Here is a 57,033-nt window from a genome sequence, read left to right as displayed (position 1 = left end):
TTCACATAAGTTTGAGGTCTTACCTCAAAAGCCTAATCAATTAAGCTTACTTTTTGTGAAGTCCTATCTACAGACTATAGGTAAAAAACGAGGAGAGCAATTGTTAATTAACCGTTTGATAACAAAAAGGTTCAATTTAATAAAAAATGCAACAGTGGTGCAAAGTGAAGTGGAAATGAACTAAATAAGTGCAAATAGGGTTGTTAAGAGGAATTTTAATGCGTTGGAAATATTAAAATGTTATTTATTTGTTTCTTCCTTGTGTTTTTTAATGTTTTGTATGCAGCGCCAAGCCACTAATTTTTCTTTATATTCATCCCACACACAGGGGCAGCAACTACCGCCGCCACAGCATTCATCAGACTTCGGTTTTTCAGGCTTTTGCGGTATCTGACTTGATAAATTTTGCATTATTGTATGTATTTAATACTAATTTGGTGCAATAAGAGTAAGTGAAAGGCCGTAGCAAGTAAATTATTCTTTGTGAACCTGCGCCGCTGTGTGAAAATAAAAGCTATGCGATTATATAAAGTTATTCACCGTGCGCCTTGGCGGGTAGTTAAAATTAGTAAGAAACGCCAACAGCTGCGTTTTCGTCGTGCTATGGTGGCGCTTAAAATCGCACTTGCCCAAGAAAAACAAGAAACCAAAGAAATGCTCTCTATTTATAGGCGCTATACCCAAGGCCAAACAAGTAAAGAGGAGTTAAAACGCGCTAATGAACAGTTTGTTGATATTCTAAAAGGGCTAGGGCTCGGTGTGTTTGCTGTATTACCTTTTGCCCCGCTTACAATTCCTTTAGTTGTTAAATTAGGGAGTTTGGTGGGAGTTGATGTACTGCCAAGTTCGTTTAATATGAGCAAATCTATTAAAGAACTTGATGCTAAAATAGATCAAGAAAATCAAAAGCAAGAATCCAAAAACAGCTTAAAAAAGTAGCTAAAATCCCTTCAAATTAGCGATACCTTTTAGGTGCGCTTATTGATATGCTCTTAAGTACCATTTTTATATTATATGAGCTTTTTAATGAGTGCATTACTACGTCATACATCTTCTGGTATTCCTTTATCTTTTATTCTTAAAAACGAATTATCTGACTGGCAAGCACAGCAGCCTGCATTTATACAAAATTGGTTAACTAATACAGGTTTCGAAAAGCAAGGTGTTGCTTTAATCCCTGATGCTAAAACGGGCGAGTTAAGCCAGGTATTTTGTTTAATGCAAAGTAGCGATGATTTTTGGGCTGCGGGTAATTTAGCAAATACACTTCCTACTGGTACTTATCAAATTCAAGGCGAGAGCGCTTTTGTAGAGCAAGTTGCTTTAGGGTTTGTGCTTGGTGGTTACGAATTTAGTGAATATAAAGAAAAACCAACAGCAAAAGCGCAATTAGCCATTAGCGATAAAGCGTTGTTTGACCGTATTAGCCAACAAGCTGATGCTATTACACTTGCACGTGATCTAGTTAATACGCCAGCGGTAGATATGATGCCGCAACATTTATCGCAAGTAATGGAAGATTTAGCTGCAACTTACAATGGCGAATTTTCACAGTGGATTGGCGATGAGTTACTAGAGCAAAACTACCCGACTATTCACATGGTGGGTCGTGCAAGCGAAAATAAACCGCGTTTACTCGATTTAAAATGGGGTGCAACAGATGCCCCATTAATTACACTAGTAGGTAAGGGCGTATGTTTTGACTCTGGTGGACTTGATTTAAAACCAAGCTCTGGCATGCGTAACATGAAAAAAGACATGGGCGGGGCGGCGCACGTAATTGCACTAGCACAACTTATTATGGCAGCTAACTTACCAATTAGATTACGAGTGCTTGTACCCGCTGTTGAAAATGCAGTATCGCGCAATGCATTTCGCCCTGGCGATGTTGTTAAAACACGCAAAGGCATTATGGTCGAAATTGATAATACAGACGCAGAAGGGCGCTTAGTATTGTGTGATGCATTAAGCGAAGCACAAAACGATAATCCTGAGCTAATTATTGATTTTGCTACCCTCACGGGTGCATGTCGTGTTGCTTTAGGCACGGAGCTTCCGGGCTTTTTCTCAACAGAGCGCGATGTAGCAAACGGTATTATTGATGCAGGTTTAAGTGTACATGATCCTGTTTGGCAACTTCCGCTGTTTGAGCAATATAAAAACTTACTAAAAAGTGATGTAGCCGATATGGCAAATTGCGCAAGCACACCGTTTGGTGGTGCTATTACTGCGGCGCTTTACTTAAAAGAATTTGTTGAGCCAACAACACCGTGGGTACACTTTGATGTAATGGCGTGGAACTTACGTGCATTACCAGGTCGTCCAACGGGTGGTGAAGCATTAGGTATTCGTGCTGTATTTAACTACTTACAAAATCGTTTTAATAAATAAGTTTTTGATTCAATAGTAAGAACTTGAGCTTATGAGTTTTAAACCTCATAAAGCTCAAGTGGCAAGTTATCTGGATCGGCAAAAAAGGTAAACTTTTTGCCGGTTATTTCATCCACTCTAATATCCTCAACGTTTACTTCGCACGACTCTAAATACGTTTTTGCAATCTGTACATCCGCTACCTTAAAAGCTAAATGTCTTAAGCCTTGTGCTTCGGGATAGCTTGGTCTTGCGGGCGATCCATCAAACGAAAATAGCTCTATTTGGCTACCATCGGGCATGGCTAAATCTAATTTATATGAATTACGATCAGCTCTAAAGTGCTCATTAATAACGTTAAGTTTAAGTACATTGCTATAAAAGTGTTTAGAACGTGCATAGTCACTGCAAATAATGGCAGCGTGGTGAATACCTAAAAGTTTCAAATTTAATTCCTTAAAAAGCAAAAACGCACTTAATTAAGTGCGTTTTATATGTGACTTATTACATGTTGTGTTAGCTTGGCTGCGCTTCTTTACATGCTTTAACGGCCGGTGCTACAAGTTCTAAACCGGTTTTATCACATGGCGGTAAAGCGGCATCGCTTACACTAATAGGCGTTACGCGTTCGCCCCATTTTATGTAACTTGCAGCCCAGGTAAGGCCTGCACCAAATGCAGCAGACATAATGTTTGAATGCGGTTTAATTAACCCTTGCTCAACGGCTTCACATAACGCAATAGCAATCGTAGCAGCAGAGGTATTACCATACTCACCAATGTTAACCATTACTTTTTCGTCAGGTACTTTTAAACGATGTTGAATAGCCTGAATAATACGTAAGTTAGCTTGGTGTGGAACGAGTACATTAATGTCATCAAGGCTCAAATCGGCTTGTTTAAGTACGTCGTCGCACGCTTCGCTCATGCCTTTGACAGCACGTTTGAAAATTTCACGACCTTCAAATAATAAATCAGATGGACCAATTGGCTCATATTTATTTAAATCACTACCAAAGTTAGTGATGTGTAAAATATCGCGGTCTTCACTGTCACAACCGGTTTTAGTACCAAGTAGACCCGCTGGTGTATCTGCTGCTTCAAGTACGACCGCACCTGCACCATCGCCAAATAATACAGCGCTGTCACGGCGTGCCCAGTTTACGTACCAGGTCATACGCTCAGCGGCAATGACCACTGCTTTTTTGATCATACCCGCTTGAATTTGTGCTGTAGCAGCTTGCAATGCATATAAAAAGCCCGAACATGCCGCGTTTGTATCCATTGCGGCAGCGCCAGTTGCACCAATATTTTTTTGCACTTGTGAGGCGGTATTTGCCACAACAGTAGAAGGTGTACAAGTGGCTAATATCACTAAATCAATATCTTTAGGATCAACGCCCGCGCACGCAATAGCATGCTTAGCAGCAACGGTTGCCAGCTCGGCGGTACTTACATGGCTCACTCGGCGAGATTTAATGCCTGTACGCGTGGTTATCCACTCGTCGGTGGTATCAACTATTTCACTAATTTCATCGTTGCTAATGCTTGCTGGTGGAATGCATTTACCCCAACCAGTGATATGTGCGTAAGGCATAGTATGTTCTCTTAAGGTGGTCTGACATGTATTTCTAATGGGTGAGTTATACCAAAAAACGGCTTTCAAGACTAGTTTATAGCATGCTTTGTGTCGTAAATATTCGCAATTACAGGTTATTTAAGGTAATGCTAGTATAAAAAAGGAGCAAGTATGAAAACAACACTAATAACAACATTCACTGCAATAACGCTGGCATTAATAGCAAATGGGGCTTTTGCTCAACAGCATAAAATTATTTATGCGGGCAGTTTACTTGCATCCGAGGATCAAAAAGTAAAAACAGAGCAAACGTTAGTCATAACAGATAATACAATAACAGCCATTAAAAACGGCTACCTCACAAAAGCAGAACTTAACCTACCTGATGCCGATATTATAAATCTTAAAAATCAATTTGTAATGCCTGGTCTTATTGATATGCATGTTCACGTTACGTTTGAGCGAGATGCTAAAGCAAACCCTCACCGCTGGGCAACAGAATATGATGCCGATTATGCTTTGCGCTCAATTAAATATTTACAACGTACGCTCGATGCGGGTTTTACATCAGTGCGAGATTTAGGTAGCGATCACAAAGTTATATTTCCGCTAAAACGTGCTATTGACCGAAATGATATTAACGGCCCTCGCATTTTTGCAGCGGGTAATACAATATCACCTACCGGTGGACACGCAGATATGCACGGTTATCGAAAAGATATTACAGATGCGATTACAGGTGGGATTGGTATATGTAATGGCGCGGATGATTGTAGCCGTGCGGTACGCGAGGTAATTAAAAGTGGCGCTGATGTAATTAAAATTACTGCCACGGGTGGAGTACTAAGTAATACCGCTGCTGGTGTTAACCAACAACTTACAGATGCAGAGCTGATTGCAATTGTTGATACTGCTCATCACTTAGGGCGTAAAGTTACAGCGCATGCACACGGTACACAAGGTATAAAAGCGGCCTTAAAAGCCGGTGTAGATTCTATTGAGCATGGCTCTTATTTAGATAAAGAGGCAATAAAGTTATTTAAAAAAACGGGAGCTTATTTAGTACCGACGCTTTTAGCGGGTGCAACGGTAAGTGAAGAGGTGCTTACAAATCCAAATATGCCACCGGCAATAGCCGACAAAGTGCGTGAAGTGACTCCAAAAATGCAGGCTTCGTTTAAACTTGCACTGAAAAACAAGGTTAATATAGCTTTTGGAACAGACTCTGGGGTGTCGCGTCATGGGCTCAATGCTAACGAATTTAGTTTAATGGTAAACAATGGAATGAGCGAAGCCCAAGCTATTAAATCAGCAACCATACATGCAGCTAAACTGCTGGGGCAAAGCGCATTCATTGGCGACTTGAGTGTTGGTAAACAAGCAGATATTATCAGTGTGAATGGCTCACCGCTTAAAAATATCGACGTACTTAAAAACGTGCAATTTGTTATGAAAGCCGGGCAAGTTTATAAACAATAGGGAAGGTTATGAGCAGCAAAATAAAAGTGTCGTTGTTTAATCATTTGATTGACGCTGAGCGCCAGTTACTAGACCCAGAAGTTCGCCAATCTGAGCGCGCATTAGATGCTTTACTCGATGATGAATTTATCGAAATTGCTGCCAATGGCACTACATTTAATAAATACCAAGTACTTACCCGCTTACCTACCGAGGTTGTGCCACAGTTTTATAATCAGCATTTTAAGGGCCGAATGCTGAGCGATGATGTAGTGCAACTTAGTTATCAAGCAGCTTATAGGCGCTCTGCTCGCAGTGAATTTAATTATTCATTGCGTATGTCGCTTTGGCGTAAGCAAGGTGAGCAATGGCAAATGGTGTTTCACCAAGGAACGCCTTGTGCGCCGTTTTCAATTTCGATGGATGATGATTAAAAATTACATAACCGTTAAAATAACCTTATTAAATATTTGATTGGGCAATAACCTCTTGTTAATGCAAACCGACCCCACCATTAGTCGACTATTAATGCTGCGAAGCGGCGCTATTGCGGTGCAATTAATCGCGGTGCTTAGCGTTTATTTTTTACTTGAACATCAAATTGCATTACTGCCTTTACTGATTGTTATTGCCGTTGAGGCTGTGTTTCAGCTTATTAGCCTGTTTGCCTATCGTAATGTAAGCCGCGCTAAACCTTTGGGTATGTTGATGCAGCTAACCGCTGATGTATTATTTTTAACGGTTTTGCTCTCACTAAGTGGCGGTGCAACCAATGCATTTGTATCACTGTTATTGCTGCCAATAATGATCGCTGCTGTTACGCTGCGAGAAAAAGGATTAGCTTATATTGCGGTATTAGCTATTGCCGCATACAGTTTTTTACTGATTAAGATGCCCGATCACAGCATGCATCAAATGAATATGAGTGGTCACTTTATTGGCATGTGGGTTAATTTTGTTTTAAGTGCTAGCGTAATCGCATTAGTGATTGGCGCAATGAGCAGGGCACTTAAAGAGCGAGAGCGAATTATTGCAAACGTGCGTGAAAAACAATTGCGTAATGAACAGCTTGTTACCCTTGATGGGGCTGCTGCACAAATAACCCATCAACTAGCGACCCCAATTGCAAATTTACAGTTACTGTTTGAAGAGTTATTAGAGGATCAACCAAACAATCCTATTGTTAAGCACATGCAAGCGCCGCTTACTCAGTGCAGTACACAACTTAACGACTTTAGAAAACTCTCAGAGCAATTACGTCTTAAAAATTCGCAAGAGCATACCACCGCAAAGCAACTACAAACGCAAATTACAGATACGCTTTTACTACAATACCCTGATCAGCACATTAAATGGATTACGCCACCTATTGCAGCAACATTGATAAGTGATGCCATGTTATTGCCTGCTATTTTAAATTTATTGCAGAACGCCGCGCTCGCTAATCAAAAACAAGGCCAAACTCAATTAGAGCTGAGTTGGCAGCAAGATAACTTACATAGTGAATGCGTTTACTTGTTAATTCGTGATTTTGGCCCTGGCTTTTCATCATCGCAATTAGCAGAGCTGGGCGGGCAACTTATGCCAAGCGATCAAGGAATGGGGCTTGCTGTGCTTTTATCCAACGTTACTTTTGAGCGTTTAAATGGCTCACTTACCTTGTTTAACCATGCAGATGGCGGCGCTGTCGCCAAAGTTAAACTCGCTATTGTAAACACTGAGAATAACGCCTTATGAAGTTACTTATAATTGAAGACGACATAAATTTAGCCAGCACACTGGCAAGGCGCTTAACTAAACAAGGCTTTATCTGCGAGGTGGCGCATAATCAAAGTGATGCGTTACTTACCGCGCGTAAACTATTGCCCGACTTTGTTTTATTAGACATGAAACTAGGTGACGATAACGGACTTGCACTCATAAAGCCGCTGCGTAGTTTGCTCTCTCAGGCTCATATTGTTTTACTAACTGGGTTTGCAAGTATAGCAACCGCAGTAGAGGCAATGCGTTTAGGCGCAAACGATTACCTTACTAAGCCGGTTGATATGGCAACTTTATTAAAAGCGCTTAACACCGAGCCTGTGGCATCGGCATCGAATGTTATTGGTGATGCGGTTATGTCGCCGGAGCGCTTAGAGTGGGAGCATATTCAACAAGTATTACACAGTAATAATGGCAATGTGTCGGTTACCGCAAGGCAACTTAATATGCACAGACGTACTTTGCAGCGCAAGTTACAAAAAAAGCCGGTGCAGCAGTAATTTAGTACTTAATTTAAGGAAAGTGTTATGAGCGATGATGCAGTGACAATAATGCAAAATCAAAAAATTATATTATTTGATGCGCAATGTAAGCTTTGCAGCGCGTGGTGTAACTTTATTATTGCTCACGATAAAAATACTATTTTTAAATTATGCAGCGTGCAATCTCCTAAAGGTGAATTGTTGTTAGCACACTTTGGTTTTTCAACAATAGAATATGCCTCAATGGTGTTTGTTGAAAATGGTAAAGCATTTACACAAAGTCATGCTTTTTTTAACGTTGTTAAGCAGCTAGGTTACCCATACAAGCTAGCAAACGTATTTAGTGTTTTGCCAAATAGGTTTAATAATTGGTTATACGATAGGGTTGCTTTAAACCGCTATACCTTATTTGGTAAATATCAGTATTGCAGAATTCCCAACCCAGAGGATGCCAAACATTATTTAACCTGAACGCAGGTAAAGAAATTTACTAATGTTTTGAATCATAGTGCTCCATTAGACAAATACTTTAAGCAGTGGAATAACCGCAATGATGCAATATAAGCTGCTTATGCATCGGTCAGCTGTTAGGGTTTTTTCAATACCTGACACCACCGATGGTATAACTAATGGATTAAATTCAGCTATAAAGAAGGTTGAAATAGCTACACTGTATTGTGAAGCCCTCCTTCTGGAATTAGGTGCTAATATGTTTAAAAAAAGCAAAGTTTTTTTGTCGTAATGTTTTTAGCTTAATTCGCTTGGAGTACTTATTTAGTAGCAATTGTTTCAGAAGGCCTGGCTACGAAAAGTTGGCCTGTGGTCGAGGGTACTGTTATTTTTAGTAATGCATTGCGTATACAACATAACCAGGAGCGCTATATTATAGAGGTCGAATACTCGTATTCAGTTGAGAAAAAGCTATTTGTTGGAAACCGAGTATCTAACTTTAACTCTATGCTTGATAGAACGGATCGAGATTTCTAACTTAAGAAATATGAAATGAGCGATAAAGTTAATGTTTATTATAACCTTAAGGAGCCTAGTAAAGCCTACCTAATAGTCGGTGTGGACTACGGTATTTATCTTTTGTTGTTTGCGCTTATAGCAATGGTAGTTTATTCAGCCGTGAATTTAAGAAGGTTATTTAAAAACTGATTTTAGAAAGGCTCATAGCAGAGGCAGAAAACTAATTGGGTTAGGTTTTTTCTTCTTGCCTTTGGTTGATTACTGCTAATCTTGAGGTATTAATTTATACAAATTGATAGGTTATAAAATGACTAGGCCTCTCAGGTTAGAGTGTACGGATGCGTTATAGGGCTATCCTCCCCGAAAATTAATAGAAGCCAAATGTATAATTTTTTCTTATTGTAAACATAGGAGGAAAATATGAAAAAATTTATATCTATGTCTAAATTGTTATTTTTAATAGTATCTGTTTTTTCTGTAAAAGCATTTCCTTTACAGGAAAATATTGAATGTAAAAAAGTATCATGGGGTCAACTGTTTAAGAATCAAAGTGAGCTGATTGGAACTAAAGTGTGCTTAGTTGGATATTATGGACACCTTGTTTTTTATGAAGATCATGCAGCTTTAGAGAATATGTCAAAGCAATACTTAGTATTCCCATTTTACGGTGATGTAACGGAGGGGTTTGTTAAGCGTTGTAGCGATAGAATGCTTTTAGTGGAGGGCGTTATTTCCAGCCATGAAAAAAGTAAAGCACCACGAATAAGGAAAGTAACTAGGTTAAGCCCATTCTCAGACCCTGAATATAGCTGCTTAGATCAAATATCAGGTTTCGTGAATTAAAGTGTACTATTAAGTGTTGCCAATTATTAGATTGGTTAGCTATAAGTAGATGCTAGGTTTAGGTGGCTGTGCTAAAATCGCCGCGTTTAATTTTAGCTAACGGTATAAAAGGCTTTTTTCATGGCAAGCACAGCACATGCACTTCACATTTTGGTTAAGCACAAAGAAATTGCAGAAGATATTATTAAGCAATTGGGTAAAGGTGCAAAGTTTCAAACCTTAGCTAAAAAGTATTCATCATGCCCATCGGGTAAAAAAGGCGGGGATTTAGGTGAATTTGGACGCGGGCAAATGGTCCCACAGTTTGACAAAATTGCATTTAAAGGTGCAATTTTAGAACCCCACCTAGTTAAAACAAAATTCGGCTGGCATGTTATTAAAGTGCTTTATCGTACTTAGTTTACTTTTAAGTAAGAAGTAACCTTCGCTATATAGAAAAAGGCTGCAATGTGCAGCCTGTTTTAGTTAGTTATTATTTTGCTAAATTAAAATCTATAGTCATTTCTAAATTCTCATCAACTACCGCAATACCATTAACTACTTTAGGTGCGTAACGCCATTTAGAAAGAGAGCGAATCGCTGCTTTATCAAAAATTTTCACAGGCTCAGCTTTAATCACTTTAATATTAACTGGCTTACCAGATGCATTTACATCAAAAGACATTGTCACACTACCTTCAATTTTTTCACGGACACTTTTAATTGGATACTCTGGAGGGCTGGGCATTATTAGCGTAGAGTTAGGGTTATCAGGTAGAGGTGTTGTCGAACATGCGGTTAAAAGAAACAGTGAAGTTAATGTTGTAATTATATATTTCATTATAAATCCCTTTATAGGTATTGTTATCGATTTGTTAAATGTAGTTTCTATAATGACACCAAAAGAGATCTAAGGTAAATAACAACTTTGTATTATTTTTGAACTGATAAATATATAAGAAAGGCTGCAATGTGCAGCCTTTTTTAAGTATTAAACAACAATTTTACTCGTTAAGCGTCTTGCTTGGCTTCTTCTTCACTAATTTGTTTTAGTGCTTGAATGAATGAGTCGCTTGGTTGTCCGCCAGTAAGTGCATATTTATCGTTTATGATAAACGTAGGTACTGAAGTAATACCCATCTGTTTAAAGTTGTCTTGCTCTTGGCGTACGTCTTGTACGTATTTGTCTGAATGTAGAATACCGCGCGCAGTTTCTTTATCAAGACCCACTTTTTCAACAACGTCGAGCAGTGCTTCTTCTTGATTTAAGTATTTTAAATCTGTGAAGTGCGCTTCAAAAAAGGCGAGTTTTAACTCGGTTTGCTTACCTTCTTCACGTGCCCACATTAATAAACGATGCAAATCAAAGCTGTTGATCATGATGCGTTTGCCATCAAAATTAAAGGTAAACCCAGCACGCTGACCGGCTTCGAACATGTTTTTACGATTTTCGTCGCCTTGTTCTTCACTTAGGTTGTACTTTTGCATTAAATGTTCGTTTAAGTCTTGACCTTCAATTGGCATATCTGGATTTAGTTCAAAAGGATGCCACGTAATATCTGCGCTCATTTCGTCTTTAAGTTGCTCTAGTGCAGTTTCTAGGTTTTTATAACCCACTACACACCAAGGGCACATTACGTCTGAAACGATATCAATTTTAAAGTTTTTCATATTTATCCTTTTGAGGATTGCTTATAACTAAGTATAAAAAAGGATATTGGGATTAATTTAGCTTTATCAATACCAAACTAAAAAGAGCAGCTAAACAGCTGCTCTTGAAGGTATTCAGTTTTAGGCGTTAAGCCCAAATGGGTCGTCAATGCTATAACTTGGTTGTGTAAACCAATGAGGGCCGTTGTCGGTCATGTAAAAATGATCTTCTAAACGCACGCCAAATTCATCGGGTATAACTAACATTGGTTCGTTACTAAAGCACATGCCAGGGGCAAGTAGGGTTTTATCACCGCCAACTAAGTATGGCCATTCGTGAATGTCTAGCCCAATGCCGTGGCCAGTTCGATGCGGGCAACCCGGTGTTTGGTACTGCGGACCTAGCCCTTGCGTCGCTAAATAGTTACGGGCGCCCGCGTCTACGTCTTCGCAGGTAGCACCGATTTTAGCAGCATTAAACGCGGCCATTTGCGCTGCTTTTTCATGATCCCAAAACATGCGTTGGCGCATTGTAGGTTCGCCAAATACATAGGTACGGGTTATATCTGATAGGTAATCGTGTACTTTACAGCCGGTATCAATTAATACCATATCGCCTTTTTTAAGCACTTGCGCGTCTTTAACACCGTGTGGGAACGACGTTGCAACACCAAATAAAACAATACAAAAATAGTTACCTGGCGCGCCTACTTTTTGATGTGCTTGTTTAATAAAGGCTTCTACTTCGGTGGTGGTTATTCCCTCATAAAGCATGCTTGCTGTGGCTTGATGCACGGCTAAGGTCATATCCATCGCGCGCTGCATTAAGCTAAGCTCGTGAATTGATTTATGCATACGGCAGTGCGCCGTTACAGGTTGTGCGTTTATGAGTGTTAAACCCGTTTGCGCTTTATTAATGCCGTCGAATATAAAAAACTGTGCGCTTTCATCAATGCCAATGGTTGCGTTTTCATTAATATTTAACTTTTTTAGTACTTCGACAAAAAGTGCATAAGGATTTTCGTGCTCTTGCCACCCATGAATAGGTCCCTCTATTACTTTAAACCCGTTTAGTGAACCAATTTCGAAATAAGGCGCAATGTATTGTACTTCACCAAGGGCCGGTAATATTGCGCCAACCATGCGCTCGCTCGCGTACCATTTCATACCTGTAAAGTAGGTTAGGTTGGTGCCAGCGTTTAAATAAATTGCATCTATGTTGTTTGCAAGCATATAAGCTTGCGCTTTGGCTATGCGCTCTAAATGTTCGTCAGCTGCAATAGGGGTTAGCGTTTGCGTCATATTACTTAGGCTTGCCAACGCTTGTTCGCTCGATTGTGTACCAATACCGATGGTGGTCATGTTTTTCTCCTTGGATTTTTAGCTAGTGTGATTAATACCAAGGTAAAATTCAATGTTATGCGATAAGAGGCTATAAACTAATAGCCTCTTAAAAGGTCATATTATTTTTTAGCGTAAGGTAAACGCGTGAGTTTATTGCTTGTGTGGTAGCTATCAAGCCCGGTTACTGCCACTGTTTCTATTGCTTGTAAATCTAGGAAACCATCGCTTTGCAGCGCGGCTTTATCAACAAAAACATCCATAATTTCGCCAATAACGAGCTCAGTCCCATTGATGGCTAAATGTTGATTTTCTACAAATTTAACCGAGTACTTTAAGCGGCTTTCTTTTACAAAAGGGGCTGCAAAGTCGTTTAAGTATTCAGGTGTTAAGCCTGTAGCATCAAACTCAGACTCGTCTTTATCGTAACGGGCTGAAGTTTGATGAGCTTGTTTATAAATCGACTTATTCACTTGATTAATGGTGTAAGTGCCCGTTTGTAAAATATTTTCAAACGTATGACGCGGCACACTATGAGGGCGCATAATCATGGCGACCAAAGGTGGGTTAGCCCCAAGGTGAATAACCGAACTTACAATCGACAAGTTGGTATTGCCGAGTAAGTCTTGCGTGCCAATTAAATTAGCGCTTTTAAAACCCGAAAGAGAATTAATTAAATGTGTACGGGTATGTTTTTCAAGTGCGTCTATTTGCGCTTTAGTAAAATGCATTAAAAGTCCTTACCACGGTATTGTAGAGCCTTGCCAGTCTAAATAAGCAGGCTCACCGTTTAGTTTTAAATCAGGGTTATTGTTTGTTAATTCAAATAGTTGCTTGGCTACAAATTCAGGCGTAAATAATTTGCCTTCAGCTACATTTTTTTGAAAGGGCTTTGAAAGTGCTGTATCGGTAGTGCCAGGGTGAAACAGAATGAGTTTGGTATTTTTAGCACGACGAGCAAGCTCTATAGCAGCGGTTTTAAATAGCATGTTAAGCGCCGCTTTAGATGCGCGGTAAGTATACCAACCACCTAATTTATTGTCGTTTATGCTGCCTACGCGCGCACTTAATGCAGTAATAGTACACTGCGTTTTGTGGGTTAACAGTGGTAATACGCTCTGTAAGCAAAGTAGGGGAGTTAGGGTGTTTGAATTTAGAAGTTGGCTAAAATACTCAGCGTCTAAATCCTCCAGCTTTTTTTCAGGCATATGGGTTTCGTTGTGCAGTGTACCATTGAATATAATAACTTGTTGTATATCGGCATTTTGCTCTTTTAGGTAATTAGTAACGCGCGCTAAACTTTGTTTTGTGTAGTCAGTATGCAGGTGGACAACACTTGAGCCAGACTCAATACTTTTTGAACTAATACAAACGATCTGATGAGTAGGCGTGTTTATTTGTAGATGTTCCATGTATGCATTTGCTATGGCACTGCTTGCGCCGAATAAAACAATAGTTTTCATTTATCACCTTTTGCTTTTAGTCCACATTGGCCATTACTGCACTGAGTATTTGGCATTAAAAAGCGACTGATGGAGTGCCGATACTTAGCAAATAATAGGTATCCGCAGTCAGCGAAAAAGCGAATTATTGGCAAGCGAAAAATTTTCAACCAGCTGTGTTTACCCACTATTTTCCATGCTTCGTAAGTTACATCAAGCCCATAAATCATTTCACCTGATTGCTTTTGAGCTTGAAGGTAGTTCATTGCTTTGTCTTTATCAATATACGGGTAGCGCTCACTGAAGTCGCTCGCGTTAAGATCTTCAAGCGTAATTAAGTTTTTGTTATCAGCGTGTTTTAGTTGCTGCATTTCGGTGCTACAAAGAGGGCAGTTACCATCGTAAAAAATGATCATGTGAATGCTTTGTGATTATTTTATATATACTTTTTTACGACAAGACATTGCAAATGGATCTATTAAATATCTCTTCATGATGATATTAATAGTGTCCTACGAAAAAATGGAGACTGATAAATGAGTGAACAATACGCCGCCTTGCGAGGTAATGTAAATTTACTTGGGCAATTACTAGGACAAACTATTAAGGATGCTCAAGGCCAAGCTATTTTAGATAAAGTAGAAGAAATTCGGGCTTTATCAAAATCATCTCGCAGTGGTAATGAAGACGACAGACAAGCGCTAATAGACGTTTTACATGCGCTTAGTGATGAAGAGCTTTTACCGGTTGCCCGTTCATTTAATCATTTTTTAAACCTTGCTAATGTAGCAGAGCAATTTCATACCGTTTCGCGTTTTAATGACGTTGGCCTTGGTCAACAAAACCCTCTCACTCAAACATTAAAAACGTTAGCTACAAAAGCAGAACAAGGCCAGTTAGACAGTAATCATTTGGCCGAAACACTCTCAAAACTCCACATAAACTTAGTATTGACCGCTCACCCAACCGAGGTTACGCGCCGTACTATTATTAACAAACACGTTGAACTAAGTGATTGCTTAGCGTCATTAGAGCGAAAAGATAACTTAGTGCAAGAGCGAGACAATATTTTAAATCGTATTGAACAGCTGATTAGCCAAGCTTGGCATACCGACGATATTCGTCGCTCTCGCCCAACGCCAGTTGATGAAGCCAAATGGGGCTATGCAGTAATAGAAAATAGCCTGTGGCATGCCGTTCCGCGTTTTTTACGTGAGTTTTCAGCCAATGTTAAAGACCAGTTGAGCTTAGAGTTACCAATAGATTACAGCCCAATTGAGTTTACATCGTGGATGGGTGGAGACCGTGATGGTAATCCATTTGTAACATCGCAGGTAACAAAAGAAGTGCTTGATCATGGTCGTTGGATGGCACTTAACTTATACATTCAAGACTTAAAAACGTTGTGCGCTGAACTCTCTATGTCAGATGCCAGTGATGAGCTTGTTGAGCTTGCAGGGCAAGAGTTTGAACCATATAGAGCAGTAATCAAAAAGCTTAAAAATCAGGTTGCAGAAACAGTGGCGCACTTAGGTGCTAAAATTAAAAATAAGCGCAGCGATTCACAAGACTTAATTACTAATATTAATCAGCTTAAGCACCCAGTTGAAGTGTGCTATCGCTCGTTATTAAAGTGTAATATGAAAGTAGTTGCGGATGGCTTATTACTTGATTTACTGCACCGTATAAATAGCTTTGGTTTGCGTTTAGCTAAACTTGATGTGCGCCAAGATTCGTCTCGCCACGGCGATGTGTTTTCAGAACTGACGCGTTACTTAGGTTTAGGCGACTATAACCAATGGCAAGAGCAAGACAAACAAGCATTTCTACTTGCAGAGCTTAACTCGCGCAGACCGCTTATTCCAAAACATTGGCAACCAAGCCCAGATGTACAAGAAGTACTTGATACCTTTGATGTAATTGCCAAGCAAGACGAAGCAACATTTGGTTTGTATATTATTTCAATGGCACGAACAGCGTCAGACATTTTAGCAGTACAACTATTGCTAAAAGAAAGCGGCTGTAGCTTTGATTTACCAGTAGCACCGTTGTTTGAAACACTCGACGATTTAAACGCAGGCAGTGATGTAATTACCACACTGCTTGATAATGTTTGGTATCGCGGGCACATTAAAAACACTCAAAACGTAATGATCGGTTACTCTGATTCAGCTAAAGATGCCGGTATGATGGCAGCAGGTTGGGCACAGTACGAAGCAATGGATAAACTAGTACAACTTGCTGATGCACGTGGTATTGAGCTTGTTTTATTCCACGGACGTGGTGGTACAGTAGGACGTGGTGGAGCACCTGCTGCACAAGCGCTGCATTCACAACCGCCTGGCTCATTAAAAGGTGGCTTGCGTGTAACCGAGCAAGGCGAGATGATTCGCTTTAAATTTGGTTTACCCGATGTAGCACTGCAAAGCTTAAATATTTACGCAGGCGCAGTTCTGCAAAGTAACTTATTACCGCCACCGGAGCCAAAACCGCAGTGGCGCGAAGTAATGAAGCTAATAAGTGAGGAGTCATGTGAGCATTACCGTAATGTAGTTCGTCATGATGAAAACTTTGTACCTTACTTTAGAATGGCAACACCTGAGCTTGAACTGTCTAAGTTACCGCTTGGCTCGCGTCCTGCAAAACGTAATCCTAATGGTGGCGTTGAAAGTCTACGTGCTATTCCATGGATTTTTGCGTGGAGCCAAAACCGTTTAATGCTTCCTGCATGGCTAGGTGCGTTAACAGGCTTAAAGGCTGCGCTTAATAAGTACGGCGCAGAAACCCTAAACGAAATGAGCTTACAGTGGCCGTTCTTTAGATCGCGCCTAGAAATGCTAGAAATGGTATTTAGTAAAGCCGATTGTTGGTTGAGTGAGCATTATGATAATGCGCTGGTGGAAGATATGTACAAACCACTGGGTGTAACACTTCGTAAAGAGCTTCAAGAAGCCATTAGCTTGGTGCAATCACTTAGCCCGCAAAAAAGCCTACTAGCCGAACAACCTTGGATTAAGGAGTCGATTAGTTTACGTAACCCGTACACCGATCCACTTAATTTACTACAGGTTGAGCTTTTACGCCGTGCTCGCTCAGAGGAAAAACGCAACGAAGGTGACATTGATAATGCATTAATGATCACGATGACAGGTATTGCAGCAGGTATGCGTAATACCGGCTAACATATTATTTTGTTAGGTATACCAATTAATTATTTTGTTGGGTATATCAGTTAAAATTAAAGGGAGCACGCGATGTGCTCCCTTTTTTTGCGTTGAATAGGCTGGTATTTCGCATCCTAAACTTTTAAACTACTTAGCCATTGAATAATTAAAAAATGTTATGGCTTCAGCAACTTTTACTGTAAAGCAAGATACAGCACTTATAAATTCACACATCACATTAAACGTAGCGCAAACAGCGTCATTACGTAGTCAATTAAAATCACAATGTGGCATGTTAAATTCTAATAATATTAAACAGTTATGCGCACAACTCAATGTGTCTGATGATGCATTATTACAAGGTTTAGTACCTTTAGCCTCTGAGTATGCTGTTGCGCCGATATCAGATTTTCATGTAGGCGCAATTGTTAAAGCACTTGATCAAAACGATGAGGTAAATTTTTACTTTGGTGCAAATGTAGAATTTAATCATCAAGCATTGAGTTTAGTGGTTCATGCAGAGCAATCGGCTATAAATAACGCATGGTTAAACGGCGCCAAAAAAATAGTTAAAATAGCGATTAGCGATGCACCGTGTGGATACTGCCGCCAGTTTATGAACGAACTCGCTGATGCTAAAGAGTTTGATATTTTATTGCCAGAGCAACACTTTAAATTGGCAGAATTACTGCCGCATTCATTTGGCCCTACTGATTTAGGCAACGCGTTTAGCTTGCTTAATCCAGAGCCTCACCAGCAAGTATTTGCAAATGCTCAACTAGATGAAAAACTAGCAAGTACAGCATTAAACGCATACGTACCCTATAGTAAAAACTTTAGTGCAGTAAAAATTAGTACATTTGAAAATGGTGATTTTTACGGAAGTTACGCAGAAAACGCAGCGTACAGCCCAAGCTTGTCGCCACTACAAAGTGCGCTTAGCCAATTATTTATCGCAGGGCTTAGTTTTGATGAGCAGACGGTAAAAGGTATTACACTTTTAGAAACCGCAGGCCATGAAAACCAAGCGGGTGTAGCACGTGCTGTACTTGCAAGTTTTAAAAATCTACCGGCAATAGAAGTAATTAGCGCTCAGCTAAAATAACCTCTTAAAAACAATAAAGCACAGCCAGAGCTGTGCTTTATAATTTTATCTATTGAGTTTACTTGGTATTAATCAAGTAATACTTTAGCCGCTTCTAATACTACCGCTACAGATTTACGCTCAATTTCACCATGGTCAACATTTGGTATTTCTTGGCGAGTACGATTAACAAGTACGCCTGCTACACATGCTGCTTGTAAACCAAGGGCTGCACACATAGTAAATAATGTTGCTGATTCCATTTCGTAGTTCATCACGCCTAGTTTTTGCCACTCTTCGCAGCTACCTTGTAGTGATTTAGGAACGTAACCAGAATGCGTATCGTAACGCTCTTGCCCTGGGTAGAATGTATCGCTTGATGCAGTAATACCAATATGGAAATCGATATTTAAGTTTTTACATGCTTGTACCATAGCTTGTGTTGCATAAAAGTCAGACACAGCAGGGTAGCTAAGCGGTGCAAAATGTTGGCTAGCACCGTCTAAACGGACAGACGCTTGGCTAATTAAAATTTCGCCTTCGTTGATATGTGGCTGAATCGCACCTGTTGTACCAATACGTAAAAATTTACGCACGCCAAGTTGTGCTAATTCTTCTACTGCAATCGACGTAGATGGACCACCAATACCCGTAGAACAAACAACCACCGAATGGCCGTTTAGTTGACCTAAGTAAACATGAAACTCACGAGTTTGAGCAAGGCAGGTTGGGTTGTCTAGGAATTGTGAAATGCGTGCAGCACGATCTGGATCGCCCGGTACAATCGCAAGTTTTGCACCTTTAAGATCGTCAATACATAGTCCTAAGTGAAATACCTTTTCCATAGCTAAGCCTTTTTATAATAAATTGTGTCAATCTAGCATCATTGCTAGAAACGTTTATCAAGTACAGGACGATTGTCCGTTTTATCTTAACTCCTCCAATTAAGTCTTAATAATTTTAAGAACTAATTTGATTTATTCATCAACTATGAATATTCAATCAAGTGCTTATACAAGTAGCCTTGTTGTGCTGTTGACATGTTCAAGCAGACATAATAAGTATCAACCAAGCGCGTAACTACAATTAAATAGTTTATGGTAAATATTCATTAATATTAAATTAATTCAATAGTTTAAGTTTTTATTAAACACGTAAAAGATAACGTGTTTATTTATATTAGGCACAGACTTATTTAGCAAAGTGGAATTTATTTGAAGTTTAGGCACTTTTGGTGATTTTGCATAACTAATCAAAAGTAATTAGCTACGTACAGAATAAAAATCGAAGGAGTTTATTATGAGCACACAATTTGAAGCATTTAAAAACAAAGTTGAGCACTGTTTGTGCGCACCAGGTGATGGCGTATACACAGTAAATACTGCAAAGGAGCGCAAAGCCGCACTGCGTAATAAACTTTATGGACAAACTGAAAACGTTGATAATTTGTGGCGCGAGTCTTTAAATGAATTACCAAATTCTCCACATAAAGCCGTTATGTTAGGTATTAGCTCAGACTGTGGCGGTGGTATTTTACGCGGTGCAAACTGGGGGCCACTGTTTGTGCGCTCAGCTTTAATTGATCAGCAACCGCAGTGTCACTCGTTTGATTTAGGCGATGTACGTGTAATCCCACATTTACTTCATGATAAATACCTAAATGATGCAACCATTTCTAATTGCCAAAAAGCCCTATACGGTAATGAAGATAACGACTACTACGTAAGCCCATTATCAATCACTGAGGATGTATGCGACAGTTTTTACGCAACATTTAAAGATAAAGGGATATTTGGTATTGGTGGCGATCACTCAATTAGTTACCCACTTACCAAAGCCTACTTAAAAGCAAAACGTGAGCAAGGTAAGCGTACCGCTATTATTCACTTTGACGCGCATACCGATTTACTTGTTGAGCGCCTAGGCATAGATTTATGTTTTGGCTCGTGGTGTACGCATATTTTAGAGTTTTTACCGGCGCCACATCATTTAATACAATTTGGTATACGCTCAAGTGGTAAGCCTAAAGCACACTGGGAAAGTACCTTTGGCGTTAAGCAACATTGGGCACATGAAATCATTGAGCGCGGCGCAGCAGCGGTTGCTGCCGACGCTATTGCACAGTTAAAAGCTGATAACGTTGATGAAGTATACGTAAGCTTTGATATTGATGCGCTTGATGCAGAGTTTGCATCTGCCACAGGTACGCCAGAACATAATGGTTTAACACCACAGCATGCGCTTGATATTTTATCAGCCATTGCGGATGAGTTTCCGATTACGGGTGCGGATATGATGGAAATAGCGCCATTTACCGACAGCTCTTTAGTGGGCCAATCAAGCTCTGAAACGACACTTAGAGAAGGCGCTAAAATTTCAGCCTTTTTAATTAGTGCGATGAACAAGTAAGCTGTATGAGCTATAAATACTAGTACTATCAGCGTATAAGTGTGCATTACATGACTAAAAACTAGCAGTTCATAAAGCCTCAGCTATATTTATTAAATACTTATAATGAGTTAGTTGAGGCCTTGCTGAATGAAATTATTGATCTTTTTATTGTTCATTAGCTGTATTAAAGTTGATGCAACTGAAATCACAATAGTAACGGAAGTATTTCCGGACTTTCAGTATCTCAATGAAGATAATAAACTCGTTGGCCGTTCTGTCGATAAAGTTCATAAAGCGCTAGAAGGTACAGGTATAAATTACACTATGTTTGCCCATAGTTGGGCCATATCCTACAACGCGGCGCTACGCGATAAAAACACCTGTATATTTTCGATTGTTCGATTACCTAATAGAGAAAGTAAGTTTAAGTGGGTAGGTGAACTTGAAAGCTTTGACTCAGCCATTTATGCTCTTAAGTCTAGAAGTATAAAGTTAAATACTCTCAATGATGCTAAAAAATATAAAATAGCGGTACTGCGTGATAATTTTAGTCATCACTATTTGCTTGAGCGAGGGTTTAGCGAAAGCAGAAATTTGTTACTCATCGATAGCCTAGATAAAATAGACAAACTTATCAGTACCCGTCACAATATTCTTGATTTTGTTGTCCTTAATAAAAAGCAATTTAACTACCGAGTTAAAACAGAGCCTAAGCTAGAACTACTTGAGCCTGTACTTAGTTTAAATACAGCTCAGTCTCCATTATTTTTTGCTTGTAATATAAATATGGATCCTGCCTTAGTTGTTCAATTAAAAGTCGCCTTTAAAGGCAATTAAACAGTTTAAAAAACAGTTTAATTAATGTAACCTCATGAAATTAAATTACTTTAATATATTTTATAAATATAAATTGCCGCATTTTAAAAACCGATTATAATCCAGCTGCTTTTTGTTTAAAAAAGCACTAACTTTTTGGAGCGTTAAATGGGTGATTTAATCGGGATTAGCTTATTGATCTTGATCAGTGCGTTGTTTGCTATGTCAGAAATAGCAATTGCAGCGTCGCGTAAAATAAAACTGCGTGTAATGGCAGATGAAGGGAATATAAAAGCAGCAGCGGTACTAAAGCTACAAGAAAATCCAGGGGCTTTTTTTGCCATGATCCAAATAGCACTTAATGCTATAGCAATACTCGGTGGTATTGTGGGCGAGCAGGCGCTATCTCCTTATGTTGAAAGTGTGTTGGTATTGTTTTATCAAGGTGCGCATTTAGAAAAAATTAGCTTTTTATTTTCATTTTTTACTATTACATCCTTGTTTATATTATTCGCCGATTTAATGCCAAAGCGTTTAGCGATGATCATGCCAGAAGCGGTCGCTGTTAGAGTGGTTACAATAATGCGCTGGGTTACCTTTGCATTAACCCCGCTGGTGATGTTTTTTAATGGTGTCACTAACTTTGTGCTGCGCTTATTTAAAGTGCCCGCTGAGCGAGAAGACAATGTGACAACAGAGGACATTGTTGCCATGATGGAAGCAGGTGCTGCATACGGTAGTTTGCAAAAGCAAGAATATGAACTCATTGGCAATGTGTTTGACCTAGAAGCGCGATTTTTATCAAGCGTAATGACGCCACGCGACCAAATTGTATATTTTGATTTAAACGAATCTAGCCATGATATTGCGACTAAAATTATTGACCATCCTCATAACCACTTTTTAGTGGTGTCAGGAAATTTAGATAAGTTGCATGGCTCTGTTGAATCTAAAGATATTTTACGACAAGTACTAAAGGGCGAAGCCGCCAATATAAACGATGATCTCATTGATAAAGATGTTTTTTACTTACCCGAAACATTAAGCTTATCTGAAGCTTTAAATGCGTTTAAAAGTGCAGCAAAACCATTTGCTGTTGTCGTAAACGAATATGCGCTTTCGGTGGGCATTGTAACGGTAAAAGATTTAATGAAAGGGTTTATGGGTGATTTAATCACTCATCAAGGCGACGAATTAATCATAGAACGCGATAAAAATTCATGGCTTGTAGATGGCTTAACCCCAATTACCGATTTAGCAAAAGTACTTGATATAGAAGAATTTCCTGACCAGATGCACTATGAAACGGTCGCTGGTTTTTTAATTTACAATATGAAGCGAATACCTAAACGCGCGGAGCATTTAACTTTTTCAGGCTTTAAGTTTGAAGTTGTTGATGTAGAAGGAATTAGGGTAGAGCAGTTGTTAGTTTCAAGGGTTATTAACCCGCAGAGTGCTAATACCCTTTAAAATAAGGTGTGTGCTTTAGTTTTTATATAAATAGCCAAGCTGTATTTGCTTGGCTTTTTTGAGCCTGTTAAAAACTTCGTTTCTAAAATGAGATATTATTTCAATATGTTAAGTTGTTTTATTTTCATACAGTCTTGATTCTATTTTCATCTAATTAACATTAAATGCAACCTAAGACGTATATTGTACTGAGGAGTGTAAGTTTGTGTAAATTTCTTCTAATTAAGATTCATTATCAGCGCGTTTTAATTTAGAATGATCGTTCACTCTAAACTAAAAGGTATTTAACATGCAGCGTTCCCGCATCGCTTTATTTGTATTGTCAGCCCTCGTCGGTTCTGTTGCTTTAACTGGTTGTGATCAAGCAACTGAGCAGTCACAAGCTTCAGCTCCTAAAGCTGTACCAGTGGGTGTACTTACATTAAAAAGCCAAGCGCTTACTCTCAAAAAAGAACTTCCTGGTCGTATCAGTGCATTTCAAATTGCTGAAATTCGCCCACAAGTAAGTGGTATTGTGCAATCTCGTTTATTTGTTGAAGGTAAAGAGGTTAAACAAGGCCAGGCTCTGTATCAAATAGACCCTGCGACATTTGAAGCAGACTTAGCAGCAAGTGAAGCAAGTGTTGCACGTGCTCAGGCGAGTATTTCAAGTAGTAAAGCTAAAGCATCTCGTTTTAGCGAGCTTTTAAAAATAAAAGCGGTAAGTCAGCAAGACTTTGATGAAGCAGATGCTGCATACAAACAAGCAAAAGCAGAATTATTAACGGCTAAAGCGCAGTTAAAATCGGCGCAAATTAACCTTGATTACAGCCATGTGTCGTCACCAATTAGTGGTCAAATTAGTAAATCAAGCGTAACTGTAGGTGCACTAGTTAGTGCTAACCAAAGTACTGCACTTGCTACAGTGACTCAGTTAGATCCAATTTATATCGATTTAACACAATCAAGTAATGAGCTTACCAAACTTAAAAAAGCAATATCATCAGGTGCTCTAAGTGTTGATTCGACTAGCCAAACTGACGTTGAACTTATTATGGAAGATGGCTCTATTTATCCTCATAAAGGCACATTGCAGTTTTCTGAAGTGACAGTTGATCCAAGTACTGGCTCAGTAATACTACGTGCTAAATTTTCAAATCCAGAAAAATTATTACTGCCAGGCATGTATGCTCGAGCTTCTATAGTAGAAGGTGTTAAGGCGGGCGCTATTTTAGCTCCGCAACGTGGTGTTAGCCGTAATTCAAAAGGCGAACCAACAGCAATGGTTGTGAGCAAAGACAACACAGTAGAAAGCCGCGTATTAAAAGTAGATAGAACGATTGGTTCTGATTGGCTTGTTACTGATGGCTTAATGGATGGCGATAAGTTAATAGTTGAAGGTTTACAAAAAATCCGCCCTGGTGCACCAGTGAATCCATCTGAAATTCAATCGTCTGCTAAAGCCGATCAAGCGCAATAACGGAGAGTTTTAATGTCACGATTTTTTATCGATAGACCGATATTTGCTTGGGTACTCGCTATTGTAGTGATGCTTGCAGGTATTTTGGCGATTAGGAGTTTACCTATTTCGCAGTATCCTTCAATTGCACCGCCTGCAGTAAGTATTACAGCAACGTACCCTGGTGCATCTGCACGTACACTTGAAGATACGGTAACGCAAGTTATTGAGCAAAAAATGAAAGGCCTTGATGGCTTGCTTTATATGTCATCTACGTCTGAGTCGAGTGGTTCTGCTACGCTTACACTTTCGTTTAGCGCTGAAACAGACCCTGATATTGCACAAGTTCAAGTGCAAAATAAACTAGCGACAGCGACTCCACTATTACCAGAAGCCGTTCAAAGGCAAGGTGTTGTAGTTGCAAAGTCAGCGCGTAACTTTTTAATGGTTTATGCTTTTGTGTCTAAAGATGGCAGCATGACCAATATTGATATTGGCGATTATGTTTCATCAAACGTGCAAGATATTGTCTCGCGTGTTGAAGGCGTAGGTGAAGTGCAGCTGTTTGGTTCTCAGTACGCGATGCGTATTTGGTTAGACCCTTCAAAATTACAAAATTATAAGCTGACACCTGCTGATATTAGTGCATCAATTAGTGCGCAAAATGCACAAGTATCTGCCGGTCAACTTGGCGGTATGCCTGCCGTTGATGGTCAGCAACTTAATGCAACAGTAACAGCGCAAAGTCGATTACAAACGCCAGAGCAATTTGAACAAATATTGGTTAAAACTAATCCAGATGGCTCTTTTGTACGTCTAGAGGACGTTGCTAGAGTAGAGCTTGGCGGTGAAAGCTACCGCGTTGTTGCTCGTTACGATGGGCAACCTGCATCAGGGTTAGGTATTAAATTAGCCAGTGGTGCTAACGCACTTGATACTGCCGCTGGAGTTAAAAAAGCAATTGAAGAGCTAAAACCGTTTTTCCCTGAAGGGTTAGATGCTGTTATACCTTACGACACAACGCCGTTTGTATCGTTATCTATCGAAAAAGTTATTCACACCTTAATTGAAGCTGTTGTACTTGTTTTTGTAGTTATGTATTTGTTCCTACAAAACTTTAGGGCAACACTTATACCAACAATAGCAGTGCCAGTGGTTTTACTAGGTACGTTTGGTATTTTGTACACCTTTGGTTATTCAATAAATACGCTAACGATGTTTGCGATGGTACTTGCCATAGGCTTATTGGTAGATGACGCAATCGTTGTGGTAGAAAACGTTGAGCGCTTAATGACCGAGGAAAAACTCTCGGCACTTGAAGCTACGCGTAAATCGATGGATGAAATTAAAGGCGCGCTGGTAGGTATTGCCATGGTGCTTTCTGCGGTATTTATCCCAATGGCATTCTTTAGTGGCTCTACCGGTATTATTTATCGTCAGTTTTCTATAACACTGGTATCGGCGATGGGGTTATCTGTTTTAGTTGCTCTTATTTTAACGCCTGCATTGTGTGCAACGCTTTTAAAACCAAGCCATGTACATAACAATGAGACGTTATTTGGCCGATTTTTTACAGGCTTTAACCGTGGTTTTGATAAAACAAATTCAGGTGCACAAAGCTTTGTAGGCCGTATGCTTACGCACTCTAAACGCTACTTACTTATTTATGGTGTGATTGTGGGCGGTATGGTTTATGTATTCTCAAGCTTGCCAACGGCATTTTTACCTGACGAAGACCAAGGTATTTTGTTTAACCAAGTTTCACTGCCAGCAGGCTCTACAACACAGCAAACGCTTGAGGTTGTTAAAAAGGTAGAAAATCACTTTTTAAACGATCAATCTGAAGCTGTGAATGGTATTTTTACCGTTACTGGTTTTAGTTTTGCAGGCTCTGGCCAAAACTCAGCAATTGCCTTTGTTAACCTTAAACATTGGGATGAGCGTCAACGTGACGAGTTATCTGTTCAAGGTGTTGCAGGTAAAGCGATGGGCTACTTTTCAACGATAAAAGAAGCGTTTGTGTTTGCATTCCCGCCACCTGCAATTGTTGAACTGGGTACTGCTAATGGCTTCAATATTTTCTTACAAGACCGTGTAGGCCTTGGCCATGACGCACTTTTGGCGGCACGAAATCAGTTATTAGGTTTAGCAAGCCAAAGTCCAATTTTAGCGGGCGTACGTCCAAATGGACAAGAAGATATGCCAGAACTACAACTTGATACAGATTTGGCAAAAGCCGAAGCGCTTGGTGTGTCGCAAAACGATATTAACAGTACACTTTCGACAGCATGGGGTAGTAGTTATGTGAATGACTTTATTGACCGTGGTCGAGTTAAAAAAGTGTATATGCAAGGTGATGCACAATCGCGCATGGTGCCTGAGGATCTAAATAAGTGGTATGTGCGCAATGATAATGGCGATATGGTGCCGTTTTCAGCGTTCGCTAGTGCTTACTGGACGCATGGTTCGCCACGTTTAGAGCGTTACAATGGTTTTTCAGCAATGGAAATTCAAGGTAGCGCAGCGCCGGGTTACAGTACAGGCCAAGCAATGGATGAAATGGAGCGTTTAGTTAAACAATTACCTAATGGTATTTCGTCTGAGTGGACCGGTATTTCATTCCAAGAGCGCTCAAGTAGTGGTCAAGCACCTTTACTATATGGCTTATCGCTATTGTTTGTATTTTTATGTTTAGCTGCACTTTATGAAAGTTGGTCGGTACCGTTTGCGGTAATGATGATTGTGCCACTGGGTATATTTGGTGCAATTATGGCAGCGCTAGGCGGTGGCTTATCTAACGATATTTACTTGCAGGTTGGCTTGTTGACCACCATTGGTTTGGCATCTAAAAATGCGATACTGATTGTAGAGTTTGCGATTCATAAAATGGATGATGGGCTTGGCTTAGTTGATGCGGCTATTGCAGCTGTACGCTTACGATTACGTCCAATACTCATGACTTCGATGGCCTTTATTTGTGGTGTTTTACCACTTGCTATTGCCTCAAGTGCAGGTTCTGGCGCACAAAATGCGTTAGGTATTTCGATTATTGGCGGCACACTCGCATCATCAATATTAGTTGTTGTATTTGTACCGTTGTTCTTTGTGTTAGTTCGCCGTGTATTCCCTGGTAAAACTAACGAGACAACAAAGGAGAGCGCAGAATGAGCATTAAAACATTCAGCCTAAGTGCAATTGCTTTATTGGTGCTAAGTGGTTGTCAATTAGCGCCAGAGCAAAAAGACCTTGCTCTACCAGTATCTGATGCTTATGCATCAGGTACTGAGCAAAGCGCTGCGCAGCAATTAAATTGGCAGCAGTTTTTTAATGATGAAAAACTACAAACCTTAATTACGCAAAGCCTTGAGCATAATAAAGACATGCAAATTGCAGTGCTTAATGTGCAGCGTGTGCGTGGTTTGTATCAAATTGAAGACTCTGCTTTGTATCCGTCGCTTGATTTAAATGCTTCTGGTACGCGCCAGCGTTTACCGGCTGATTTGTCGGGTACTGGCGATGCAGCTATTAGCTCGCAATACAGTGCAACAGTGGGCATTACGTCTTACGAGTTAGATATTTGGGGCAAAGTACGCAACCAATCAGCGCAAGCACTGCAAAATTTATACTCTACAGAGCTTAGCCAATACAGTACGCAGGTGTCTTTAATTTCAGAGTTGGCAAATGCGTGGCTTAGTTACGCGACGGACTTACAACTGCTAGAGCTTGCAAAAGAAACGCTCACCTCTCAGCAAGAATCATTATCGCTTACGCAAAAAAGCTTTGATTTAGGTGCGACGTCTTCGATTACCCTTGAGCAGCTTAGAAGTACAGTTGCTACAGCAAAAGTAGACATAGCAACGTACAAGCGTTTGTTAAAGCGTGATAAAAGTGCCCTAGATTTATTAGTGGGTAAATCTGTTTCAGCTGATTTGCTGCCTAATAAAGACCTGACTAACTTGATCAGCATGCCAGAAGTGCCGGTCGGTTTACCGTCTGACCTGTTATCGCAACGCCCTGATATTAAAGCCGCTGAGCATTTAATGCTTGCTGCAAATGCCAATATTGGTATTGCACGTGCGGCGTTTTATCCAAGTATTAGCTTAACAGCCAATGCCGGGTCTGCTTCAAGTGATTTAAGTGGCTTGTTTGATTCAGGCTCGGGTACATGGAGTTTTGTGCCGTCAATTAGCTTACCTATTTTTAATATGGGACGTAACCAAGCAAATCTTGATGTAGCAAAAGCCGATCAAGCAATTGCGGTGGCAACGTACCAGCAAAAAATTCAAAATGCGTTTCGCGAAGTTGCCGATGCACTTGCTGATAGAGAAGGTTACCAAGAGCAATTAAGTGCCCTTGATATGCTTATAAATAGCCGACAAATCACGTTTGATTTATCAAAAATGCGTTACGAAAAAGGCGCAGATAGCTACTTGCAAGTACTTGATGCTCAGCGTACATGGTACGGCGCGCAGCAACAGTTAATTTCGGGTCAGCAAGCGTATCTTGCAAGCCAAATTAACTTGTACAAAGCGCTTGGTGGCGGATGGAACGTAACCAGTGAAACAGCTCAGGTAGAGAAATAATATTTTCGGCTTTTAAAGCCGCATTACATATTTACATGGCGAGACTATTTATAGCTCTTGCTTTACTGGGTTTATGACTTGGTAGTGGAGTTGAACATGAAGCCTAAAGCAAAAAGGCAAACAGATCCCGCGATAGCACTGGCTAGGCGTGAGCAAATATTAACAGCTGCTGCAGAGTGTTTTCGCCGAAAAGGTTATCACGGTGCAGGTATGGCTGAAATATCTAAAACGGCAGGGATGAGTGCAGGCCATATTTATAATTACTTTGAAAGTAAAGAAGCCATTATAGAAAGCATTATTGAAAAAGACATGGAAGAAATGTTCTCCATCTTTCAAAAGTTTGAAGATCACCCTGGTGATGTTTTAGCGGCTCTTTTAGATGGCTTAAATATTGGTGTGCAAAGGCACATGGACACAGGCTCGTGTGTTATTGATTTAGACATGATGGCAGAAGCAGGTCGAAATATTAAAGTAGCAACTCTCTTGCGTGAAACCGATATTCAAGCAAGAGGGCGCATGAGACAGCTTTTAACAAGCGAGCGAAGTGCGCTCAAAGACATTGATGAGCTTGAACTTGAAAGCCGAATTAACGTTATTTTTTCGATGATGGCGGGGTTATTACTCAGAAAGTTACTCTACCCTGAGCTCACCGAAGAAACGGTACTCATAGCGCTTCGCCCTGCGATGAAAACATTACTGATGCCATTTGATAAAGCGCAGTAACGCTCAAAATAAATAACCAAAAGTAAGCTAGCCAATATTTTGGCTAGCTTTTTTATTTTAGTCTATTTAAAAGCGCTCGATTGACCACTGAAGTGCAATGATTGCGATAGCAACGGAGCCCATTGGCATTAACCACTTTTTATACCAAGTGTAGTGTCGCACATAAATGAGTATTGGTAAGGCTACTAGTAAGATACTAAGTTGTCCGATTTCGACGCCTAAATTAAACGCTAAAATGCTAAGCAGTTGATAGTCGCTCGACAAGCCAAGCTCGCCAAGTACGCTCGCAAATCCCATCCCGTGCAGTAAACCAAAAGCAAAAGTAAGCCAACCTAAACGAAGTACCAACGGCCACACATTATTTAATGCTGCAAATAAAACCGATATAGCAATTCCAAGCTCTACCCAGCGGCTATTTGGTGAGACTAAGCTCATAGCTGTTGCGGTAAGCGTAATAGAGTGCGCAAGTGTAAACGCGGTTACTATCCATGCTGTGTGTTTAATAATTTGTTTTTTAGAGCTAATACCTTGCCATGCTTTATCGCTGCGCTTTAAAACACAGGTAAGTAACAGGGCGATTAAAAATAAAATATGATCAATACCAATCCAAATATGTAAAACACCCTGATACACGTATTGATTAAACGTACTTAAATAACTTGTTTGCTCAAAGCTGAACGTTTGTTGTGCCTCGTTGATATTAAATACACGAGATACACCGTTTATATTTACGATGGACTTATGATTGGCATCGGTTTTAAAAAAAGCGGAATAGGAAAGGGAGATTACTTTATTGTCATCACAGCTAAACAGCAGCGGAATGACTAAATAAGGTTGGTTAAAATGATTATCTAGCTGATAGATTCCTTCACTTTTTAAAGGGCATATTTGCGCGTTTTGCGTGATATTTAAATTTTCTTCAATGAAGTTATTAATTGAGCTGCGTTTTGCTTTTATTTCTGCCCACGAAATTTGCCCGTTTTTATCTAAATCCAGAGGCACTGCGTGCTCTAAGTCGGCTATATTAATTTGCCAGGTACCCGTGTATTGGTTTTTGTTGGTGTCGTTATTGTTCTCGCTATTTAAGGTTATATAACTTGTACTTAGTTGATGGGCAAAGCTGTAAGTTGAGAAAATACACAGCATTAAAGTGAGTATAAATAGATAAGGCGTTTTCATAGTGTGTCTCGTTGCATCGCTTTTGCTTGAATAAGTAATTGCTCATCGGTGCTCATTTTAGCCTGTTGCCAATTAATATGAGCCCAGTAAAGTGCTTTTTCGCGATTTGGTTGTACATCAAGGTAATATTTAGCTAAGTCACTTGCATGAAAAGAATCTTTACGAAGCTCTCGTAGTGTAACTCTTTGCGCCATTGTATTTTGCCATTTTTTATCGCGTTTATTTAGTTTTTTTTCTGCGATTGAAAGTCTTAGCAAAATAGCATCCTCTAAATTACTTTTATCAGGAAGCAGTACGCTTAATGTATTTAATACTTGTTGCGGTTGATTTAGAGCAATTTGAATATCGGCCCATAAAACAATAAGGCTCACAGGGGCTTGAACTAAATCTACACTTTGTAAGTGAGACAAAGCTTGTTTGTAGTTGTTTAAACGGTAGCTCATTTCACTTAAAACATGGTTTGTAGCTAGGCTAGTTTGATTATTATTTATAATTTTTACTAATGCTTGGTAGCTGTCTAAAACGCTTTCATGTTGGCTTTGTACATCGAGTACACAGGTGCTAGCAGTAATAGTGCTTACTTGCCCAATTAAGGCGACGCAGTGTTTTTTTGCTTGTGCAAACTTACCTTGAGTCATAAATATATTGGCTAGCAATAAATGGCTATTACTATGTTTTGGCTCGGCAATCAAAACGTTGTTAGCAATATCAATAGCTTCGTCAAAAAGGTGCTCTTTTTGTAAAACGCGAGCATATAAGTAACCAATTTGAGATGAGGGTGTTTGTTTATATAGCTGGGCTAAACGGGTTTTAAGTAGCCCCTGTAAGCGCTCTGTTTGGCCGGCATATTGGCTGTTAGTGACTAATGTATTTATTTCGTCAACAGAGAGGGAAGCACTAAGCGTTGAATTACTTTTAGCAATAACTGCATCATCTTTTGGGGTAAAAAGCGCAGCGCTTAACGCAAGGGGTGTTAGGCATAAAGTAATAAATGCGACGGACTTAAAAATTGATAAATGCATTATAAATATCCTTTGAAAAAAGCCATCCATGGCCTGTCAGCTTAATTACTTGGTTAGTTACCGTTTGTTGAAATTAATCCATCAACATCGGTATCTGTGTTTGTAAACACCCGACCGTTAACAGTTAATGGCTCTGCATTTGCGGCTTGATTAAATGCATCGGTTGCAAATTGAGCAAAGTCGACTTGTAGTGCGTCAATTGTAATGTTTACTGTTGCAGTTACTTGCGAATTAACGCCATCACTTACACCAAACATAAAACTATCTGAACCTGTCGCTTCTTTATTCGGTGTATAGGTAAAGTTACCATCGCTATTAACGGTAACAGTTCCGAGAGTTGGCTCACTTGTTAACGAGTAAGTCAGTGAATCGCCATCATTGTCGGTTGCGCTAAGCATATCGGTAATGCTTACCTCAGTTTGTGTAGTTAGCATTGCATCACTTGCGGTAGGCGCTGTGTTTACAACCGGTGTAGGCTGTTTTTTATCATCATCGCTACTACATGCTCCCAATGTTAATGCACTGAGGAGAACACAAATATGGGTAGTTTTTAAATTACGCATTATTTTACTCCTTATTTAGAGCCAGCAAGCGGTGTTGCAAGGTATGGGAATGATGAATCCATCATTGTTGCATCAATAGGTGCACCGTCAGTAAATGGCACTGTGCCTGTATTAGCATCCTCTGGTACACAGAGTCCTAAATCAGTGTCTTCACCATTTACAGGAATAGGGTGACATAAACGACCCATCACAACACGAAGTGCAATATCAACCACATCATCACCCGGGCGACGACCATTTGGGAAGCCGGCTAAATCATTACCCGCTACACCAAATGCAGATTGATCAGCTTGCGCTGTTGCTGCAATGTCTGTATTTAAACGTAGCATTTCTGAAGGTGTTACTGTTGCTTGTTGATTAACGCCTGCAAAACCCGTTAAAAATGCAGTGATTAAATCAGTACGCGGGAAGTTTGTGGGTGCCAGTGTTTCTAAGTTTGCGCCAAGAGTGGTATTAACAGCATCTTTAAACAAAATATTTAATAACTCTGGTAATGATGGGTGCGATACATAATCTAAAAATTGTGCATCGTCCTTAGGATGTGCAGTAGAGAATGTGTCTTTGTCTTTAATACCAATTACCAGCTCATTTACAAGCGGGCTACCTAGTCGTGAAACCTGAGTTAATGCACCACCGTTTACCGCATTATTAGCAAATTTAGCATTTGGGTTTAATACACGTGCTTGAGGTAAGCTTGCTGTTGTCCATGCACCAATTACTTTGTTACCTTCACCGACAATACAGCTTTTAGGTATTTCGATAGCGATTGATGTTACGTTTTTATCTGCAAGGTCGTCATTATCGGCTGATTGCGTTATACCACCTGGAAAACCACCGCCGTCACCAGCACCAGGGGCGCTATCGCCTTCTACAGGTACATAGTTAACTAAATCAAATGTTTTACCTAGGTTAACTACAAATGGGTCTTTACGTTGTCCTACAAAAACTTGTGCCATGCTTTCACAGTTAGGAATAGAAACCTGATACACAAATTGGTCAGCATAAGTTTGGTAATCGCTCATTGAGCCAAATGTTTTATTGCCGACATAATCAAGCGGTTTAGAAAATGTGCTTGAGTTTGATGCAGTGTTGTTTAATACCGTTGTTTCGCCAGTACGCTGCGCGCCGCTAATCATGCTCATTGTGTATGATTCGCTAAAATTTGCAGCGCTGTCATCACCGGCAGATACACCGCCTACATTTTTAAGCGGTACAGACACGGTGCGTTGATTACCTTCAGGTCCAACAGTTAATTGCACACCTTGGTTATCATTAGGAAGCATGCTTTTAAAGTTAAACGCAAATGTAATATCTTCAACAGCATCGCCGTCGTTATCTATATGAATGCTGTAGGTAGCATCTGGGTCCATTGCAAAGTAATTAGGACCGCCGTATGCATCTTGCAGCGGGATATAGTTAGCAATTAATGTTACAAAATCATCACGACCTTGCTCGTAACTATTAAATACATAAAAATCGGTTGAATCTAAAGTCGGGAAACGGCTTATATTTGGCGCTTCTCTGTGGCTAGATGCTTCACTTGGTGCACTTACAAACGTACTACATATTACTACTGCGAGTATTGATGGAGTTAAAGCTTTCATGACTTTGTCCTTTAGTTTTGATTGAAGTCATAGCTAATAACGGGGCAGGATTTAAATTGGATGCAAAAAAGTTAAATTATTTTTATTTTTTGTTAAAAAAGTTTTAGAGAAGGTTGGCTGCTTTAAGTAAACAGCCAACTTTAGTCATAATAGTAGGGTTATAAAAGTACTAGCTCTGTGGTGTAAAGCACTTCAGTAGGAGAACCATTTGGTGAGCCACCAATAGGTTCTAAGCTCACGGCTAACAATGCGATATCACTTGCGTTAAAACGGTTATCTTTAAATAATATTTTACTGCCTTGCTTGGGAAGTAAACCCAGTGAAATAGGTGCATCTTGCCCTTTTAAAATCATCCACAACTCATAATCTTTATTAGTTTGGGCAACCAATTGGCTACTGGCTTTAATTGAGAGCCCTTGCTCGCTTACATCAATAAACCACAATGATTGTTTATCTTGATTTTGAACCAAAGCAATTTGTTGAGTGTGCATAACATTGGTACTAGGTTGAATAACTAAAAAGGCTAAAACAATACACGCAGCAGTTGCCACAAAAGACCATGTACGCCAAATTGAAGGCTTGGTATGTATCACTGTTTTACTTGTTTGTGGCCTGTTTTCAATACGTTGTAGTATATTTACCCATACCTCGTCACGTGGCGTTTGCGGCGTAATAGCACTCGCTAAGTTGTTTAGGTTTTGCTCCCACATATTTGTTGCTTCACGTGCTTGATTTGAATTAAGCAACAGACGCTGAAAACGCTTACGGGCAAGCCCTCTAAGTGTGCCAAGCACATACTGCCCAGCAAGCGCGTCTAATAATTCGGGTTTATTATAATTCATAATGTTAAACACCTTTGTAGCTGCATAAGCCCACGCCTGATCCAGCTTTTAACTGTACCTAATGGCGTTTCTATATGATCCACTAGCTCGCTATGACTCAGCCCCTTATAATAAGCTAAGTGAATAGCTTGTTTTTGTTGTGGCTCAAGCTGTTCGATACAATTAACCAGTTTCGTTTCTTCATCGTAATTAACGTCGATACTTTCATTTTCATATTCGTCATCGCCTAACGACTGCTCTTTTCGTACTTTGTGATAGCGTAGTGAGTCAAGACTTCTGTATCTAACTATACTTATCATCCAACTAATAACGGTGCCTTTAGAGGCGTTGTATTCAGATGCGTTATGCCAAATTTTTATAAAAGCATCTTGTAGTGCCTCTTCCGCATAAGCTCTGTTAGTGAGCATATTTAAACTAATAGCAAAAAGTTTGCCGCTAGTTTGTTGATATAAACTTGAGAAAGCATTTTTGTCTCCTTGTGCTGTTGCGCACAGAAGAGGGAGTAAATCATCGTTATCCATAGGAGTCCTGTTTTTCTTATTATCATTGAGTAAACGGTTGAGAGTGTGATTTGGATGCAAAAAATTTAATTGATTTTTAGATTAGCTGCTTTATACGTTAGTACAAGCAATAACCGATCAGTGTTTGAAATTTAGACGTGTAAGTATAATTTATTCACATGTTTGTAAAAAATGCACAAAGAGCAGATTGCACTTAAATTTATTTTATTATTAACATTACATATCAATAGCTTATGATTTTAATTTGAATTTAAAATGCCATTTATATGGCGTGATATTTGCAAAAGAGTACATAAAGCCGTTTAAATTAAAATTAGAAAATCGGAATTATTTACACAAAGGAGAGACTATGTGGGCTGCAATTGGTTATTCACTTTTAGCATTACTACTTATTTTTATTGGTTGGGAAGTAAACTCTGTTTACTTTGCTATTGTTTTTTATTGGACTGCACTGTCACTTTTATTAGTGAGTACCGCATATATTTTTAATACAGCAAAAATATTTAGAAAACGTGAAAATGGGGTGATCCCATTTTATATACGTTGGGCGTTTGTGCCATTTTTATTTGGTGTGCAAATTTATAATGCCTGGTCACGTAAGCGCGATAAAGTGCCGCCAATTCAAAAAATAAACGAAAACCTATTTTTAGCTTGCCGATTATTTCCCTCAGACATAGACACATTAAAAGATAACGGAATTACGGCAATTTTAGACGTTACGTGTGAATTTGACGGACTCGAGTGGAGTTCAACACAAGAGAATATAAATTACTTAAACATTCCGGTGCTCGATCATAGTATTCCTACCCATTCTCAGTTAAATCAGGCTATTAATTGGATACATCATCATATTAAAGAAAACCGTCGCGTAGTTGTACATTGTGCTTTAGGCCGTGGGCGGTCAGTTTTTGTAATGGCGGCTTATTTATTGAGTCAAAACAAAAATGCAGATGTACATGAAGTACTTGCACAAATAAAGGAAACCCGCGAAACCGCAAATTTAAATAAGCATCAGCTTCGCCATTTAGCTAAGCGCCATAAAAAAGGCGAGCTGCTGATTAAAAACAAAGCCGTTTTAATTGCAAATCCAGTATCTGGTACACGATTATGGCAAGAAAAAGAGCACTTAATTGTTGCGCGGTTATCGGCCTATTACGATTTAAAAGTACTTACTACTTCACAAGACGTAAACGGTATTGAGCTTGCTAAACAAGCGATTACGCAAAAACCAGACATAATAATAGCGTGTGGAGGCGATGGTACAGTGGCCGAAGTTGCAAGCGTACTTGTAAATACACAATGTAAGCTAGGTATTATACCAATGGGGACTGCAAACGCACTTGCGCATGTATTGATGGGGATTAGCTCTAAATTTATTCCTGTTGAACAAGCCTGTGATTTAATAATTGATGGTCAAACAAGCACAATAGATACCGCTTATTGTAATAACGAATTAGTACTTTTATTAGCGGGCATTGGTTTTGAGCAATCAATGATTGAAAAAGCAGATAGAGAGTCGAAAAATAAATCGGGGCAACTTGCCTATTTAAATGGCTTTTTTGAAGCGTTTGGCGAGCAGAAATCACAGTTACTTAGTGTGAAACTTGATGATAATGAGCCGAAAGAAATATGTACAAATAGCTTTATTGTGGCTAACGCTGCGCCTTTTACAACGTTATTGGCTCAAGGTGGTGGGCAGCCAAATCATAGTGACGGGCTTCTTGATGTGAATTGGCTAACACCAAATAATGAAAATTCTACGACAATATTGAGCATTGCAGAACTGATGTTTAGCAGTTTAACTCAAACACATTTAGCTATAAATTCGCATCATACAAATGCTAAAAGAGTCGAGGTGACAGGTGAAGGAGAGTTTAAGTACGTACTTGACGGTGAAGTTAAAACTGCTCACAAACTCGTTATTACTATTGAGCCGGCCTCATTAAATGTGATTTGCAAAGAGCAATAAATCGCGCTAATTACAATCAAAAAAGGAGCTAAATTAGCTCCTTTTTTACATCATTTTTTAATTGATGGCCAAACAAACCCTGTTGTATCCGGCGCTTGAGAAGATGTTTCTCTCGGTGCACTTTTTGGTCTACGAATAGGTTTGTTATTTATAGTGTGAATATAAAGTGCTTCCACTTTATCGCGAGCCCAAGGCGTTTTACGCAAAAACTTTAAACTCGATTTAATGCTCGGTTGATCAGTAAAGCATTTGATTTTTACTTGCTCGCCAAGTGTTCTCCAGCCAAGTCGCTGTTCTAACTCAACAAGTATTTGTTCTAACGTTACCCCATGTAAAGGGTTTTTAGGTTGATTATCCATAGCCATACTACTTATTTAAACTGCGTGCATTGTAGCTCAAATCAGCTTTTAGCGCTAATTCACAGTGATTGTTTTAGGAGCTGTTGGGTAAATAGCATTACCTTGTTTATCTATTTTAAGCCAAATGAGTTGGCTGTTACTGTGTTGGGGTGTTTTAGCACCGCACAAAAGTGTAAATGAGTGAATTTGTATTAATGCGCCTTCGCTATAGCGTTTGTTGTCGTACCAACAGTTTGATTCTTCATTTACAAACTGGTTTGCATCAATAATTGAATGGGTTTTAAGGGTTGTTGCTTCACTAAGTATTGAATACGATAAGCTGCTAAAACAAAAGCATAGAATTAAAAAGTTACGCATTAGAGGCCTTTAAATAGGGAGGGTTAAAAATAATACATTAAGCTAAAAAACGTGCTAGTGTAAAGTACACAAAGTGATTTTAATTATAAACTTAGTTACTCACAGAACAACTTGGATTCAAATAAAAAGGTGCACACAATGCAATTTAATCAAACAATGATCGAAGAATTCACACTATTAGCAAAGTTTCCTCGCGACAGTAAAATGCAGGGTATTAAATTACACTCAGACGCAGAGCCAAGCTTACTTAGTGCAGCGCAACGCTTATTTGAAAAAGGGATTATAGATAGCCCAGATGGAGGATATTTAACTGATCTGGGCTTAGATTTAATTGAGCACATTACGGTTATTCATAGTGCGCTACAAAGTTAGTTTTAAATTAGCTTAATTTGCATCGGGTTGATTTTGCGGTGCAGCGTCATTAAATGCAGCTAATTTATTACAGTGTTCGTAAATGGCTGCAATTTTTGGATAAGCGCTCATATCTACGTTAAAACGAATTGCATTAAATACTTGCGGCACTAAACAAATGTCAGCAAGTGTTGGTTGGTTACCAAAACAGTAGTCATCATTTTCGTTTAGCATCAGTTCTATTTTTTCAAAACTAATTTCTATCCAATGTCGATACCACTTATTTTTAGCCTCGTTATCAACACCTAATTCGTTCGATAAATATTTCAGCACGCGTAAATTATTAACAGGATGAATATCGCAGGCAATGGCAAAGCTTAAATTTCTTATTTGTGCTTTTTGCCACGCAGTCCCCGTAATTAATGGCGATTGCGGATAAGTTTCATCAAGCCATTCCAGTATTGCAAGCGATTGTGCTAAAACACCATTATCAGTTTCAAGTGCAGGTAGTAACCCTTGCGGATTAGTGGCTAAGTATTCCTGCCCAAGCTGCTCCGATTTTAAAAGGTTAACAATAGCAAGTTCATGATCGATTGCTTTTAAGTTAAGCGCTATACGCACCCTATAAGCCGCTGATGAGCGAAAGTAGCTGTATAATTTCATAATTAATCCTGTGAACCTGTAAATTGTTTTTTAATAGTACGCCAGCAATCGGTGTAGTTTGGTTGGCGTTCCCTACCTTCTAATGCATATTTTGTCGGTGAAATTATATAGCGCGACTCAAACATAAAGGCCAATGTGTTTTCGTATTTTTGTGGTGTAAGCTCAGCGTTTGAGGCTTTTTCAAATACGTCTGCTTCAGGTCCATGTGGCGACATACAATTGTGTAAACTTGCACCACCAGGTACAAAACCATGCTCTTTTGCATCATACACACCTTCAATCAAGCCCATAAATTCACTCATAATATTGCGGTGATAATAAGGCGGGCGAAATGTATTTTCGGCTACCATCCAACGCGGTGGAAATATCACAAAATCGACATTTGCCATACCCTCAGTAGCAGAAGGAGAGGTTAGCACAGTGAATATAGACGGGTCGGGGTGATCAAAGCTCACTGTATTCATTACATTAAAACGCGATAAGTCGTATTTGTAGGGTGAGCTATTACCCGTCCATGCAACTACATCAAAAGGAGAGTGCTTTATTTCACAGCTAAATAAATTACCGTTAAATTTAGAAACAAGCTCAAAGTCACCTTCTTTATCTTCAAATGCAGCAACGGGGTATTGAAAGTCTCTGTCGTTGGCATAACCGTTTGCACCAACAGGTCCTCGCTCTGCAAGCTCTAACGCATGGCCATAATTTTCACAAATATAACCACGGGCTGTATCATCAATTAAATCAACAGCGAACTTAATTCCTCTGGGAATCACAGCAATTTCACCTGGTTTAATGCTTAACTTACCGCACTCGGTGTGAATTAATAACTCACCTTGCTGAGGGACAAACAACATTTCGCCATCGGCATTGCAAAAGTAACGCCCTTGCATTGACCGATTAGCGACATATACATGAATGCCAATACCAGATTGCCCATTGGCACTGCCATTAGCTGCCATAGTTACCAAGCCATCAATAAAATCAGTCGGCTGTGAAGGTATATCAATAGGATTCCAACGTAGCATTGTTGGTGGTGTTACGGCTTCAGTGATTGGGGCTGTTCTTATTAGGCCGTTATCAATTGCTTGGTAATCACCTTGCACTACCGAAGGACGAAGGCGGTAAAACCAAGTGCGGCGATTTGAAGCGCGAGGAGCCGTAAATGCAGTCGAACTAAATTGCTCGGTGTATAAATCGTATTTAACCTTTTGTGGGCTAAATTGTCCTATCGGCAATGCACCGGGTAGCGCTTGTGTTTCAAATTCATTACCAAAACCTGTCATATAACTTAATTGTGTCGCCATTACTGACTCCTGTGAGAGGGGGTTGGTTTAATATTATTATTATTTCAGTTAAGATACTCTCAAGTGAGACTAATATCAAATGTGCAACTACGCACCTGTGTAAATATTAATGAACACCAAAGTAAGCCTTATAAAGCTGGGATAACCAAAAATGAAAATTGATTTAGCAACGTTTTTACCTTATCAATTAACGAATGTAGCAACACGTGTAAGTAACGACTTTGCCGAGGTTTATCAAACTAAGTACGGTTTAAATATTCCCCAGTGGCGAATACTTGCTAATTTAGCGCAGTATGGCCAAAGCAACGCAAAGGATTTATGCACGCAAGCAAATATGGACAAGTCGACTGTTTCACGCGCGGTAAAAGTTTTAATAGATAAAAGTTTAGTGAGAAGTGAGCTAAATAAGCAAGACAAACGCGCAGCATTACTTGTGCTGAGTAAAGCAGGGCAAAACTTATATGAGCAAATAGCACCCGATGCACTTAATTGGGAAAAACAATTACTGAGTACTTTAACCAACGAAGAATACGAAGTGTTAGTGAGTATTTTTGAAAAGTTAAATAACAAATTAAAGGCATAAAAAAGCCCACAAAGTGGGCTTTTAAAAGGTGTTTTAGGCTACAGTTCTAAATTAGAAAGTGTAACGAACACCTACACGCATTTCCCAAAGAGATGCATCACGTTGAGTTGTGGTGCTTGCGTTATTCCCGTTAAAGTTTGAATAAACGTAACGGCCTTGGTCATCAATATCTGTTGAAATCATACGAGCACCAACGAAAGGACCTTTTTTCAGTACACCCCAATCATCGTTTAACATATTAGTTAAGTTATCGATTACGAAGAATGCTTCACCTTTATGGCCATCCATGAACCCAGGTACTTCTTGAGTTAGCTTAAAGTTAAACTTAACAAACCAATCAGAATTTTGCGCGTTACGACCTGAAATTTCACCACGTTTTAATCCTTCAGATGCAATGAACTCATTAAATTCATTAATCTCATCTGCTGACATGTTATAAACAACGTTAGGATCGTTTACTAACGGTACATAAAGTAGTTGGCGAGAATCATTTGAATTAAAATCACCAAATGTATCTTCATCGTTACCATTAAATGTGAAGCTGTAAGGCAAGCCTTTGTATGCTTCACCAAATAAATTAAAGCGAGTGCTATATCCATCGATAAATTCATGTGTGTAAGCAAGGTTTAATGTAAAGCGATGAGGTATTTCATAATCTGATGAAGATACACCAGGATCTAACGGGTTAGACGTTGCCAAGTTACCGTAGTTAGAGCTCGCTGTTGAACTTGTCATTGGGTTAACATCATCAGCATCTGTATAAGCATATGATAGTTGTACTTTAATACCGTTATCGAATGCTTTGCTTACAGCTGCAGAGATAATTGAAGTTTCACCACTGTCACCATTAACATTTGTTAAAAGTAAATCACCGTCACGTCCTTCAATAGAGGTTAAAATTGGACGACCATCAAAAGTAGTAGTACCACTGTCAGTAAGGGCTTGGTCCATTAACGTTGCTGCATCACGCTTTTTGGTGTAGAGATAATCTAATGAGATTACATATTCGTCTTCTGTTGTATAAGTAGCCCCTACTGAATATTTCCATTCCGATGGGATTTCAAAATCAGAAGCTACGGCGTTCGTAAAGCTATCTCCAGAACCAATTACTGTGTTAGCTACTTTATCAAACTGTGATTGTGGTACATCAAAACCTGGTTTTCCACCATTCACATTTGGTGTAGCAAATAAATCAATAGATCCAAACTGATTTGCGCTAATATTTGTGATGCCGTCGTTTGAATATGAGTTAGATAACCACACATTCGGATTACCACCTGAAAATAAGCCCAAACCTGCGCGAACTTCAAGTGCATCAGTTGCATACCATTCAAAGCCAATACGTGGTTGAACTAAATCCACACCATCAAATGTTGATTGGTTACTGAAACCATAACGTGCAGTATAGTTTTCATTTAAAGTAGGCTTGTCATCGCTAGTGTAACTGTCGTAACGAAGACCAAACGTTAGTGATGCATCAATGTCTGAGAAGCTATATTCATCTTGAATATAAAAAGTATGTTGAGCATATGAGAAGCTAGCGCCGGCATCTGCAGCATTATTCGTACCTGCGGCATTATTGTAGAAAATTGCACTTGCAATTCCTGCTTCGTAATCATCAATACTTGCAAAACTCCATTCACCTTGCGTGTGTTGAACGAATTGGTTAAATACTTCTAGCTCTTCATACTCGTAACCAGCTGTTATCGTGTGCTGGTCAAGGTAGTAAGTACCAGCAAGTTTAAATGTAGTTGTATCGTAATTTAAATCGTTTGATTGACGAGAATCATCTGGACCTAAATATACTCGACCTCCATCCGATGTGTTTACTTGGAATTCACCAAAGCTGCTTGCAGCATCAAGTGATTCAACACGTGCATCTAGTTCCGATTTACCTAAACGAACTTCAGTTGAAAAATCGTCATTCCAGTCTGAGTATAATGAACCGATGATTGAAGTAAATTCTGCACCTTGCTCATAAAAGTGACTATCTAACGATAGGCGAGTTGAACCAGTATCTGATTGAGATAATGTAAAGCCGTCATTATAGTTATAAACTAAGTTAGCACGGTGAGAATCGTTAATGTTCCAATCTAATTTAATTAATATTTTTTCATCTTCTACAGGTGCACTCGAAGGAGTGGTACCTGCATCATAACCATACACATTTTGTGAAATTTGTTGGATACGAGCTAAGTCGCTTTCAGAAACACTTGAACCTAAAGGGTCATAATTGAATTGTGCTACCCCTTCTAGCTTTTCATATGAAGTATATAAAAATAATGAATCTTTAATTAGAGGTAAGCCAACATTAAAACCGTAGCGTTTTTCATTATAACTACCGTTATCAACGTCTTCGCCTTCAATTTTATCACCTTTCATTGAATCATTTGTGTAATCGAAAAACACGCCACCATGAATTTCGTTGCCGCCAGATTTAGTTACAGCATTGATGTTACACGCTGTAAATCCACCGTACTGAACATCAAATGGTGCAAGTTCTACAGCTACTTGCTCAATTGAATCAAAAGAAAAAGGTGCGCGAATAGTAGGGTAACCATTTGAGCTTAAGCCGAAGTTATCGTTCATACGAACGCCGTCTAGCGTTAAACTATTAAATTTTGGATTACCGCCACCACAGTTAATAGTGCCGCGGCTATCATCTATTGCTACTCGTGGATCAACACGAATGATATCTTTTAAATCACGGTTAATAGCAGGCTGATTCTCTAGATCTGTAAGTGTGAAAGTAGACGCCGGACCAGTACCACCAGACATAGAGCTAATTGGCGCGCCAGAAACTACAATTTGTTCCATGCTTGATTGTGACTCAAGAGAAACGTTTACTGGGTAATCGTTACCAATATTAAGAATAATGTTATTGAATTCTTGGTCTGCATATACATCTGAATCAACAACTACTTTATAAGGACCGCCAACTCGCAGGCCTTTAGCTGTGAAATAACCAGCGTCATTTACTTCAGTTGTTTTTACTGACCCAGAAGGTACGTGTAAAATTGTTACTTTAGTGCCGGCTGCTGGGTTGCCGTTAGGCCCCATTACTTGACCTTTAATTGCAGAGGTCGTTTCGTTAGCCATTGCAGCGCCACTTACACCAACACATGCTGCAATAGCAAGTGAAAGAGCTGTTTTGCGTAATTGAGTTTTCATTTAATTTTCCCGTGTAGTTATTAATTAAATTTTTATATTTTTATTTTAAAATTTTGCAAAATAAACAGTTGAAGTTCATTTATTCACAATCCGTTACTAGTGTACCTTATTTATTCGTTACAAATAAAATACAACTGCAATATATTTTTAATAAATAGTACTATTTTTGTCTATTTGAGTATTTTTTCGAGCAATAACTCTATATCGGGGTATATATTACGTGGGCTTTATGACAAACATGTGAAATTGGGGTGTGAAAAACAAAAAACCCATTACAATTTTGCAATGGGTTTTGTTAACAAATAACTTAATGTGTTATTACTTACCTATTAAGACTTAAAACTTGTAGCTAATACCAACTTTAGCCTGCCAAGCTGATGACGATGAACTGATTTGCGAGTAATTACGCACATCCGCACCACCAAAGCTGTTGTCTATTTTATATCTACCTTGATCATCAAGACCACCAAAGTCATAAATAGTTTGGTTAGAGTAACCTAAGCGTTTTTCTACACCCCAATCGCTGTTTAGAAGGTTTGCGAAATTATCAATCATTAGATAAACCTCACCAGTGTGACCTTCAGCAAAGCCAGGTATTTCTTGCTTAATGCTAACGTCCATTGTAGTAACCCAAGGTTGCGTTGCTGTATTTTTACCTAAGATCCCACCACGTTGAGATATACCAGCACGCTCTAATAACGGTTCTAACTCAGCCCAAGTCATTTTAGAATCAGCCCAATTTACATTCGGATCATCAGCACCTGTAGGGATATAAGGTAAGTAAGCACCATTAGTGAATAAAGAGCTAGTATCACCTAAGTCTTCATCTTTATACATATTCATTGTGTAACTAAATGGGCGACCTGAACGACGTTCAAAATAAACATTGAACTTGGTTGCATATCCTTCAAAAAATTCAGTGTTATACGCTAAGTTAATTTTAAAGCTGTGCTCAACTTCGTAAAAGCCACGTGCTGCAATATCTTCATTACGATTTACTGTAATATTGTGCTTATAGTTACCTTCTGCCTGAGAAGCTGAACCGGCTGATGATTCTGTAACATCTTGGTGAGCATAGCTTGCCGATACAAACAGGCCATTGTCCCATTGTTTAGCAATACCCGTTGAAATAATAATTGAACGACCTTCATCCGATGAATTAGTCATTTCTATGTCAACATTATCGCCACTGTAAATACTTTGATTGATAACACGTTCGCCGTCCGCTGCTAAGCCTACTGGGTTAATAGACGAATTATGCCATACCGCTTCATTCTCTTTTTTATGGTAAGCAATTTCAGCTTGCCATTTAAAGCCATCACCTAATAGTTCAGAATCAAACTCATATTCAAAACCTATTTGAGTACGAATGCTTGAAGGCAATTTAAAGTCAGGGTCGATATACGCAACGCTACCAGCACCTTGCTCTAATGTATTTTTTATTTCATCAGGAACCTGAGTAATATCAGCTGTGTTATTTGCATAGTAATCATTAATTACATCGTTTTGTGCTGATACTAAAGTAATGCCATCACTTTGGAATGAATTGTTATACCAAACATTTGGAATGCCGCCTTGGAAACGACCAATACCACCATTAATAGTAAGCGCTTCTGTTACGTAGTACTTAAAGCCAACACGAGGAAGTATAATGTCTAGGCCATCAAGATTTTCTTGGTTAGTAAAGCCATACGTATTAGCAAAGTTTTCATTTAGAGTTGGTTTATCATCAGATGATAAACGCTCATAACGAACACCTGCTGTAACTTCTAAATCATCACCTACATAAAAAGTATCTTCTATGTAAAGCGCTAGCTGGTTACGTCTTACATCATATGCTGTATCAGCTGAATCATTAGTGTAAGCATTTTGATAAGAGAAATCATAAGAACCAATTTCACGGTTTTCAAAATTTTCTAAGCTATCAAATTTCCACGTTCCAAGAGAGTTTTGAGCAAACAAGTTATATAAACGAAGTGACTCGTACTGAGCTCCAAAGTTTATTTCATGCTCATCCATTAAATACGTAGCGTCTAACGTAAAAGTTAGATTTTGTGTTTCTGAACGGTTTGCATGGCGGTATTGATCTGTACCAAAGTTGTAAGAAGGACCATTTCGACCGTCTTCCTCAACAGTAATGCTTCCTAAGTTAGAGCGAGTTGCGCTATCAGAGGTAACATCTTTATACGACACACCAATTTCTGTTGAAAAGTTTTCAGTCCAATCAGAGTAAAGTTTAGATGAAAAGTTATTAAACTTAGTTACGTATGCATAAGTGCTTGAAACTAAGGCTATATTATCACCGCCAGTGCTAGAGTTACGCTCATCTTGGTCGTCTTGCCATTGATAAGTGAAATCTAAACGGTGGTCATCACTTGCGTTCCAACTTAATTTAACAAGCAAGTTTTTGTTTGTATCTTCTGGCGCACCGGCTAATGAATCAGTTAAGCCGTATTCATTATTTAAGATAGAAATGAAACGATTATAGTTAGCTTCAGAAGTATTAAATTCATTTGAAGCACCAGAACCGTCAAAGCCGTAATCTAGATCTAATTCACTTGACCATTCTGCATAGTTAACAAAGTAAAACAGTTCATCTTCAATAATCGCTCCACCAACGTTAAAACCAAATCTTTCTTCAGTTTTAATCGGCTCTACTTTATTTGTAGAGTAAGTTTTATGACCTAGCTCATCAAGATTGTCTTCTTGTACAATATTATGAACATCGCCAGCTATCTCAGGAGTAGATATTTCATAAAAGCCAGAGAACTTAAACTCATTTGTACCAGATTTTGTTACTGCGTTAATAGTACCGCCACCAAAGTTACCTTTAGAAGCTGAGAAAGGAGATACATCAACAGAAACTTGTTCAATAGCGTCAAGTGCTACAGGAGGCTGAGAAGTAGGGTAGCCACCAAAGTTCAAGCCAAAGTCATCATTTTGACCAATACCGTCAACTGTTAAACCGTTGGTACGAGGGTTACTACCTGCAAACGTTAGCTCGCCATTGCCATTAATACTGGCAAGTGGGTTTAAGCGCGCAATATCTTTAATGTCGCGATTAAAGCTTGGCATATTTTCAATAGTGTCAGAGCCAAATGTACTGCTAGAGCCACCTGATTGTTGAACAATCTTATAACCAGACACTTCAATCTTTTCGATGTTTAGCGGAGCAAGCTGCGAGCTTAAACGGTAAGTTTCACCAAGGTTCAAGTATATATTTTCAACAGTGGTATCGTTAAACGTATCAGAATCAATGATAACCATGTAAGGACCACCTACACGTAAACCATTAGCGATAAACGTACCACTTTCGTTTGTAGTTAGTTCGCTAATAGTTCCCGTCGGTTGGTGAATTACTTTGATTTTAACGTTTGCAGCACTGCCACCTGAAGGCGTTGTAATTTTACCACGCATTGCAGATGAAGTATCAGCAGCCATTGCGCTTGTAGAAACACCTAGAGCTAAAATTACCGCTCCAGTTAATTTCGAAAGGCGAAGCTTAGTCATAATGTTGATTTCCCGTGTGTAGGTTATATAAATTTAATACAGTTTATTTGTCAGTCGTCATTTTCAGTGCCGTTTCTAACTCTTTTGCAGAAGGGTCAAATAGGGCATTTAGTAATCCAGCTAATCGAATACCCGCTTGTTGTAAGCGCGTCTTTATAATTGGAGTATTGTTATATATGTAGCTATAACCAATTTCGTTGTTGGTATATTTATAAATTTTTGTGGCTAAATTATGAGATTCTTCAACCCATGTCATAGGTGAGCTTTGTAAATACTCAGCAATTAACTCGCTGTTATTTGTATCAATAAATTGTGCGTACTCAGTAAACGATAAATTCTCGTTCTCAACTAACTTTGTATCCCAAAGGCTGTGAAGATTTGTTTCTTCGTTAAAAAATGAAACCTTAATACGGTTGCCACCTCTATCTTCACTTCGACCAGCATGAAATGGTTGGTGACTATCGCCCACCAAATGTACTAAAAAACGTAAACTGAACTGTTTAGCATCTAAGGTGCTATTTTTATCAGTGAGCGTTTGCATTGAATAGTGAATGCCTTCTAGGATATTACTTACAGATTCTTTGTTTTTAGTGTGATCGTGATTGAAGCTGAAAGATTTTCCTGGTGCTGCATTAATATAATGCCAACGAGATGATTGCTTTTGCCAAAACTCGCCAGGGGCAGAGCGCATTTCATCAGGCCACGTTGATATTTGTGCAAGTGATTCACCATCAAGGTAGGGTTGTATTGCCGCTTTAGTTGTTTCGCTTATATGAGATTCTGCAATCTTACCTACAATGCGGTGGCCATTTTGACCCCAAGCATGTGAGTCAGTGCTTGTAAATATTGCACTAATCAAAAGCGCAGAAGATATCGAGTACTTTATATTGCTATGCATTAGAACTTCCTTAATGAATATTTCATGGCGTTGCTACAGGCTAATGCGGTCAATTGTCCTTACTTTTGGTGTTGATAGGAAGGACTCATTAAAATTCATAGTTTCTTATTCACATTACTTTTAAATCAATGGTTTATGTTTAACAGGTAAAATTACTTGTTGTAATAAGTAAGCGAAATTGTTCAAATGCACTATATAGTCTATTTTTGAGTGGCATTGCTTTGAATTTTAAAAATATCGTGTTGCACAAAATGTTAATTGTTACATTTTTGTTTCTATTGTTGGTCGTTACGTGGGTTTGCGGTCAAGTTAGTGTATACAATGATGAATTACACTTTCCAGTTATGATCGAAACCTCAACAGAGTGTCAAACAACTGCAACAAGTAACAAAGGCCAATTAATTGTTTTTACGCAATCAAAAAAAATAGCTAAGTTATTAACACAAAAGTTATGCTCTGATAACGTGGTGGCTAAGCAATATGGCTCTGTAAAAGGGTATTGGGGGTATAGAACGGCAGACAGCTTTGAGTTTGTGGGTAAAGGAATTGCTGACTTAATTTTGGCTAAAAACAATATTATGGCAGCCTTTAAAGCAGAGTCGACATATAACTACCAGCCCGTTGTTGGTTTTTCTGACTACACGGCTTTTTTTATATCTTCTAAAGAAAAACCTCGAGTCACTAAACAATACTTTTTAGATAAGCGCATAGGTTTGCTTGATTATCCGACCAGCCGATCAGGGCATATTTTACCAAAGCAAACGTTTAAAGAGTTGGATATTAATTTAGCCAATTTGAAAATCACTTATGCTAGCTCTCATAACGAATTACGTGATTTACTCGCTAATGGAAAAGTAGATATTATTGCTTCGTTTTGGAAAGAGAGCGACGAAAAACGTTTTTCAAAAAACTATATTACGCCATTGAGTAATAATATTTCTGGAACAAGATGGTATTTAAAAATGCAGCAAAACAACACTGATTTATTATGCGCAGTGCAGGAAAATTTGCTTGATATGTCTAAAGATCAAAGTTTGCATTACTATCAAAACGTCCAGCCATTTTGGCGCTGTGGCGCCAACTTAGTAGGCTTAAAAGAGGAGGCTGGTGATGAGTAAGTATAAGCAATTACTTGTTATTATAAGTTTGTTTTTAATTTTGTCGTCTGTCTTTTATATTTCTGTAACTCAAAAAAGCCAGCAAGTAGCTAAACAAAAAATTACGCAGATAGAAAGGCAAATAGCACTCGACTTACCATTACTCGATTTATCGAATGAGCTGCTAAAGCATTCAGGTAATAAAGATGCAGTTAACAGCTACATTAAAACTTTAAACAGCTACATTAATTCGAACGAGCTCAAAGTTGTTGCTATTGCACCAAAAAACGAGATGGTAACACCTGTAAACTCACACCAAATAATACGTAGTTTGAGCACTAGTAATGGGTTCGTATTAGTTGTATTTAACGTCCAACAAACCCACTTTACATTGAGTCATTTTATTTACTATTTTATATTTTTAGTATTAAGTGTGTTGATTAGTTTTTGGATGAAATTTGCGTTTATTAAACAGAGCAATAAGCAGTTTAATAATGCACAGCATCAATCAATTGTAGAGCCTACGCCGTTGATACTTATTGTTGACCTTAATGATAAAACATTATCAAGTAGTTGTAATACAGAACAAAAAATGTGTTTAGCCAATAAGCCATTGTGCTTTTATTTAGCACTTGTAGAGTATTGTACAAATAACGATGATGTAGCGCTTAGTCATAATAAAGATGTGCCAGAGGAGCTGCTAGAGCTTGCTAACAAGTATTTTTATAGGTTGGTCGAACTCGGCCATACAGTTAGAAAAAGGCCTAACTTTAATAATAGCCTAGAAAAAACCCTGAGCGAAGTACGTGCTGCATTAGATGAAGTACTCAGCGAGTATCCCGAAGAAAAAGAGTTATATTATCCACCTAAAGCATACGGGGAGGGTTCTCGCTCTCGTCTGCATAGTTATGGGCTGGCAAATATTAAAAAGGGCAGTATTGAAATAATAGGAAAGTAACAAGGTTACTTTCCTATTATTAGAGGCTATTTAGGAGTAAATTCAGCCGTTTTAAGAGGGCTGTTTTTTGATATAAAATCTTGAAGTGCTTGGGCATCTGTTTCGTCTGTACTAACAAAGCCTTTTTTATTTGTAAGCGCAGGATAGCCATCACCGCCTGATGCGTTATAGCTATTTAAGCTCATACGGTAAGTTTTATTTTTGTTCAAAGGTTGGCCGTTAATAACAACATTAACTAACTGATTATTTTTACGCTCAAACGATAGTTTATGGTATTGCAAATAAGCGCCAGCATCCGGTGGGAAGCTCGTTACTGTATTTAAATAGTCCCATAAATCACTGCCTTGCCAATCCATGTAAGTAATACGATTTTTAAAAGGATGTACTTTTAAAATATCTTTATAGCTCACTTCACCAGCCTCTATTGAGCTGCGAATACCACCACCACTTATTAGTCCAAAGTCTGCACCCACTACATCCATTTGAGCTTGAATAATTACGCGTGCAAGATTTGTTTGTTGGTAGCGAACTTTGTTTCTGTCACCTTCTAAGCGAGCATCTACTTCACCAATGGTACCTTCAATTTGTTTAGCGCCTTTAGCTTGGTATACCGCTAAATAAGATTCAAGTTTTGAGTCTGGTTTAATGTACTCGTTTGCTAATACTTCTTTAGTTGAGCCATCAGCTTGTACTTTATCTACATACAAATTAACTGGCATCAGTTTGTAGTCTAGTAACGTTAATTTTCCATTTTCAAGCTTAAACTCAGCTTTACCAACATACTTACCCCATTCATGGGCTTGCATAATGTAAGTACCGTTTTGTTGGTCTGGTTTACAGGCAAGACCTGGTTTAAAGCTATCGTCATTTACATTTGTATCGCTCATACATACAGGTTCTTGAGAGTGGCCACCAATGATCATATCAAGCGTGTTTGCAGGAAGTGAGCGAGCAAGTGTTACATCACCGGGTGCGTTGATACCAAAGCTAGCATCAACATAATGACCCATATGAGTCAGGGCGATTGTAATATCAGGGTTGTACTTAGCTTTTATTTCTTTAGCTAGTTTTGCTGTAACATCAACAGGGTCTTTAAACTCTAAGTGCCCAATATATTGAGGATTACCAATTTTAGCTGTGTCGGTTGTTGTTAAACCAATAACAGCAATAGTTAATCCATTCTTTTTGAATATTTTATAGCTATCAAACGCGTGTTCGCCTGATTCCTTTTCAAATATATTGGCTGATAGAAAAGGAAAATTCACCCATTTTTGCTGTTGCTTCAATACATCAATAGGGTTGTCGAATTCGTGATTACCCAATGCCATTGCATCGTAACCAATCAGCGACATTCCTTTAAAGTCAGGCTCTGCTTTTTGTAAGTCTGACTCAGGAATACCTGTATTTATATCACCACCAGAGAGTAGTAATACTGCATGACCTTGCTTTTGAGCTTTATTGCGTAAAGAGTCAATTAACGTTTTGCGAGCGGCCATACCGTATTCGCCTTTTTCGTTTTGCCAAAAACGCCCGTGGTTATCATTAGTATGAAGAACAGTTAAATATTTAGTCGGGGTAGCGCTAAACACGGATTCAGGAGCAGGAGATGTGCATCCAAGTACACTAAAAATAACCGAAAATAAAATAATTATACGCATAAAATACCTATGGATTAAGGTCTACTTAATTTATCAGGCAGCTAGTTTAAACTAGTTCTATGCTAAAAAAACGTACTTATTTTACATTTTATTTGGAAGGGGCTGTTAATTGGTTTGTGGCAGCACGTTCACGACGCTTCAACTCCGTATTCGCATACTCTCGCTTATGGTGATTAGTACCTATCATCCAGGTTAAAAAGCTTGCTGGCAGTTTTGTATAGGGTTCGCCTTTGTGTAAACCAAAGTCGCAAATTGCATGTTTAGTGTGTGGCATTATAAGATCCTGTTGTTTTGTGTTTTTTAAAGGTAACAAAAAGTAGCCATACTCTTAAGATGATTTAATTTTAAATAATTAGATTTATATAGCTAAAAAGAATATAAGTAATGGTATATGTAATTAATTTGTTATCAACACGGTCTAATTTGTATCAACTCTCACTTTAGAATCGATTTTAATCGCCTATGGCATTAATGTGTTAACGCATTAACAATTATCTAAAAATATAACAACAGGAATACAACATGAAAAAACTTTTACTTGGCTCAGTACTCGCCGCAGCAAGCTTTACAAGTGCTGCCACTATTGTCGAAATGAACACGAGCCAAGGTGTCATAGAAATTAACTTGTTTGATCAACAAACACCTAAAACAGTTGCAAATTTTTTAAGTTACGTTCAAGACGATTCATATAACGAAACAGTAATTCACCGCTCTGTTAGTAACTTTGTTATTCAAGGGGGGGGATTTACATTTTCTGACTCGCTAGATGCGATTACCACAAAACCTGCTGTAGAAAATGAACCCGTTTTTTCTAATGTTAAGGGCACCATTGCGATGGCTAAACTATCGGGTAATGCTGATAGTGCAACGAGCCAGTGGTTTTTTAATATTACAGACAATAGTGCAGCACTTGATACCCAAAACGGTGGCTTTACTGTGTTTGGACAAATTACTGCAGCAAGCCAATCAACGTTAGATAAAATTGCAGCATTAGTACACTGTGGTGAAACACCCGTTGTTGGTATTACTGCTGAACAATGTGCAAGCACTGATGTAACAATTAGCAGTGCTAATTTAGTGACTATTCAAAATGTGGCGATAATGGATGATGATCCTAATTCAGCCGCAGGTCTTACTGTTACTGAAAATACGCTAATTGATTCTAACTCATCAACAGATTCTAGTAGCAGTTCTGGCGGCGGGTTAATTTGGCTGTTAGGTGCTTTTTTACTTGCGGTTCCTCGTTTAAAACGTGCTAAATAATTAAAATTAATGGTAATGTGGATGGCGTAAACCAGCCGCCCACATTACCATTATTAAACTTTGCTATTTAAAGTAACACTCGCCAAACCATCGCTAGCCAAATTGAAAACACACAAACACAACCTAGTAAAAACACTTTAAAACGTGCTCGTACGTTATTTTCACCTAAATGAATAACACTATGCACAATACGTGTTGCTACAAATAAACAGGCCAGTACAGCCACAAGTGTACTGGCGCTATTTAGCTGTAGTGCAAGTAAACATCCCGCGTAAAAAAGTACAGGTATTTCAAACTGATTTGAAAAGTTTCTATCTGCAACCCTGACAGTGTCGCCAGCCTTATCTAACTGCATTGTTTTAAAATCGCTTAAATCAAGCTGTTTGTTTTTAGCTGCTGCAAAGCGCCTTTTACCCATAATGAGCATTACAACCAGTGAAAGCGTAACTTGTGCAAACATGGCAAGTATGATGATTTTTTCCATTGTTTTTCCTTATTATTATTTAGAGTTTGTGTATCTTTTTATATTGAATGATTTTTAATCTCGAAGGTTGGCAGACTCGCAACTAATAGCCGATTATGAAGACATTTTTCACAATGTGTTACACAAAATAGCGTTATTTTGTAGAAAGTTATTAATTGAAAATGTTAGTTTAGCTTAACTATATTGCTTTGAATTGGCGCATGCTATTTTGCGCAATACTTTTTAATGGAAAACAAAAATGAAAAAGATTATTGGTTTTAGTGCTATCGCACTTGCAGTTTTAAGTGGTTGTTCAAATACAGCTTCGGTTTCTGTGGCGCCTCCGGCCTCTTTATTATCAGACACGTTAGTTGTAAGCCCTAACGATAACCGCGAATATAAAACACTTAAATTAGCAAACGACATTGAAGTTATTTTAGTGTCTGATCCGGGTGCTGAAAAGTCAGCAGCGGCACTTAGTGTAGGTGTAGGTTTACTCCACGACCCGATGTCGCAACAGGGTATGGCGCATTATTTAGAACACATGCTGTTTTTAGGCACTGATCGTTACCCAGATACAAAAGGGTATTCTGATTTTATGACCAAGAATGGTGGCGCGCACAATGCGTATACTTGGCTCGATATTACTAATTACATGTTTAAAATTAATAACGACGCGTTTGATGAAGGGCTAGACCGTTTTGCCGACTTTTTCAAAGCACCTAAGTTATACCCTGAATACACAGACAAAGAAAAAAATGCAGTAAACGCAGAGTGGTCAATGCGTCGCGAAATGGACTTTTTTGGTCAATTTAAACTCGCGCGTAAAATGATGGGCGATCACCCCGCTAATCGCTTTTTAATTGGTAACCTAGAAACACTTGGTGACAAAGAAAATAGTTCTCTTCACAAAGAAACGGTTGATTTTTATAATAAATATTATTCTTCAAATGTTATGAAAGTAGCGCTTATTTCTAATTTACCTATTGCTGAAATGGAGCAAAAAGCACAAAAATACTTCGCTGATATAAAAAATAAAAACATCGAAAAACCAGCAGTAACTGCAAAACTTGATTTTGATAACGCTGGCGGAAAACGCGTGTTTTATGCACCAAATGAAGATGTAAAACAGCTACAACTTGATTTCACCATTGCTAATAATAATAGCGAATTCGCGCTTAAACCAAATCGATTTGTAGCGTATTTACTAAGTAATGAAATGCCGGGCAGCCCAGCGCAACTGCTTCGTGACAAAGGGTGGGTATCTCAGTTGTCAGCTTCAGCTGCACCAAATCAATATGGTAACTACGGGTCATTAAACGTAAACGCAGAGCTTACAGATGAAGGCATGAAAAATCGTGATGAAATAGTTGCAACTATCATGCAGTACATCGATTTAATTAAAAAAGAGGGCGTTGATAGCAAGTACTTCAACGAAATTCGTACATCACTAAATAACCAGTTTAAGTTTTTAGAAAAAGGTGATGAGTTTAATTATGTAAGTTCACTTACACAAAGCATGCAAGACTATCCGTTAAATCACGCTATTAATGCACCTTACTATTATGCAAAATTTGACGCTGATGCTGTAAATAAAGTACTTGAGCAGTTAAATGCCGATACTCTTCGTATTTGGTATGTATCGCAGCAAGAAGAGACAGACTCACAACTACACTTTTACGACGGTAAATATCGCATCAGTGACATTAGCGAACAAGAGATTGCAAGCTGGAAAAAACCAAGCGAATTTAAGTTAGCACTACCGACTGTAAACAATTTATTGCCTGAAAATTTTGCAATAAAAACTCAAGCATTTAAAGAGCAAAAACATCCTGAGCTTGCTTACGATAAAAATGGTGTAAAAGTATGGCGCCAAGCAAGTCAAAAATTTGCAGAGCAGCCAAAAGGGCTTGTCGAAGTTTATATAAATACTCAACCAGGTTTGAACGATATTAAAGCAGAAGTACTTTATTCTGTTTGGGCTGATTTATACAATATTCAACAAAGTCAGTTAAGTACCGAAGCAGCAATCGCTGGTATGAGTGTAGGCCTTGCGCCGAGTAATGGTCTTGTTTTATCTATGAGTGGTTTCACAGACAAACAAAATATATTGCTTAAACAAGCTTTAACCGGATTAAAAGCCGATGAAACAGCACAAGCATTTAGCCAAGCAGTTGATCGCTTTAAACGTAATTTACTAAACCAACAAAAACAGTTTCCGTATGCACAAGCATTTGGCGAGTATTCAAAACTAACGCGTACAGGTGGTTTTGATACAGACGCGCTTATTAAAGCCGCTGACTCAGTGAGTGTTGCCGACTTAGCACAATTAAAAACAGCTACGTTTGCACAAAACGATTTACGCGTATTTAGTTACGGTAACTACAATCAGCAAGATATAGACGCGATTGCAGACGAATTAAGTGCAACGCTACCAAGCAACCATAAACGCAGTGAATTTGCGCGCAGCAAAGCGTGGTTACCACAACCGGGCGAAACGCTGGTACTGCAAAAAGATATTGATGTAGCTGATGTAGCGGTGGTTGATATGACCGTTCACCCTGTTGCGGGTTACAAACAAAAAGCAGAGGCGGCTGTATTACAAAGTCACTTTAGAACAGTTGCGTTTGATAAAATGCGCACTGAGGAGCAACTTGCATATGCAGTAGGTGCATTAGCTCGCCCAATCGAGGATTACTCTGCAATTGGTTTGTATATTCAAACACCGGTTAAAGGTCCTAAAGAAATACAAGCTCGTTTTGATAAGTTTAAAAAAGAATACGCAGTTGAACTTGATAACATGAGCGAAGAGACTTTTGAGCAGCTTAAAAATTCAACCCTAGTATCGCTTAAAGAGCAGCCTAAAAACTTAAGTGACGAAATGAGCCCACTTATAAACGATTGGTACCGTGAAAACTTTACCTTTGATTCTAAGCAAAAGCTGATTGATGAAGTTGAAAAAGTAACGCTTGCAGATATAAAAGACTACTACAAGCAAACAATGCTTAATCCTAATGCCGCACGTTTAAATGTGCAATTACGTGGTACTAAGTTTATAGAAAGTGACTTTGCCGATTTACCAAATCAAACTAAAATCACAACGCTTGATGCCTATTACAATGGTATTAAACTACAAAAATAAGCTTTATTTATACA

The 57,033-nt window shown here is 38.8% G+C and carries 52 protein-coding genes; 26 read left to right on the top strand and 26 right to left on the bottom strand.

Annotation, left to right across the window (positions count from 1 at the left end):
- Window positions 1-184 (top strand): hypothetical protein (locus CXF89_RS21275; protein ID WP_219621659.1); only part of this gene is annotated, 184 nt, incomplete at its 5' end.
- Between the two features lie 56 nt (window positions 185-240).
- Here CXF89_RS21275 and CXF89_RS01540 read toward each other — a convergent pair.
- Window positions 241-411 (bottom strand): oxidoreductase-like domain-containing protein, encoded by a 171-nt coding sequence (locus CXF89_RS01540; protein ID WP_076925739.1) that lies wholly within the window; start codon window positions 409-411, stop codon window positions 241-243.
- A 105-nt stretch (window positions 412-516) separates the two neighbouring features.
- Between CXF89_RS01540 and CXF89_RS01535 the strand changes: the two genes are divergently transcribed.
- The gene (locus CXF89_RS01535) at window positions 517-939 is read left to right on the top strand and encodes a hypothetical protein (protein WP_121953613.1); all 423 of its coding nucleotides are present in this window, start codon (window positions 517-519) and stop codon (window positions 937-939) included.
- An 87-nt stretch (window positions 940-1,026) separates the two neighbouring features.
- A complete protein-coding gene (locus tag CXF89_RS01530) occupies window positions 1,027-2,391 on the top strand; it encodes a leucyl aminopeptidase family protein (protein ID WP_121953612.1) in 1,365 nt (454 codons plus the stop codon).
- A 38-nt stretch (window positions 2,392-2,429) separates the two neighbouring features.
- Here the strand turns inward: CXF89_RS01530 and CXF89_RS01525 are convergent, their stop codons facing one another.
- Window positions 2,430-2,816 carry an SMU1112c/YaeR family gloxylase I-like metalloprotein gene (locus CXF89_RS01525; RefSeq protein WP_121953611.1) on the bottom strand — a complete coding sequence of 129 codons (387 nt, stop codon included), beginning with the start codon at window positions 2,814-2,816 and terminating at the stop codon, window positions 2,430-2,432.
- A 70-nt stretch (window positions 2,817-2,886) separates the two neighbouring features.
- Window positions 2,887-3,966: a ketoacyl-ACP synthase III gene (locus tag CXF89_RS01520; RefSeq protein WP_024600537.1), complete on the bottom strand. Its 1,080-nt coding sequence runs from the start codon at window positions 3,964-3,966 to the stop codon at window positions 2,887-2,889.
- Between the two features lie 153 nt (window positions 3,967-4,119).
- On the opposite strand from CXF89_RS01520, the gene CXF89_RS01515 reads away from it, so the two are divergent.
- The 7 genes from CXF89_RS01515 to CXF89_RS01480 all read left to right on the top strand — a co-directional run bounded on the left by CXF89_RS01515 (window position 4,120) and on the right by CXF89_RS01480 (window position 9,860).
- Window positions 4,120-5,427, top strand: coding sequence for a metal-dependent hydrolase family protein (locus tag CXF89_RS01515; RefSeq protein ID WP_121953610.1), 1,308 nt, complete (start codon window positions 4,120-4,122; stop codon window positions 5,425-5,427).
- A gap of 8 nt (window positions 5,428-5,435) precedes the next feature.
- Entirely contained in the window at window positions 5,436-5,840 is a 405-nt protein-coding gene (locus CXF89_RS01510; protein ID WP_008171412.1) for a nuclear transport factor 2 family protein, read from the top strand.
- 61 nt (window positions 5,841-5,901) lie between these two features.
- Window positions 5,902-7,143 (top strand): sensor histidine kinase, encoded by a 1,242-nt coding sequence (locus tag CXF89_RS01505; protein ID WP_180961368.1) that lies wholly within the window; start codon window positions 5,902-5,904, stop codon window positions 7,141-7,143.
- Window positions 7,140-7,667 (top strand): response regulator transcription factor, encoded by a 528-nt coding sequence (locus CXF89_RS01500; protein WP_121953608.1) that lies wholly within the window; start codon window positions 7,140-7,142, stop codon window positions 7,665-7,667. The genes CXF89_RS01505 and CXF89_RS01500 overlap by 4 nt, the downstream gene beginning before the upstream one ends.
- A 27-nt stretch (window positions 7,668-7,694) precedes the next feature.
- A complete protein-coding gene (locus CXF89_RS01495) occupies window positions 7,695-8,120 on the top strand; it encodes a thiol-disulfide oxidoreductase DCC family protein (protein WP_121953607.1) in 426 nt (141 codons plus the stop codon).
- Between the two features lie 918 nt (window positions 8,121-9,038).
- Window positions 9,039-9,461, top strand: coding sequence for a hypothetical protein (locus CXF89_RS01485; RefSeq protein WP_121953605.1), 423 nt, complete (start codon window positions 9,039-9,041; stop codon window positions 9,459-9,461).
- A 120-nt stretch (window positions 9,462-9,581) separates the two neighbouring features.
- Window positions 9,582-9,860, top strand: coding sequence for a peptidylprolyl isomerase (locus CXF89_RS01480; protein ID WP_121953604.1), 279 nt, complete (start codon window positions 9,582-9,584; stop codon window positions 9,858-9,860).
- Between the two features lie 73 nt (window positions 9,861-9,933).
- On the opposite strand, the gene CXF89_RS01475 is transcribed toward CXF89_RS01480, so the two are convergent.
- From CXF89_RS01475 to CXF89_RS01450, 6 genes are all read right to left on the bottom strand, one after another.
- Window positions 9,934-10,281, bottom strand: coding sequence for an energy transducer TonB (locus CXF89_RS01475; protein ID WP_121953603.1), 348 nt, complete (start codon window positions 10,279-10,281; stop codon window positions 9,934-9,936).
- Window positions 10,282-10,451: 170 nt separating this feature from the next.
- Window positions 10,452-11,111 (bottom strand): DsbA family oxidoreductase, encoded by a 660-nt coding sequence (locus tag CXF89_RS01470; RefSeq protein ID WP_008134379.1) that lies wholly within the window; start codon window positions 11,109-11,111, stop codon window positions 10,452-10,454.
- Window positions 11,112-11,231: 120 nt separating this feature from the next.
- Window positions 11,232-12,452, bottom strand: coding sequence for a M24 family metallopeptidase (locus CXF89_RS01465; RefSeq protein WP_121953602.1), 1,221 nt, complete (start codon window positions 12,450-12,452; stop codon window positions 11,232-11,234).
- 101 nt (window positions 12,453-12,553) lie between these two features.
- A complete protein-coding gene (locus CXF89_RS01460) occupies window positions 12,554-13,162 on the bottom strand; it encodes a flavin reductase family protein (protein WP_121953601.1) in 609 nt (202 codons plus the stop codon).
- Between the two features lie 9 nt (window positions 13,163-13,171).
- Window positions 13,172-13,894 carry an SDR family NAD(P)-dependent oxidoreductase gene (locus tag CXF89_RS01455; RefSeq protein WP_121953600.1) on the bottom strand — a complete coding sequence of 241 codons (723 nt, stop codon included), beginning with the start codon at window positions 13,892-13,894 and terminating at the stop codon, window positions 13,172-13,174.
- Window positions 13,891-14,289 carry a thiol-disulfide oxidoreductase DCC family protein gene (locus tag CXF89_RS01450; RefSeq protein WP_121953599.1) on the bottom strand — a complete coding sequence of 133 codons (399 nt, stop codon included), beginning with the start codon at window positions 14,287-14,289 and terminating at the stop codon, window positions 13,891-13,893. Before CXF89_RS01450 ends, CXF89_RS01455 begins: the two co-directional genes overlap by 4 nt.
- A 120-nt stretch (window positions 14,290-14,409) precedes the next feature.
- Here CXF89_RS01450 and ppc point away from each other — a divergent pair, with 120 nt between their 5' ends.
- The gene (ppc, locus tag CXF89_RS01445) at window positions 14,410-17,055 is read left to right on the top strand and encodes a phosphoenolpyruvate carboxylase (protein ID WP_007582382.1); all 2,646 of its coding nucleotides are present in this window, start codon (window positions 14,410-14,412) and stop codon (window positions 17,053-17,055) included.
- 160 nt (window positions 17,056-17,215) lie between these two features.
- Window positions 17,216-18,142: a cytidine deaminase gene (cdd, locus tag CXF89_RS01440; RefSeq protein WP_121953598.1), complete on the top strand. Its 927-nt coding sequence runs from the start codon at window positions 17,216-17,218 to the stop codon at window positions 18,140-18,142.
- 68 nt (window positions 18,143-18,210) lie between these two features.
- Here the strand turns inward: cdd and udp are convergent, their stop codons facing one another.
- Window positions 18,211-18,966: a uridine phosphorylase gene (udp, locus tag CXF89_RS01435; protein WP_007582384.1), complete on the bottom strand. Its 756-nt coding sequence runs from the start codon at window positions 18,964-18,966 to the stop codon at window positions 18,211-18,213.
- A 454-nt stretch (window positions 18,967-19,420) separates the two neighbouring features.
- Here udp and CXF89_RS01430 point away from each other — a divergent pair, with 454 nt between their 5' ends.
- The 7 genes from CXF89_RS01430 (at window position 19,421) to CXF89_RS01400 (ending at window position 29,542) form a co-directional block, all read left to right on the top strand.
- A complete protein-coding gene (locus tag CXF89_RS01430; protein ID WP_007582386.1) occupies window positions 19,421-20,530 on the top strand; it encodes an arginase family protein in 1,110 nt (369 codons plus the stop codon).
- Window positions 20,531-20,659: 129 nt separating this feature from the next.
- Window positions 20,660-21,349 (top strand): substrate-binding periplasmic protein, encoded by a 690-nt coding sequence (locus tag CXF89_RS01425; RefSeq protein WP_121953597.1) that lies wholly within the window; start codon window positions 20,660-20,662, stop codon window positions 21,347-21,349.
- Between the two features lie 147 nt (window positions 21,350-21,496).
- The gene (locus CXF89_RS01420) at window positions 21,497-22,798 is read left to right on the top strand and encodes a polyamine export protein PaeA (protein WP_024607789.1); all 1,302 of its coding nucleotides are present in this window, start codon (window positions 21,497-21,499) and stop codon (window positions 22,796-22,798) included.
- Window positions 22,799-23,087: 289 nt separating this feature from the next.
- Window positions 23,088-24,257, top strand: coding sequence for an efflux RND transporter periplasmic adaptor subunit (locus CXF89_RS01415; protein WP_121953596.1), 1,170 nt, complete (start codon window positions 23,088-23,090; stop codon window positions 24,255-24,257).
- Window positions 24,258-24,269: 12 nt separating this feature from the next.
- On the top strand, window positions 24,270-27,404 hold the full coding sequence (locus tag CXF89_RS01410) for an efflux RND transporter permease subunit (protein WP_121953595.1): 3,135 nt from the start codon (window positions 24,270-24,272) through the stop codon (window positions 27,402-27,404).
- A complete protein-coding gene (locus CXF89_RS01405; RefSeq protein WP_121953594.1) occupies window positions 27,401-28,819 on the top strand; it encodes an efflux transporter outer membrane subunit in 1,419 nt (472 codons plus the stop codon). The genes CXF89_RS01410 and CXF89_RS01405 overlap by 4 nt, the downstream gene beginning before the upstream one ends.
- 96 nt (window positions 28,820-28,915) lie before the next feature.
- Window positions 28,916-29,542 carry a TetR/AcrR family transcriptional regulator gene (locus tag CXF89_RS01400; RefSeq protein WP_121953593.1) on the top strand — a complete coding sequence of 209 codons (627 nt, stop codon included), beginning with the start codon at window positions 28,916-28,918 and terminating at the stop codon, window positions 29,540-29,542.
- A 66-nt stretch (window positions 29,543-29,608) separates the two neighbouring features.
- Here the strand turns inward: CXF89_RS01400 and CXF89_RS01395 are convergent, their stop codons facing one another.
- The 6 genes from CXF89_RS01395 to CXF89_RS01370 form a co-directional block, all read right to left on the bottom strand.
- Window positions 29,609-30,721, bottom strand: a complete 1,113-nt coding sequence (locus CXF89_RS01395) for a HupE/UreJ family protein (RefSeq protein WP_121953592.1) — start codon at window positions 30,719-30,721, stop codon at window positions 29,609-29,611.
- Window positions 30,718-31,743, bottom strand: coding sequence for a hypothetical protein (locus CXF89_RS01390; RefSeq protein ID WP_121953591.1), 1,026 nt, complete (start codon window positions 31,741-31,743; stop codon window positions 30,718-30,720). The genes CXF89_RS01395 and CXF89_RS01390 overlap by 4 nt, the downstream gene beginning before the upstream one ends.
- A 53-nt stretch (window positions 31,744-31,796) precedes the next feature.
- Window positions 31,797-32,306 carry an Ig-like domain-containing protein gene (locus tag CXF89_RS01385; RefSeq protein WP_121953590.1) on the bottom strand — a complete coding sequence of 170 codons (510 nt, stop codon included), beginning with the start codon at window positions 32,304-32,306 and terminating at the stop codon, window positions 31,797-31,799.
- Window positions 32,307-32,317: 11 nt separating this feature from the next.
- Window positions 32,318-33,910, bottom strand: a complete 1,593-nt coding sequence (locus CXF89_RS01380; protein WP_121953589.1) for a DUF4331 domain-containing protein — start codon at window positions 33,908-33,910, stop codon at window positions 32,318-32,320.
- Window positions 33,911-34,068: 158 nt separating this feature from the next.
- Complete coding sequence (locus tag CXF89_RS01375) at window positions 34,069-34,752, bottom strand: anti-sigma factor (RefSeq protein WP_121953588.1); 684 nt, start codon at window positions 34,750-34,752, stop codon at window positions 34,069-34,071.
- Entirely contained in the window at window positions 34,749-35,273 is a 525-nt protein-coding gene (locus tag CXF89_RS01370) for a sigma-70 family RNA polymerase sigma factor (RefSeq protein ID WP_024595876.1), read from the bottom strand. The genes CXF89_RS01375 and CXF89_RS01370 overlap by 4 nt, the downstream gene beginning before the upstream one ends.
- Before the next feature lie 349 nt (window positions 35,274-35,622).
- On the opposite strand from CXF89_RS01370, the gene CXF89_RS01365 reads away from it, so the two are divergent.
- Entirely contained in the window at window positions 35,623-37,242 is a 1,620-nt protein-coding gene (locus CXF89_RS01365; RefSeq protein WP_121953587.1) for a diacylglycerol kinase family protein, read from the top strand.
- A 50-nt stretch (window positions 37,243-37,292) separates the two neighbouring features.
- Here the strand turns inward: CXF89_RS01365 and CXF89_RS01360 are convergent, their stop codons facing one another.
- Together CXF89_RS01360 and CXF89_RS01355 are read right to left on the bottom strand one after the other, a co-directional pair.
- Window positions 37,293-37,601 carry a VF530 family protein gene (locus CXF89_RS01360; RefSeq protein ID WP_010553962.1) on the bottom strand — a complete coding sequence of 103 codons (309 nt, stop codon included), beginning with the start codon at window positions 37,599-37,601 and terminating at the stop codon, window positions 37,293-37,295.
- Window positions 37,602-37,655: 54 nt separating this feature from the next.
- Entirely contained in the window at window positions 37,656-37,958 is a 303-nt protein-coding gene (locus CXF89_RS01355; protein WP_008134362.1) for a DUF1496 domain-containing protein, read from the bottom strand.
- 138 nt (window positions 37,959-38,096) lie between these two features.
- On the opposite strand from CXF89_RS01355, the gene CXF89_RS01350 reads away from it, so the two are divergent.
- The gene (locus CXF89_RS01350; RefSeq protein ID WP_007582405.1) at window positions 38,097-38,330 is read left to right on the top strand and encodes a TIGR02647 family protein; all 234 of its coding nucleotides are present in this window, start codon (window positions 38,097-38,099) and stop codon (window positions 38,328-38,330) included.
- 12 nt (window positions 38,331-38,342) lie between these two features.
- On the opposite strand, the gene maiA is transcribed toward CXF89_RS01350, so the two are convergent.
- Together maiA and hmgA are read right to left on the bottom strand one after the other, a co-directional pair.
- Entirely contained in the window at window positions 38,343-38,972 is a 630-nt protein-coding gene (gene maiA, locus CXF89_RS01345; protein ID WP_121953586.1) for a maleylacetoacetate isomerase, read from the bottom strand.
- Between the two features lie 2 nt (window positions 38,973-38,974).
- Window positions 38,975-40,276, bottom strand: a complete 1,302-nt coding sequence (gene hmgA, locus CXF89_RS01340) for a homogentisate 1,2-dioxygenase (RefSeq protein ID WP_121953585.1) — start codon at window positions 40,274-40,276, stop codon at window positions 38,975-38,977.
- A gap of 151 nt (window positions 40,277-40,427) precedes the next feature.
- Between hmgA and CXF89_RS01335 the strand changes: the two genes are divergently transcribed.
- Window positions 40,428-40,859 (top strand): MarR family winged helix-turn-helix transcriptional regulator, encoded by a 432-nt coding sequence (locus CXF89_RS01335; RefSeq protein WP_121953584.1) that lies wholly within the window; start codon window positions 40,428-40,430, stop codon window positions 40,857-40,859.
- A gap of 51 nt (window positions 40,860-40,910) precedes the next feature.
- Here the strand turns inward: CXF89_RS01335 and CXF89_RS01330 are convergent, their stop codons facing one another.
- The 3 genes from CXF89_RS01330 to CXF89_RS01320 all read right to left on the bottom strand — a co-directional run bounded on the left by CXF89_RS01330 (window position 40,911) and on the right by CXF89_RS01320 (window position 48,438).
- The gene (locus CXF89_RS01330; RefSeq protein WP_121953583.1) at window positions 40,911-44,030 is read right to left on the bottom strand and encodes a TonB-dependent receptor; all 3,120 of its coding nucleotides are present in this window, start codon (window positions 44,028-44,030) and stop codon (window positions 40,911-40,913) included.
- A gap of 336 nt (window positions 44,031-44,366) precedes the next feature.
- A complete protein-coding gene (locus tag CXF89_RS01325; protein WP_121953582.1) occupies window positions 44,367-47,540 on the bottom strand; it encodes a TonB-dependent receptor in 3,174 nt (1,057 codons plus the stop codon).
- Window positions 47,541-47,583: 43 nt separating this feature from the next.
- Window positions 47,584-48,438: a S1/P1 nuclease gene (locus tag CXF89_RS01320; RefSeq protein WP_007582418.1), complete on the bottom strand. Its 855-nt coding sequence runs from the start codon at window positions 48,436-48,438 to the stop codon at window positions 47,584-47,586.
- Between the two features lie 251 nt (window positions 48,439-48,689).
- Here CXF89_RS01320 and CXF89_RS01315 point away from each other — a divergent pair, with 251 nt between their 5' ends.
- Entirely contained in the window at window positions 48,690-49,556 is an 867-nt protein-coding gene (locus tag CXF89_RS01315; RefSeq protein WP_121953581.1) for a type 2 periplasmic-binding domain-containing protein, read from the top strand.
- Window positions 49,549-50,493, top strand: a complete 945-nt coding sequence (locus CXF89_RS01310) for a hypothetical protein (RefSeq protein ID WP_121953580.1) — start codon at window positions 49,549-49,551, stop codon at window positions 50,491-50,493. The genes CXF89_RS01315 and CXF89_RS01310 overlap by 8 nt, the downstream gene beginning before the upstream one ends.
- A gap of 26 nt (window positions 50,494-50,519) precedes the next feature.
- Here the strand turns inward: CXF89_RS01310 and ushA are convergent, their stop codons facing one another.
- Together ushA and CXF89_RS01300 are read right to left on the bottom strand one after the other, a co-directional pair.
- Window positions 50,520-52,151: a bifunctional UDP-sugar hydrolase/5'-nucleotidase UshA gene (ushA, locus tag CXF89_RS01305; protein WP_121953579.1), complete on the bottom strand. Its 1,632-nt coding sequence runs from the start codon at window positions 52,149-52,151 to the stop codon at window positions 50,520-50,522.
- A gap of 88 nt (window positions 52,152-52,239) precedes the next feature.
- Window positions 52,240-52,425 (bottom strand): hypothetical protein, encoded by a 186-nt coding sequence (locus CXF89_RS01300; protein WP_024591811.1) that lies wholly within the window; start codon window positions 52,423-52,425, stop codon window positions 52,240-52,242.
- A gap of 248 nt (window positions 52,426-52,673) precedes the next feature.
- Between CXF89_RS01300 and CXF89_RS01295 the strand changes: the two genes are divergently transcribed.
- A complete protein-coding gene (locus tag CXF89_RS01295; protein WP_024591810.1) occupies window positions 52,674-53,414 on the top strand; it encodes a peptidylprolyl isomerase in 741 nt (246 codons plus the stop codon).
- Between the two features lie 67 nt (window positions 53,415-53,481).
- Here CXF89_RS01295 and CXF89_RS01290 read toward each other — a convergent pair whose 3' ends face one another.
- Window positions 53,482-53,898: an MAPEG family protein gene (locus CXF89_RS01290; RefSeq protein WP_121953578.1), complete on the bottom strand. Its 417-nt coding sequence runs from the start codon at window positions 53,896-53,898 to the stop codon at window positions 53,482-53,484.
- A gap of 238 nt (window positions 53,899-54,136) precedes the next feature.
- On the opposite strand from CXF89_RS01290, the gene CXF89_RS01285 reads away from it, so the two are divergent.
- Window positions 54,137-57,019 (top strand): insulinase family protein, encoded by a 2,883-nt coding sequence (locus CXF89_RS01285; protein WP_121953577.1) that lies wholly within the window; start codon window positions 54,137-54,139, stop codon window positions 57,017-57,019.
- Window positions 57,020-57,033 lie beyond the last annotated feature (14 nt).

Source organism: Pseudoalteromonas sp. MelDa3, assembly GCF_002863625.1.
GTDB classification, from domain to species: domain Bacteria; phylum Pseudomonadota; class Gammaproteobacteria; order Enterobacterales; family Alteromonadaceae; genus Pseudoalteromonas; species Pseudoalteromonas arctica.
This window is presented reverse-complemented; position numbering and strand designations above follow the sequence as displayed.

Excerpts from the sequence above, each read along its gene's own strand:
- CXF89_RS01540 (WP_076925739.1), bottom strand. The coding sequence starts at position 411 with ATGCAAAATTTATCAAGTCAGATACCGCAAAAGCCTGAAAAACCGAAG.
- CXF89_RS01535 (WP_121953613.1), top strand. The coding sequence starts at position 517 with ATGCGATTATATAAAGTTATTCACCGTGCGCCTTGGCGGGTAGTTAAA.
- CXF89_RS01530 (WP_121953612.1), top strand. The coding sequence starts at position 1,027 with ATGAGTGCATTACTACGTCATACATCTTCTGGTATTCCTTTATCTTTT.
- CXF89_RS01520 (WP_024600537.1), bottom strand. The coding sequence starts at position 3,966 with ATGCCTTACGCACATATCACTGGTTGGGGTAAATGCATTCCACCAGCA.
- CXF89_RS01515 (WP_121953610.1), top strand. The coding sequence starts at position 4,120 with ATGAAAACAACACTAATAACAACATTCACTGCAATAACGCTGGCATTA.
- CXF89_RS01510 (WP_008171412.1), top strand. The coding sequence starts at position 5,436 with ATGAGCAGCAAAATAAAAGTGTCGTTGTTTAATCATTTGATTGACGCT.
- CXF89_RS01505 (WP_180961368.1), top strand. The coding sequence starts at position 5,902 with ATGCAAACCGACCCCACCATTAGTCGACTATTAATGCTGCGAAGCGGC.
- CXF89_RS01500 (WP_121953608.1), top strand. The coding sequence starts at position 7,140 with ATGAAGTTACTTATAATTGAAGACGACATAAATTTAGCCAGCACACTG.
- CXF89_RS01495 (WP_121953607.1), top strand. The coding sequence starts at position 7,695 with ATGAGCGATGATGCAGTGACAATAATGCAAAATCAAAAAATTATATTA.
- CXF89_RS01485 (WP_121953605.1), top strand. The coding sequence starts at position 9,039 with ATGAAAAAATTTATATCTATGTCTAAATTGTTATTTTTAATAGTATCT.
- CXF89_RS01480 (WP_121953604.1), top strand. The coding sequence starts at position 9,582 with ATGGCAAGCACAGCACATGCACTTCACATTTTGGTTAAGCACAAAGAA.
- CXF89_RS01475 (WP_121953603.1), bottom strand. The coding sequence starts at position 10,281 with ATGAAATATATAATTACAACATTAACTTCACTGTTTCTTTTAACCGCA.
- CXF89_RS01470 (WP_008134379.1), bottom strand. The coding sequence starts at position 11,111 with ATGAAAAACTTTAAAATTGATATCGTTTCAGACGTAATGTGCCCTTGG.
- CXF89_RS01465 (WP_121953602.1), bottom strand. The coding sequence starts at position 12,452 with ATGACCACCATCGGTATTGGTACACAATCGAGCGAACAAGCGTTGGCA.
- CXF89_RS01460 (WP_121953601.1), bottom strand. The coding sequence starts at position 13,162 with ATGCATTTTACTAAAGCGCAAATAGACGCACTTGAAAAACATACCCGT.
- CXF89_RS01455 (WP_121953600.1), bottom strand. The coding sequence starts at position 13,894 with ATGAAAACTATTGTTTTATTCGGCGCAAGCAGTGCCATAGCAAATGCA.
- CXF89_RS01450 (WP_121953599.1), bottom strand. The coding sequence starts at position 14,289 with ATGATCATTTTTTACGATGGTAACTGCCCTCTTTGTAGCACCGAAATG.
- ppc (WP_007582382.1), top strand. The coding sequence starts at position 14,410 with ATGAGTGAACAATACGCCGCCTTGCGAGGTAATGTAAATTTACTTGGG.
- cdd (WP_121953598.1), top strand. The coding sequence starts at position 17,216 with ATGGCTTCAGCAACTTTTACTGTAAAGCAAGATACAGCACTTATAAAT.
- udp (WP_007582384.1), bottom strand. The coding sequence starts at position 18,966 with ATGGAAAAGGTATTTCACTTAGGACTATGTATTGACGATCTTAAAGGT.
- CXF89_RS01430 (WP_007582386.1), top strand. The coding sequence starts at position 19,421 with ATGAGCACACAATTTGAAGCATTTAAAAACAAAGTTGAGCACTGTTTG.
- CXF89_RS01425 (WP_121953597.1), top strand. The coding sequence starts at position 20,660 with ATGAAATTATTGATCTTTTTATTGTTCATTAGCTGTATTAAAGTTGAT.
- CXF89_RS01420 (WP_024607789.1), top strand. The coding sequence starts at position 21,497 with ATGGGTGATTTAATCGGGATTAGCTTATTGATCTTGATCAGTGCGTTG.
- CXF89_RS01415 (WP_121953596.1), top strand. The coding sequence starts at position 23,088 with ATGCAGCGTTCCCGCATCGCTTTATTTGTATTGTCAGCCCTCGTCGGT.
- CXF89_RS01410 (WP_121953595.1), top strand. The coding sequence starts at position 24,270 with ATGTCACGATTTTTTATCGATAGACCGATATTTGCTTGGGTACTCGCT.
- CXF89_RS01405 (WP_121953594.1), top strand. The coding sequence starts at position 27,401 with ATGAGCATTAAAACATTCAGCCTAAGTGCAATTGCTTTATTGGTGCTA.
- CXF89_RS01400 (WP_121953593.1), top strand. The coding sequence starts at position 28,916 with ATGAAGCCTAAAGCAAAAAGGCAAACAGATCCCGCGATAGCACTGGCT.
- CXF89_RS01395 (WP_121953592.1), bottom strand. The coding sequence starts at position 30,721 with ATGAAAACGCCTTATCTATTTATACTCACTTTAATGCTGTGTATTTTC.
- CXF89_RS01390 (WP_121953591.1), bottom strand. The coding sequence starts at position 31,743 with ATGCATTTATCAATTTTTAAGTCCGTCGCATTTATTACTTTATGCCTA.
- CXF89_RS01385 (WP_121953590.1), bottom strand. The coding sequence starts at position 32,306 with ATGCGTAATTTAAAAACTACCCATATTTGTGTTCTCCTCAGTGCATTA.
- CXF89_RS01380 (WP_121953589.1), bottom strand. The coding sequence starts at position 33,910 with ATGAAAGCTTTAACTCCATCAATACTCGCAGTAGTAATATGTAGTACG.
- CXF89_RS01375 (WP_121953588.1), bottom strand. The coding sequence starts at position 34,752 with ATGAATTATAATAAACCCGAATTATTAGACGCGCTTGCTGGGCAGTAT.
- CXF89_RS01370 (WP_024595876.1), bottom strand. The coding sequence starts at position 35,273 with ATGGATAACGATGATTTACTCCCTCTTCTGTGCGCAACAGCACAAGGA.
- CXF89_RS01365 (WP_121953587.1), top strand. The coding sequence starts at position 35,623 with ATGTGGGCTGCAATTGGTTATTCACTTTTAGCATTACTACTTATTTTT.
- CXF89_RS01360 (WP_010553962.1), bottom strand. The coding sequence starts at position 37,601 with ATGGATAATCAACCTAAAAACCCTTTACATGGGGTAACGTTAGAACAA.
- CXF89_RS01355 (WP_008134362.1), bottom strand. The coding sequence starts at position 37,958 with ATGCGTAACTTTTTAATTCTATGCTTTTGTTTTAGCAGCTTATCGTAT.
- CXF89_RS01350 (WP_007582405.1), top strand. The coding sequence starts at position 38,097 with ATGCAATTTAATCAAACAATGATCGAAGAATTCACACTATTAGCAAAG.
- maiA (WP_121953586.1), bottom strand. The coding sequence starts at position 38,972 with ATGAAATTATACAGCTACTTTCGCTCATCAGCGGCTTATAGGGTGCGT.
- hmgA (WP_121953585.1), bottom strand. The coding sequence starts at position 40,276 with ATGGCGACACAATTAAGTTATATGACAGGTTTTGGTAATGAATTTGAA.
- CXF89_RS01335 (WP_121953584.1), top strand. The coding sequence starts at position 40,428 with ATGAAAATTGATTTAGCAACGTTTTTACCTTATCAATTAACGAATGTA.
- CXF89_RS01330 (WP_121953583.1), bottom strand. The coding sequence starts at position 44,030 with ATGAAAACTCAATTACGCAAAACAGCTCTTTCACTTGCTATTGCAGCA.
- CXF89_RS01325 (WP_121953582.1), bottom strand. The coding sequence starts at position 47,540 with ATGACTAAGCTTCGCCTTTCGAAATTAACTGGAGCGGTAATTTTAGCT.
- CXF89_RS01320 (WP_007582418.1), bottom strand. The coding sequence starts at position 48,438 with ATGCATAGCAATATAAAGTACTCGATATCTTCTGCGCTTTTGATTAGT.
- CXF89_RS01315 (WP_121953581.1), top strand. The coding sequence starts at position 48,690 with ATGTTAATTGTTACATTTTTGTTTCTATTGTTGGTCGTTACGTGGGTT.
- CXF89_RS01310 (WP_121953580.1), top strand. The coding sequence starts at position 49,549 with ATGAGTAAGTATAAGCAATTACTTGTTATTATAAGTTTGTTTTTAATT.
- ushA (WP_121953579.1), bottom strand. The coding sequence starts at position 52,151 with ATGCGTATAATTATTTTATTTTCGGTTATTTTTAGTGTACTTGGATGC.
- CXF89_RS01300 (WP_024591811.1), bottom strand. The coding sequence starts at position 52,425 with ATGCCACACACTAAACATGCAATTTGCGACTTTGGTTTACACAAAGGC.
- CXF89_RS01295 (WP_024591810.1), top strand. The coding sequence starts at position 52,674 with ATGAAAAAACTTTTACTTGGCTCAGTACTCGCCGCAGCAAGCTTTACA.
- CXF89_RS01290 (WP_121953578.1), bottom strand. The coding sequence starts at position 53,898 with ATGGAAAAAATCATCATACTTGCCATGTTTGCACAAGTTACGCTTTCA.
- CXF89_RS01285 (WP_121953577.1), top strand. The coding sequence starts at position 54,137 with ATGAAAAAGATTATTGGTTTTAGTGCTATCGCACTTGCAGTTTTAAGT.